This is a genomic window from Caulobacter sp. Root1455, assembly GCF_001426905.1.
In the GTDB taxonomy this organism is placed as follows: Bacteria; Pseudomonadota; Alphaproteobacteria; order Caulobacterales; family Caulobacteraceae; genus Caulobacter.
On sequence record NZ_LMFQ01000004.1, the window covers coordinates 57,672 to 110,219 of the forward strand.

Here is a 52,548-nt window from a genome sequence, read left to right on the forward strand (position 1 = left end):
GACAAGCTGGATGTGAGCTTCGATACGCTGCTGTCGCATCTCCAGGACTCGCGCGACGAATTCACCTTCGGCCTGCCGATCCGTAACTCGGCCACCACCAATGTGGCCGCCCGTCCGGGCACCGCGGGTCACAACGGCCTCGTGCCGATCAACGTCAGCATCGTCGACGGCAACGTGCTTCAGGGAACGTTCGGCAACACGTCCTATCTGGGCGAGAGCTACTACTACAACGCCGAGACCAAGTTTGGGTACGGCGGCCTCAACGCCAAGTACCAGGTCAACGACTCGCTGACGCTGACGGGTCAGCTCGCGGCTTCGGACAGCCGGGCCTTCTATGACAACAAGCGCATCGTCTCGAACATCTACGGCGTGACCTCCACCCTCGACTGGGGTGACGACCGGGTCTATCCGGGGCTTTCGGCGCCGGGGGTCGACTTCACGAACCCGGCCAATTTCGAAGATTTCAGCACGGCCGTGGACTGGAATCGCGAAGTGGACCAAGAGCGTGTCGCCAAGCTGGTGGCCGACTGGGACTACGGGCTCGGCGACTGGAAGGGTCACCTGAAGGCTGGCCTGTCATACGTCGATACGACCAAGCAAAAGACCAAGCGTAACGGAACCGCGATCGTTCAGGCTCGCCTGGCCGCGATCGGCGCCGCGGGGCTACGCGCGTCGATGCTGCATTCGGTGCCGCTTGATAATCTCGTCATCGGCGACAACTACCCGCAGCAATGGGCCACCTTCTCGCGCGGCTACGTGATCAACGCGCTTGACCCGCTCGGCGCCGCCATGGCCTCGCCGGTCGATCTCTCCAGCAGCTTCACCGCCGACGAACAGGTCAGCACCTTCTTTGTCCAGTCGGACTTCAGCGGCCAGGTTCTTGATCGCGAACTGCGTATCAATGCCGGCGTGCGTTATTCGCAAACCGACATGACCATCGACAACTTCAAGAAGACGGGGACCGGCGGCGCCTATCAGCCCAATACCGAAGAAAGCAGCTACGACAACACCCTGCCTTCGGTCAGCTTCGCGTACGACGTCATCCCCGATGTGGTCTGGCGCGGTTCCTGGGGCAAGACCATCACGCGAGCCTCGTTGTCGCGGATCGCTGCCCAGACGGTCATTCCCAATATCTACAACACCTATGCGACCTCGGGTAACCCGGAGCTGAAGCCGGAGATCTCGACGAACTGGGACACCACGATTGAGTGGTACTTCGGGCGCGGCGGCATTCTGAGCGCCGGTTACTTCAAGAAGAAGCTGGAGGACACGACGATCGCTCAGCGCTCGGTCGTGCCATTCTCCAGTCTCGGTCTTCCCGACGAGTCGCTGGCGATCATTTGGCACACCCAGAACGGGCATGTTGATCCCAACCTCCCCATCGACGTCGACACCTTCATCAATGGCGGCACGGTGAGTCTCGACGGTCTCGAGTTCGCCTATCAGCAGTCCTTTGATTTCCTGCCCGCGCCGTGGGACGGTTTTGGCGCGCTCGCCAGCTATACGAAGGTCAACTCGGAGAGCGCCGACCTGAGGTATCGCAAGCAGGACGGGTCGATCGACATGGTCAATCGCATCCCGCGATATTCGTACAGCTTGACCGGCTACTACGAAAAGGGCCCGCTGGGCGCGCGACTGACCTACAACTACAAGGCTCGGAACATCATCGACACCAACCCGGATGGTTCTGATTTGGAGCGCTGGCATGCTGGAGCCGGCTATCTCGACGGCAACGTCAGCTACAAAATCAACGACGAGCTTGAACTACGTCTCGATGTCCTGAACATCACCAATACGTTGGGCTTCGATTACTTCGAAGACGTCGCCGGTCGCTACGGCGACGGCAGGAAGACCCGCCTCGATTACGCCAAGTATGACGGCCGGACGATCAAGTTCGGCGTGCGCGGCAAGTTCTAGCCCGTCGGCGACCCTATCGGTCCGTCAGCGTCCCCCGCTGGCGGACCGCACTGGCCGGTGCGGGACGTGGTGTCCCTCACCGGCCTTTTCTTTGTCCATGACGTCGGCGCGGGTGGGCGTTGACGTCGGTTCGATGCAAATTGTCTGATGAATGGGCCGGATTCGATCCGGCGGGAGGGTTCGCATGAAGAAGGTGCTGTTGACCGGCGTCGCCTGGTTGGGTGTGGCGGGCATCGCGGCGGCCGCCGAGCCGCCACGCGTCCAGCCGGTTCAGGTGGACGCCTCGCGGCCCGACTGGGAGAATCCGGCCGTCTATGCGCGAGGCAAGCTGGCGGCCAGCGCCACCCACTTCCCGTTCGAGAGCCGCGAGGCGGCCCTGGCCGGCGACCCGACCCGCTCGGCGCGCTACCAGTCCCTGGACGGCCAATGGTCGTTCAACTTTTCGCCCTCGTCCGACGCCGTGCCCGACGGCTTCGAAAAGCCTGACTACGACGTCTCGGCCTGGAAGACGATCAAGGTCCCGGCGATGTGGCAGACCGAGGGCTACGACCAGCCCCGCTACAACAACATCACCTATCCCTTTCCGGCCAACCGGCCGCTGATCCCGCACGCGACGAACCCGGTCGGCTCCTATCGCCGCGCCTTCGAGATCCCGGCCGGCTGGTCGGGCCAGGATGTCATCCTGCACATCGGCGCGGCCGGCTCGGCCTACCGGGTCTGGGTCAACGGCAAGGAGGCGGGCTATTCCGAAGACTCCAAGCTGCCCAGCGAGTTCGACGTCACGCCGCTGCTGGCGCCCGGCCAGAAGAATGTGGTGGCCATCCAGATCCACCGCTGGTCGGACGGCAGCTATCTGGAGGACCAGGACTTCTGGCGCGTCTCGGGGATCGAGCGGTCGGTCTATCTGAAGGCTGCGCCCAAGGCGGGGCTAAGCGACCTGTTCGTCCACGCCGGTCTGGACAAGGCCTATCGCGACGGCGTGCTGTCGACGGACGTGGCGCTGACCCAGCGCGATCAGGCCGTCACCGCGCGGATGACCCTGCTCGACGGCGACAAGGTCGTCCTGAGCAAGGCGGCCAAGGTCGGGGCCGGAGCGGCCAGGACCCAGACCCTGTCGGCCAGCGTGCCCGGCGTCCGCCAGTGGACCGCCGAAACGCCCAACCTCTACACCCTGCTGGTCGAGGTGCTCGACGCCAAGGGCCAGCTGATCCAGGCCACGCCCCAGCGGATCGGCTTCCGCACCGTCGAGATCAAGGACGGTCGGGTGATGGTCAACGGCCGCCCGATCGTCATCCGCGGCGTCAATCGCCACGAGCACGATCCGGAGACCTTCCACGTCATCTCCGAAGCCTCGATGCGCCGCGACATCGAGCTGATGAAGCGCAACAACATCAACGCCGTGCGCACCTCGCACTATCCCAACGACCCGCGCTGGTACGCCCTGGCCGACGAGTACGGCCTGTATGTCATGGACGAGGCGGACATCGAGAGCCACGCCTACATGGACTACGCCAACAAGCACCCGGAGCTCCGGCCCAAGCTGCAGCTCGGCTTTGACCCCGCGTGGGAAGGCGCCCATGTCAGCCGCGTGCTCAACATGGTCGAGCGCGACAAGAACCATCCCTCGGTGATCTTCTGGTCGCTCGGCAACGAGGCCGGCATCGGACCCAATTTCGAGAAGGCCGCCGCCGAGGCGCGCAAACGCGATCCCTCGCGCCTGATCTCGTACCTGGGCTGGGGCACGCTGGACTGGGAGCACGCGCCCAACGCGTATGTCGACATCTACGCGCCGATGTACGACGACATCGAAAAGATGGTGGACTGGGCGCTGGATCCGACGCGCACCCAGCCGATGATCCAGTGCGAGTACGCCCACATGCAGGGCAACTCCGGCGGCGACTTCAAGGACTACTGGGACACCATCTACAAGTACGACAAGCTGCAGGGCGGCTTCATCTGGGACTGGGTCGACCAGTCGATGTACCGCTACACGAAGGACGGCCGCCGCTATTGGGGCGACGGCGGCGAGTACGGTCCCAATCCCGGCGGCGACGTCGAGTTCGGCGACGGTCTGAACCAGCCCGATCGCACCCCCAATCCGCACATCTACGAGGTCCAGAAGGTCCTTTCGCCGATCCAGTTCGAGGGCTTCGATCCGGCGACCGGAACGGTGACGGTCCGCAACCGCCACGACTTCCGCGACCTCGCCGGTTTCGCGTTCGAGTGGGCGGTGCAGGAGAACGGCGTGACGATCGCCTCGGGCGATCTGCCGACCCTGGCGGTCAAGGCGCGGGCCGCCCAGGCGGTCACCCTTCCGCTGCCCAGGATCGAGCGCAAGCCGGGCGCGGAATACTTCGTCACCGTTCGCGCCAAGGCCAAGGCGGATTCCGTGCCGCTGACGCCCGAAGGCTATGTCGTGGGCTGGGAGCAGTTCGCCCTGGGACAGCCGATGGCCGCGCCGGCCGCGGTGGCCGGCGGTCCCGTCGACCTGAAGGAAAGCGCCGAGAGCTTCTCGCTGTCGGCGGGCGGCGTCGGCCTGACGCTGGATCGCAGGACGGGGCTGGTCACCGGCTACGGCAGGGCGGGATCGGCGCTGCTGACCGGCGGCGCGCCCAACTTCTTCCGGGCCGAGACCGACAACGACACCCTGACCGGGATCGTGTCGCAGCAGACGCCGTGGAAGATCATGACCCGGGAGCGCCAGCTGCGGTCGATCGCCGCCCGTCGGCTGCCGGGCGGCGCGGTCGAGGTCAGCGTCGATCACGAGCTGGGCGCCGGCGCGGCCCGCTTCGTCACCACCTACACGATGAACGGCGACGGGACCGTCGACGTGGCCGGACTGCTCACCCCGCTGAAGAGCGATCTGCCCCCGCCGGTCCGGGTGGGCCTGGCGTTCTCGATGCCCACCAGCGTCAAGACGGTCGAATGGTACGGCCGCGGGCCGCACGAGACCTATGTCGACCGCAAGACCAGCGCGGCGATCGGGCTGTGGCGGGGGGCGATCGCCGATCAGAACCACGACTACATGCGGCCCCAGGACACCGGCAACAAGGTCGATGTCCGCTGGATGGAGGTTTCGGGCGAGGGCAGGGGACTGCGGGTCCGGGGCGAGACGCCGCTGATGATGAACGTCCTGGCCTTCCCCTACACCGACCTCTACCGCCGCCCCGAGGGGACCTGGAAGAGCACCGACATCACGCCGCACGGCGAGGTCTCGCTGCTGGTCGACGGCGCGCAGTGGGGCGTCGGCGGCGACACGGCCTGGAACCATGTCGGCCAGCCCCACATGCAGTACCGCACGCGTCTGGAGCCCACGCGCGTGGCTTTCAGGCTCGAGCCGTTCGACGGCGAAGGCACGACCCCCGACAAGGCCCTGCCGGCCCGGTCTACCGCGCCTCAGTGACCTCAAACGCTGGGTGTCAGGCGGCCCTCCGAGGGGGCGAGCGCGGCGTCGGCCGGACAAGCCGACGCCGCGACGAGGGCGCGGGGGAGGGAAGGCGCCGCGCCCGGGTTGCTGTCACGGACTCTCTGAGCCGCGACCGAGCCCAACTGGACGGCCGTTCGTCATGCGACAGGCGCGGTCTCGAGTTCGGCCGCCTCGACATGATCGACGTGACCAAAGCCCTTCCGATAGTCGAGCACCGAGATGACCAGGGGGGTGATGCAGAACAGCGCCATCTCCTGGTCGCCGAGCGAAAAGCCGTTGCCCAGCTCGGGGAACTTCGCGACGAACAGCCGGCCCACCGCCAGGGCCTGGTCGGGGGCGGTCAGGCGCGTGGCCGTTCCGCCGATCGACAGGCCGCGGATCTGACTCCAGGCCTCATAGGGCAGATCGACGGTCAGGGAGACGCGGGGATCGCGCGCCAGGTTTCTGGCCTTCTGCGACTGGGCCGAGCAACCGAAATAGATCGAGAGCCCATCGCTCGCGTAGGACACCGTGGTCGCCTGAGGGAAGCCATCCTCGCGCAGGGTGGCCAGGGTCAGGTCTTGGCCGGCCTCCAGAATGGAGAGGATTTCGTGTCGAAGCGTCTGGTCCATGGCGACCTCCCTGGCGTGCGGCGTCCGAACAGGAGGACATCGTGCGCGCGTCGCGGGGGCCGGCCTTGACGCCGGTCAAATCGCCGCCTTGCTCTCAAGTCTGGGCAACGATGCGGCCGTCGAGCATGTGAATGCGGCGGTCGGCGGCTTGGGCGAAACCCTCGTCATGGGTCACGCAGACCACGGCGCGGCCCTCTTCATGGGCCAGGCGGCCGAATTCCTCGATCACGCGGCGGGTGTTGGCGCTGTCGAGATTGCCCGTCGGCTCGTCGCAGAGCAGCAGCGCCGGGTCGTTGGCCAGGGCGCGGGCGACGGCCACTCTCTGGCGTTGGCCGCCCGACAGCCGGTCGGGTCGCCGGCCTTTCAGGTCGGGCAGGTCGAGCTTGGCGCAAAGCTCGTCGACCCGCGCCTCGATGCCGGCTTCTCCCAGCCGCCCCAATCGCCGCATGGGCAAGGCGATGTTGGCGCCGGCGGTCAATTCCGGAAGCAGGAAGTGGAACTGGAACACGAAGCCGATGCGCTCCAGGCGCAGCCGCGTGCGCGCCCGGTCGCCAAGCGCGCTGGTCGCCTGACCGTCGATCAGCACCTCGCCGACGTCGGGACGGTCCAGCAGGCCCAGCAGGTAGAGCAGGGAGGACTTGCCGCAGCCGGACGGGCCGACGATGGCGACCAGCTCTCCGGCGGCGACCGTCAGCGAGACGGCGTCGACCAGGGTGAACGGTTCCGGATCGACCAGCCGGCGGGTCAGCCCGCGACCTTCGAGGCGGACGCTCACGCCGCGCCCCGCAACACCGACACCGGATCGACGCGGGCGACCTTGCGAGCCGGCAGCCAGGCGGCGAGCAGGGCCGCTGTCATCGAGGCGCCGCCGGCGATCAGATATTGGCCAAGCCCGCGATCCAGCGGCAGGACCAGGGGTTTGCCGCCGATCGACAGCGGCAGGCGGGCCAGGATCTCCAGCAGGCCGGTTCCGATGGCGAAGCCCATGACCGCGCCCAGGATCGCGATCGCCACGCCCTCGATCAGGAAGATGGCCTGGACGTCGAACGCCGAAAAGCCCATGGCCCGCAGGATGGCGATGTCCCGCCGCTTGTCGGCGACGCTGTTGGAGACGGCGGTGTAGATGCCGAAACTGGCGACGATCAGGATGGCCAGGATCACCGCGTACATGATGACGTTGCGAACCACGAGCAGGTTGAGGATGTCGGCCGAGCGCTCCTGCCAGGACTCCCATTTGTAGCCCCACCGGGCTTCGAGGACCTCGGCCATGAGCCGTGCGTCGTCCGGATCAGTCAGCCGCACGTGCAACTGGTTGACGACGTTGGGCCGGGTGAACAGCACCTGGGCGGTGCGCAGCAGGCCGTAGGCGACCGCGTCGCCGGCATAGAAGCCCGCTCGACCCTCCGGCTCGATCAGGGCCAAGATGCGCATGCGCTGCAGGGCGCCGGTCGAGGCGGTGACGACCAGGGTGTCGCCCAGTCGCGCGCCGAGGCGGTCGGCCATCGGCCGGCTGATGATCAGGCCGTCGGGCCGGGCTTCCAGGTCGGACAGGCGGCCGCCGATCAGGGTCTCGTCGATCTTGGTCAGCCTTCCTTCGAGGCGGGGGTCCACCCCGTTCAGGGCGACGGCCGCGGTGCGGCCCGCATAGCCGATCGTCACCGCGCCGGAGAGGGAAGGGGCGACCTGCGCGCCGGGCTGGGCCCGAACGTCGGCCAGCATGGCCGGCCAATCCTTCAGGCCGCGCACCTCTTCCTGGGGCCGCAGACCCTCGATCCGCACCGCGTCCCCGGCGAAGGCCGTCAGGGCCGGTTGGCGGGTGGGCGCGCGACGCTCGTCGCGGACGATGATGTGCGGCGCCGTGTCGATCAGCGTGCGGATGAAGTCCTTTTGCGAGCCGACCATCATCCCCGAGACCGCCAGGAAGAACCCGACGCCGATGGCCACCCCCAGGGTGGCCACGAAGGTCGCGCGGGCGCGCACCCACAGGTGGGCGAACGCGATGCCCGCCAGGACCCGGAGCATGGCCATCATGGCTTCGCGGGTTTGACCCGCGCGCCGTCGCGCAGGTCCTTGGGCGGAGACAGGATGATCCGCGCGCCCGGGGCCAGCCCCGAGACGATCTCGGCCTGGTCGCCGCTCGCCGCGCCGACGACCACGGGAACCCGCCGGGCCTTGCCGTCCGCCTCGACCCAGACCGCGCCGTCGCGAATGGCGGTCGACGGGACGAGCCGGGCGTCGTCGCGGCGCGCCGTGACCAGGTTGAGCTCCACGGTCATGCCCGGGCGCAGGCGCGAAGCGGGCGGCAGGCCGACCCGCACGCGGAAGACCCGCCCGATGGCGTCGCCGACGGGCGTGATCTGATCGATCCGCCCCTTGAACGTTTCCCCCGGGAAGCCGTCGGCGCGGATCAACGCCGTCTGGCCCACCGCCAGACGTGCCACGTCGCGCTCGTCGACGTCGGCCGTGACGCGCAGACGCGCCGGATCGGCCACCAGGAAGAGCACCTTCCCCGACTGGGCCAGGTCGCCCGGCTCGGCGTCTCGCCGCAGGATCCGTCCGGCGATCGGCGCGGTGATCCGGTAGTCGGCCAGGCGGGACCAGGCGCTCGCGGCGGCGGCTTCGGCGGCCTTGCGCTGGGCCTGGGCGTCCTCGTCGGCGGCCGGCGCGGCGAACCCGGCCTGCAGCAGGCGCTGGGTCCGGGCGGCGATGACCCGGGCCTGGGCGGCCTGGGCCTCGACCTGCATCGCCGTGCCGCGTTGAGGACCGTCTTCCAGCTGGGCCAGAACCTGACCGCGCCGGACGACCTGGCCTTCTTCGACGGCCACGCTGCGGATCGGCGCGGTGGTCACCGGCGCGACATGGGCCTGGCGGGCGTGCTCGACCACGCCCGAGGCGTAGACCACGTCCACGGCCGCGCCCAGGCGGACCTGGCCGATCTGCACCGGGCGCGAACCCAGCAAGACGGTCAGGCCGACCAGCACGATTCCAATCAGGGCCGCTCCGGCGGCGGCGATCCGCCACCGCCGGGCGGCCGACCCGCGGACGGGCGTGACGACGGCGGGCAGGATGGACTTGACCAAGACGGGCTGCGTCACGGCGGGCCGGGTCGCATCGACCGGGGAAGCGGAAGCCTCGTTCAAGATCGTCTCCAGGCGATCGCGCCCGTGGGCGGGACGGGACTCGTCGCCAAATCGATCCTGCCTGATCGAACGTCGTCCGCGTTTGCCGGAGATCAATTTCAGGCGGCGTCGATCGGTCAGGATGGGGCGGTCATAGGAGGCCCGATTGCGACCCTCACATCCCTGGATCCTGATCGGGCTGTCGAGCCTGGTCCTGGCGACCTGCGGCCCCGTCGGGCCCGCTCGCGCCGAGCAGCCCCGTCCTCCGCCGGACGCGGTGGCCACCTTCGACGCCGACACCATGGCGTTGGGGGTGGGCTACAGCTGGGGCAGCGGACGCCTGAGCTTCCACGGGCACGACCACGACTTCACCATCGTCGGGCTGAGCCTGGTTGGCGTCGGCGCCGAGCAGGTGGAAGGAACGGCCGAGGTCCGCAACCTCCGGAACGTGGAGGATTTCGAGGGCGTCTACGTCCTGGCGGGGGCGAGCGGCTCCTTTATCATCCTCAGCGGCGCCACGGCGGTCCTGCGCAACGCCAAGGGCGTGGAGATCCGGGTCAAGGCCCGCGGGCAGGGGCTGAACATCGCCGTCGCCGCCGGCGGGGTCCGGGTCAGGCTCGGCTGACGAGCGATCGATCGCCGCGCGGCGGGCCGCGGAATTTGATCTGAGTCACGATGCGGGTCCGCGCGTCGCGCGAGGGTCGGGGCGACGGAGGTCCCGCCCGTGCAGTCGGACACGAAAGCCCGACGGTCGATGGCGGCGCCTCCCTTCTTTCGTCGAAGGCTGACCCGATGACCCCGATCCTGACCTTTCATGGCGCCGCCGGATGCGTGACCGGTTCTTGCGCCCGCGTGCAGACCGGCCAGGCGACCCTTCTGATCGATTGCGGCATGTTCCAGGGCTCCAAGACCCTGAAGGCGCTGAACTACGGCGACTTTCCCTTTGATCCGCGCGAGATCGACGCGGTGCTGCTGACCCACGCCCATGTCGACCATTCGGGCCTGCTGCCCAAGCTGATGCGCGCCGGCTACGAGGGGCCCATCTACGCCACCGCCGCCACGCGCGATCTGTGCGCGGTGATGCTGGTCGACGCGGGCGGCATCCAGGAGGCCGAGGTCGCCTCGCTCAACCGCCGCAACCAGCGGCGCGGCCTGACTCAGGTCGAACCGATCTACACGGCCGCCGACGGCAAGGCGATCATGCCGCAGTTTCGCAAGGTCAAGCTGGGCGAGGCCGTCGCCGTCGCGCCCGGCGTCACCGCCACCTACTGGGAGGCGGGACACATCCTGGGCGCGGCGTCCATCGCCCTGGAGGTCGAAACCGACACCGGCCGCCAGAGCCTGCTGTTTTCGGGCGACATCGGATCTGGGGGCAGCCTGTTCGTGGGCGATCCGCAAGGGCCCCAGGGCGTCGACCACCTGGTGGTGGAATCCACCTATGGCGACCGGGACCGTATCGGCGGCGACGCGGCTTCGCGGCGTTCGGCCCTGGCCGAGGAACTGAAGGCCGCGCACGCCGCCGGCGGGCCGCTGCTGATCCCGGCCTTCGCCGTCGAGCGCAGCCAGGAGCTGCTGGTCGATCTGCTGGCCCTGATGGAGGAGGGACGCGCGCCGCGCGGCGACATCTTCCTGGATTCGCCCCTGGCCATCGAGGCCAGCAAGGTCTTCCAGGATCGCGGCTGGAACGCCCAGGCCCAGGTCAATCCGTTCGCGGCCGTCCGACCTTCGGAGAACCTGCACTTCCTGGATCGGCCCTGGGACAGCGACGGGCTGGAAAAGCTGTCGGGCTGGCACATCATCCTGGCGGCCAGCGGCATGTGCGACGCCGGCCGCATTCGCAAGCACCTCAAGCGCCTGCTGTGGCGCAAGGAGGTCACCGTCCTGCTCTGCGGATACCAGGCCGTCGGCACGCTGGGGCGGCTGATCTCCGACGGCGCGCCGCGCGTCAGCATCCAGGGCGACGAGGTGCGGGTGCGCGCCAGGATCCGCAAGCTGGAGGCCTATTCGGCCCACGCGGACGCCAGCGGTCTGGTCCGCTGGGTCAAGGCGCGGGGGCCCGTCGCCGGCTCGATCTTCCTGGCCCATGGCGAGCCCGAGGCGACCGCCGGCTTGAAGCGGCGGCTCGTCGAGGCGGGTCTGACCGAGGACCAGATCCTGGTTCCGGAACTCGACGAAGGCTTCGCCCTGGCGCCTGGCCGCGCTCTGCCCCAGGACCGGCCGGCCCGGCGCCTGCCGCCCCAGGCCGTCTCGCGGCTGGATTGGCACAATGATCGCGCGGCGTTCAATCTCGCCCTCAACGCCGCCCTGCAGTCGGCGCCGGACGACGCCGCGCGCGAGCGGTTGCTGGCCGCCCTGCAAGCGGCGCTGGGCGCGCCTTCGGACCGCCGTTCTGGCTCGCCGGCGCCGCCTGACGCCCTCTAGGGCGCGGCGATCCTGGAGGCGGCCTCGACCAGGATCGGCCGCTGGGCCGCCAGGATCTTGTCGAGCGCGGCGGCCAGATCGAAATAGGCCACCGCGTCGATCTCGGGCGTGTCGATCCAAACCCCCGATCGCGGGGGCCATTGCAGCCGAAACGTCCCGCTGTGAAATCCTCCCAGGTCGAGATCGGCCCGCGCGAGCCACGGGGTAATGATCTTGCCGCGATAGGCCTGTCTCGGCGTGAGCGGCTGGAGCGGAGCCGTCAGCGTCAAGCCCGTTTCTTCCTGGAACTCGCGTCGCGCGGCGACCTCCGCCGTTTCGCCCGGCTCGATCAGACCCTTGGGGATCGACCAGACTCCCGCGTCGCGGCGCCGCCAGAACGGACCGCCGGGATGGGCCAGAAGAAAGCGCGGATCGTGGGCGTCTCCGCGCCACACGAGGACGCCGGCGGCGTGCTGGGGCATAGGCTTATCCTGAGGGCGCCGGCGGCCGGCGACAAGGCGGGCGTGACCGGCGCCAGCCCTGACGTCGCTTGGCCAATCGATCCTCACGGAGCGGGATAGAGCTCCAGCAGCGCCCGCGTCACGCCGTTGGTCCAGCCAAAGCCGTCCTGCAGCGGATACTCCCCACCGCCGCCGGCCTTGGCCTCTTCGACATCGTACTTCTCCAGCATCTTGCCGCTGGCCCGGTATTCGCGGTCGACCGTGGCCAGCCAGCGCTCGCCGATGTCCTTGGCCAGGGCCTCCTCGCCGTAGCGGCGCAGGCCCGAGACCGCCACCCACTGCAGCGGGGCCCAGCCGTTGGGGGTGTCCCACTGCTGTCCGGTCGAGACGGTGGTGGTGCGCAGGCCGCCGGGGGCCAGCAGCAGGGCGCGGGTGCTCGCCGTCACCGCCTTGGCCTGGTCGGCGCTCGCGGCTCCGACGAACAGCGGATACAGGGTCGCGGCGCTGGGATGGTCCAGCCGTGCCCGCTCGCGCCACTGGTAGTCCAGATAGAGGCCGCGCGGGGCGTCCCAGAGATAGGCGTCCATCGCCGTCCGGCGGGCCTTGGCGCGGCCGCTGAACTCGGCGACGCAAGGCGCGTCCGCCAGGTCGGCGCAGCCCTGGGCGATCGCCGTTTCCAGACCGTAGATCAGGGCGTTGAGGTCGATGGGGATGATCGAGGTGGTCTGGATGGTCTTCAGGCTCTTGCCGTCGGCCAGCCAGCGTGAGCTGAAGTCCCAGCCGCTTTCGGCGCTGGAGCGCAGGTCGCGGAAGACCTCGCCGGCCGGGCGGTCGGCGACCTCGCGCGCCGTCAGCACGTCCTCGCGATAGGACTCGTCGCGCGGCGTGGCCCGGTCGTCGGCGTAGCGGTTGAGGACCGCGCCGTCGGGCAGGGCCACCACGCGGCGATAGGCCTGGCCGGGCGCCAGGGTCTTCTCGCCGTCCATCCAGAAGGCGTGCTCTCGGCGCATCAAGTCCAGGCGAGCCTTGAACCGCGCCTTGTCGGTCTTATCCGCCAGACCCACCATGGCGAAGTAGAACGGCGGCTGCGAGCGGCTGAGATAGTAGGTGCGCGTGCCGTTGGGGATGTGGCCGTAGCGGTCGATCAGCCCGCCGAAGTCATCGACCATGTTCTCGACCGCCTCGGTCCTGCCGTCGGCCGCCAGGCCCAGCAGGGTGAAGTAGCTGTCCCAGTAGTACATCTCGCGGAAGCGCCCGCCGGGCACCACGAACGGCTTGTCCAGCGGCAGGGCGCTGTCGCCGTCGACCGCCTTGACCGGCGGCCGGGTCAGCACCGGCCACAGGGCGGCGATGTGGGCCTTCAGCGTGGTGCGGTCCTTGGACGGCGGCGGAGCGGGCGTGCTTTGCGGCACGACAAAGTTGGCGGTCACGAAGCGCTTCAACTCGGCGTCGGTGAAGGTCGCGTGGGCGCGGTAGGCGGCCAGGATCTGGGCCGGGGGGCGCTTGGGCGAGGCGTCGACGAAGGTCTTGCCGTCCGGGAACAGCTTGCGCATCTGCACCTGGTGGAACAGCTCGGCATAGGTGTCGGCGGGGGAGGGGATCTCGCTGGCCTTGGGGCGCGCGGTCTGGGGCGCTTGAGCGAGCGCGGGCGCGGCGAGGGTGAGCCAGACGGCGGAGGCGATCAGGACGTGGCGACGGTTCACGGCGTTCCTCCGGAAGGCAGACAGCTCAAGCTTTAAACGGGAAAAGCGCGGATCGGGTCCGATGAGGGACCCGATCCGCCAGCAGGGGTTGCTGGGGGAGCAACCCGTCCGCCGGGCCGCTGGGGGCGGTCCGGCGGATCCTGATCGGGAGAACCGGTCAGAAGTTGTAGCCGACGCTGACCTTGAACGACCGGCCCAGGATCGGGCGGGCGTTGGCCCCGCTGGTCGAGCGCGGGTCGCCCTCGGTCAGGCCGTGGCTGTCGGTGAGGTTGTCGCCCGAGACCTGGACGGTGAAGTCGGCGACGTCGAAGATCGCGCCCAGGTCGATCTTGGTGTAGCCCTTCAGCACCTGGCTGTTGGCGTTGTCGGCGAAGCGGTCGTCCACCGCGCTGACCGTGCCGTAGAAGGTCGACTCCACCGAGCCCAGGGTCACGTCATAGCTGGGGGTGAAGCGGATCATCCAGTCGGGCTGGCGCTGGGCGCTGTTGCCCTTGTTGGCCGGGATCGACGACTTGGTGATCTCGGTCTTCTGGAACGTGCCGTTCAGGGCCAGCGACAGGCCGAAGTCCGAGCGCCAGCGGCCGTCCAGCTCAAGCCCGTGGGCCTTGTTGCTGTTGCTCTCCTGGATGCCGCCGACGTCGGCGAACTTGGCGCCCTTGAACTCGTTGGCGAAGCCGGTGGCGTAGAGCTCGAACGGCCCGCTGCGCAGCTTGTAGCCCAGCTCGTACTGGTCGACCGACAGGGTGTCGGTCAGGCCTTCGCGGAAGTTGTCGAAGCTGGGGAACTTGTAGCCGCGCGAATAGCGGCCGAACACGCCCGACACGCTGTTGATGTCGTAGTTCACCCCGACCGTGTAGCTGGTCTTGCTGTTGCTGTAGTCGGTGGTGCGCGGGGCCAGGCCGTCGGGGAAGCCGGGGCCGTCGTCGACCACGTAGTCGGTCTGGAAGCGCTCGCGGCGCACGCCCAGGTCGATGCGCAGCGGATCGATCACCTGCCAGGAGTCGGCCAGGTAGAGGGCGTCCACCCGCCCGTCGCCGGCCGAGGTCAGGCCGAACTTGAAGCAGCTGGAAGTGCTGCCGGCCGTGGCCAGGTCGGCGCAGGTGACCGGGGCGGCCAGGTAGTCGCCGTTGGCCTTGACCTGCATCGGCTCGACATTGCCGATCGTCCAGAAGTCGTCTGACTTGAAGCTGGATGCGTAGTAGCCGGCCGACAACTGGTGGGTTCCCACCGTCTTGCCGATCGACAGGTCGTTGGTCAGGGCCTTGATCTTCTTCTCGACGATCCAGGCGCCCCAGTTCTGGACGTAGTCGTTGGGGCCCAGGGCCGCGCCGCCGCGCGTCGAGATCGTGCCGGGCACGACGGTGTTCAGCGAGGCGACCGTGATCGCCGCCCCGTCCGGCACCAGGCCGTAGGTGTTGGCGTCGCCGTCGGTCAGGCTGAAGCGGTCGCGCACGGTCCAGCCGTCGCCGAACTCGTGCTCGAACCCGCCGCCGGCCACGAAGCCCTTGAAGCCCCGGCCGTCGGCCAAGTCGAAGTTGCGGGTCGCGCCGGCGGCGTTGATCTGCAGGGTGTGGAAACGGCTGGCCTCGCCGATCTGGGTGTAGGTCCCCTTGTCGACGCCGGGCACGTTGATGGCGAAGGGCAGGTACCAGGCGCCGTGGTCGTCGGTGTAGCGGGCGTAGAGGTTGAGCTTGCCGTGCTCCATTCGCTTGGTGATGTTGACCGTGAACTGCTGGCCGACCTCGCTGTCGAACTGGGTGTCGCGCACCCCCGGTGAGGTGGTCGCATAGCCGCCGACCATGAAATAGAGGTCGTCGGCCAGCTTGCCGCTCAGCAGGCCGTCGACGCGGCGCAGGTCGTAGTCGGAGGTCGAGAGCTTGACCAGGCCGTGGGTTTCCTCGCCGCCTTCCTTGAGCTGGAAGTTGGTGGTCAGGCCCGGCTGGCCGTTGGAGAAGATCGGGTTGGGGCCGCCGCGCAGGGCCTCCATACGCGAGATCGTCTCGTCGACCCGGAAGATCGAGCTGTTCTCCAGGAACGACAGGGTCGAGGGCGGATAGATCGGCGAGCCCTGCAGCTGGATGGTCAGGAACTCGGCGTCGCCGGTGGCGGGGAAGCCGCGCACGAAGACGTTGGCGCCGGCCACGCCGCCCGAGGTCTCGACCCAGACGCCGGGCACCAGGGTCAGCAGTTCGGCGGTGCTCTTGGGCGAGGCCTTGGTGATGTCGTCGGCGTTGACGGTGGTGACCGCGAAGCTGGCGGCCAGCTTGTCGATGCCCTTGCCGCCGGGGGTGCCGACCACGATCACCTCCTCGACCTGGGCCGGGGTCTCGGGCTCGGATTCGACGGCCGTGGCGGGCGCGGCCTGGCTCTGGGCGCTGGTCGCCACCAGCAGGGTCTTGGCGCGAATGGCGTAGACGCCGCTGGCGGTCGGCTGGGCGCTGAGGCCCGTGCCGTTCAGCAGGCGCTTGAGGCCGGCCTCGGCGGTGTAGGCGCCGGACAGGGCCGGGGCGCGCTTGCCGCGCACGCTGGCCTCGTCGAAGGCCAGCTGCTGGCCCGAGGCCTGGCCGAAGGCCCGCAGGGCGCTGCTCAGGTCCTGGGCGGGAATGTCGAAGCTGTAGGTGGACCCTCTCGTCTGCTGAGGGGTCTGCTGGGCGTGAACGGCGGCGGGGGCGGCCAGCAGCATCAGGGCCGCGACGGCGGTGGAGCCCCAGGCCAGACGACGGTCGAACGGCTTGGACAGCGACTTGGGCATTGTCTTCCCTCCCTATGCGCCGACGTTGATTGCGGCGCTTTGGAAGGTGAGACGCCTCAGCTCGTCGAAGACACACCGGCCGGCGCGGAATTTTTTTGTCCGCGGTCGATTTTCAGCACGGTCACGCCATTGGCCGCAACCGCGTGGACCGGCAGCACGGCCGTCACCCCGTCGACGAAGGCGCTGGTGTCGCCCGAGGTGAACACCCCGCTGATCCGCAACTGGGCGACGCCGGGATCGCCGATCTTCAGCTTGTCGCGAGCGTAGCGGTTCACCCGCTCGACGGCCAGGTCCATGGGCTCGTCCTGGAACACCAGTTGGCCGTTCTCCCAGGCCTTGGCGCGGATCGGGTCCAGTTGGCTGACGACCGTGGCGTTGGTCTTGGTCGAGGTCACCAGTTCGTGGTCGGGGGTCAGCAGCCGGTCGGCCGGCGCGCCGCCGATCTTGACCGGCACGGCGGCGTCGGCGCGGCCCGTCTTGTCGTCCAGCACCGCCACGTGGCCCTCGTACAGCACCACCCGCATCTGGCCGGTCAAGCGTTCGACGCTGAACACGGTGCCGGTGGCCACCACCAGCTTGTCGCCGGCCGCCACCGAGAATGGGCGCAGCGGGTCCTTGGCGACCGAGAACTTGGCCCGGCCGCTGTCCAGCCACAGACGGCGGCGGCCGCGCTCGTACTTGACCTTCAGCACCGTGGCGCTGTCGAGCGAGGCGCGCGAGCCGTCGGCCAGCTCGACGATCCGCCGCTCGCCCTCGGTGGTGCGATAGACGTCGGGCAGGCTGGCCCGCCAGGCGACGCCGCCGCCGACGGCGACCACAAGGCAGGCGGCCAGGGCGGTCCACAGCGCCGGGCGCCGGCCGGGACGGGCCCAGCGTCCGTGCTGGGCGCGGCGCAGGTCTTCAAGCGCTTCGCGACGAAGCGCGATCATGCCGGGGCTGGCGGCCTGCTCCTCGACGGCGCGCCAGGCGGTGACGGCGTCGTCCAGCAGGCCGCGATGGGCCTCGTCGGCGTCGAACCAGGCCTGCAGCCGGGCCTGTTCGGCCAGGGTCAGCTCGTCGTCGGCCAGGCGCACGCACCACAGGGCGGCCTGCTCGCGGGCGGCGTCCAGGCGCTCTTCGGACGGGGTCACGGTCATTCGCCGGCCCTCACGCGTCGGGTCAGATGGGTCATGGCCTTGAAGATGTGCTTTTGCACCGCGCTGACGGAGACGCCGTACAGGGCGGCGAGTTCGGATTGCTTCATGCCTTCCAGACGGAACAGAAGAAAGATGGCGCGTGTGCGGTCGGGCAACTCGCGCAGGGCGTCGGACACTTCGCCCAGACTTTCGCGGCCCAGCAGCACGCGGGCGGGATCCAGGGGCTCCAGGTCGCCGGTCCCGGACCCGATCCCGGCATGGACGCTGGCGCGGTAGTTGGCTCGGACCCGCTCGCGTCGACCCCGGTCGCGCAGCAGGTTGGCGGCCATCTGGAAGATGTAGGCGTCGGCGTTGTCCATCGGACTGACCTGAGCCGTGGCCAGCTTGGCGAACAGCTCCTGAGTCATGTCCTCGGCGTCGCTGTGGCTGGCGGCGCGGCGCATGAAGAACGCCATCAGCGCCGGACGATAGCGCCGGTCGAGTCCTCGCAGATCTGGTTCGATGACTGCTCGCACGATCCCGCCCATGGGCGTCAGCCCGGGTTCAAGAGGTTTTGTCTCACCGTGCATGACGCACGACAACGGCCAACCCACAGCGCGCCACGACGACTTTTCTGTTCGGCGACGGAGCCGGCCGTGGCGAGGTCCGGAGTCAAAACGGTGGCGACAGGCTCCGCTGGATGTCCAGCGCCCGGGGGCGCGCTTGGAATTGGCCTGACTCTAAGGCTGGCGTTCTCGTTCCACCCGCGTTAGCAGACCGCCCCATGATCCGCCTCGACAATATCTCCAAGCAGAACGGCCACCAGATCCTGTTCATCGAAGCCTCGATGGGCATCCAGAAGGGGGAGAAGGTCGGGCTCGTCGGCCCGAACGGCGCCGGCAAGACCACGCTGTTCCGCATGATCACCGGCCAGGAGCAACCCGACGACGGACTGGTCGCGATCGATCCCGGCATGACGATCGGCTATTTCAGCCAGGATGTCGGCGAAATGTCAGGCCAGAGCGCGGTCGCCGCGGTGATGGACGGCGTCGGTCCCGTCAGCGCGCTGGCCGCCGAAATGGCCAAGCTCGAGGCGGCGATGGTCGATCCGGACCAGGCTGACGAGATGGACGCCATCCTCGAACGCTATGGCGAGGTGCTGGAGCGCTTCCAGGAACTGGACGGCTACGCGCTGGAAGCGCGGGCGCGCGAGGTGCTGGCCGGCCTGAGCTTCGGCCAGGAACGCATGGATGGCGATGTCGGTCTGCTGTCCGGCGGCTGGAAGATGCGCGTGGCGCTGGCCCGCATCCTGCTGATGCGGCCCGACGGCATGCTGCTGGACGAACCCAGCAACCACCTGGACCTGGAAAGCCTGATCTGGCTCGAGGCCTTCCTCAAGAACTACGACGGCGCCCTGTTGATGACGTCGCACGACCGCGCCTTCATGAACCGCATCATCGGCAAGGTGGTGGAGATCGACGGCGGCTCGCTGATCACCTATTCGGGCGATCTGGACTTCTACGACCAGCAGCGCGCGCTGGGCGAGGCCCAACGCCAGGCGCAATACGAGCGCCAGCAGGCCATGCTGGCCAAGGAAATCAAGTTCATCGAGCGGTTCAAGGCGCGCGCCTCGCACGCCGCCCAGGTCCAGAGCCGGGTCAAGAAGCTCGACAAGATCGAACGCGTCGAGGCCCCGCGCCGTCGCCAGACGGTCCAGTTCGAGTTCCAGAGCCCGCCGCGGTCCGGCGACGACGTGATCAACCTGCGCAATATCCACAAGGGCTACGGCGCCCAACCGATCTATGAGGGCCTGGATTTCCTGGTGCGCCGCAAGGAGCGCTGGTGCGTCCTGGGCGCCAACGGCGCCGGCAAGTCGACCCTGCTGAAACTGGTGGCCGGCGACACCAAGCCCGACCAGGGAACGGTCAATGTCGGCGCCAGCGTCAAGATGGGCTATTTCGCCCAGCACTCGATGGACCTGCTGGACGGCGAAGAGACGATCTTCGAGTCTCTGGAGCGTTCGTTCCCGCAGGCCGGCCAGGGCGCGCTGCGCACCCTGGCGGGATGCTTCGGCTTCTCCGGCGACGATGTCGAGAAACCCTGCCGCGTCTTGTCCGGCGGCGAGAAGGCGCGCCTGGTCATGGCCAAGATGCTGTTCGATCCGCCGAACCTGCTGGTGCTCGACGAGCCGACCAACCACCTCGACATGGCGACCAAGGAGATGCTGGTCGCGGCCCTGGCGGACTTCGAGGGCACCATGCTCTTCGTCTCGCACGACCGTCATTTCCTGTCGGCCCTGTCGAACCGCGTGCTGGAACTGACGCCCGAGGGCGTCCATCAGTACGGCGGCGGCTACACGGAATATGTCACCCGCACGGGCCAGGAAGCGCCGGGGCTGCACCCGGGAGGATAGCGGCGTCGGCCCCTTAGCCGCCTATGGGGACCGCCACGCCCCCGGAGCGGACGCCGAGACACGGCTCATGGCGGCGACTGGCAGCCGCTCGTCCGCGCGGGCAGCACCGGCGCGGTGCTGCCGGTGCGCCAGTTCCACGATTGGCCGCCCTCCGCCCTTCGCCGGCACATCACCTGCTCGTGGAGGGCGTACATGCCCGGCATGAAGCCTGTCGACGCCCGCGGGACCTCGGCGAAGTGCATGAAGGCGCTCGCGGAGCCGAACGCGCTCCAGGTCGGTCCGTGCTCGGACGATGGTTTTCCGTCCCGCGCGAAGCTGGTCCAATAGTCCAGCATCGCGTTGGACATCCGCCGCTCGGCGGCCGTGTCGGGGATCGCCGGCCAGAACGCCGGCGTTTTGCCGATCGCGCCGAAGACGAACGGCACTTCGCTGGCATGGAAGCCCGTCAAGCCCGCCGCGTCCGCGCTGGGATAGCTGTGGCTGAAATAATAGAGGAACGCGGGCTGACCCAGGGCGGCCTGGTTGCGCACCAGGCGCTCGGAGGTCCAGCCGAAGACCGCGTCACGCGTGCTGTCCAGCCCGTTCTGTTCGAGATCGGCGGTCGCCGGATAGAGGCGGAGATACTCGTCCGCCAGATCGCCGTAACGCGCCCTTATCCCTTCGATATAGGCCGTGGGGTTGGGCGGGACCGGCGGCGCCAGGAAACGAAGGGTGCGGATTTCACCGCTGTTGAACCCGGCGATCAGCGGCACCGGCGCCTGCTCGCCATGGTCGAACGTATCGACCAGTTGGCGCTTGAGGACCTTGCCGTCGATGGTCCCATAGGGCGCATAGCCGGTCGCTGCGGACGCCTCCGCCAGTTGACGGGCGTCCATGGCCCGCAGCGCGGCGATGTCGGGCTTCTGCAGCTTGCCCGCTAGCCAGAGGCCGATGTCCTCGGCCGAGTATTCCTCCCCTCGCTTGGTGCGCAGCTCGGGCATGGTGAACAGATAGCCGCTCTCCACGATCGCCTTGTCGAACGCGCCGCGCGCCCGGGGCGAGGCGAGCAGGTATTCCACGCTGAGCGCGCCGGCGGATTCCCCGAAGATCGTCACGTTGCGCGGATCGCCGCCGAAGGAGGCGATGTTGTCGCGCACCCATTGCAGCGCCTGGATCTGGTCGAGCAGACCGTAGTTTCCGGACGTGTCCTCGGGCGATTCCTTGCTGAGCGCCGGATGCGCCAGATAGCCGAACACGCCCAGACGATAGTTGATCGAGACCAGCACCACCCCGCGCTTGGCGAATTCCTGGCCGTCGTACATCTTCGAATGGCCCGATCCCCAGATCAGGGTTCCGCCATGGATCCAGACCATCACCGGGGCATTGCGCGCATTGGCGGGCGTGGTCACGTCGAGGGTCAGACAATCCTCGGCCATCGGCACCTTGCCCCGATCGTAGGGGCCGGCCGCCATCGGCGGCTGCATGCACGCCACGCCCATCGTCTGGGCGGCGCGCACACCCTGCCATCGCGGCATCGCGGCCGGAGGCCTCCAGCGGCGCTCGCCGACCGGGGGAAGCGCATAGGGGATCGCGTGGAACACCTTGGCGTCCCCCTCGCGCAGGCCTTCCACGGCGCCGGCCGGCGCGGTCACGACCGGCGCCACCTCGGCCGCCGCGGGGAAGCTGGCTCCAGCGGCCATGACGCATGCGAAGAGGAGGACGCCCATCAGGCGCGGAAGACTCGTCATCAGAGGGCTCCTTCTTGGAGGCGTTGGTCGCGGCGGATCAGGCGCGCGAGGATGAGGAACAGCACGGCCGCGATCAGGTACATCGGCGCGAGCGCATAGTAGGCCGCTCGCAGCGCGTGGGGTCCGTAGACGGGGCGGAAGTGGTCGCTGGCCATGCCGACATAGGTCGGGCCCAGGCCGAGGCCGATGAAGTTCATCACCAGCAGCAGCAACGCGCCGGAGATCACGCGCCGTTCGGCGGGCGCCTCGCTCTGAACGAAGGTCACGGTCGCCGACAGGAAGAACGAATTGAGGAACATCGGAACAAGCAGGAACAGCAAAGACAGCTGCCAGGTCGGCGCCCAGACGAAGGCCAGGAAGAAGGGCAGGGCGAGCACCAGCGAGATCGCCGGGACCGTCGCGTAGGCCGCCTTGCTGCGCGCGGCGAACCGATCGACGATCCGCCCCGAGGCATAGATGCCGGCGCTCATGCCGATCCCGACGACCAGGGCGTACCAGATCGCGACATCGGCCAGATGCATGCCCTTTTCGCGCATGAGGAACAGCGTCGTGAAATTGAGCAGGCCATAGGTGATGAAGTTGCCGGCGCCGCTGGCCAGCGACGCCATGAGCATCAGCGGGTTGCCGAAGAACTGGGTGATGGTCGCGACCAGTCCGGTGGCCGTGTCAGCGCCGGTGGAGCGAACCGCGGTGTCCATCTGTCCGCGTTTCGGCTCGCGGACGATCAGATGAACGGCCACCGCGGCGACCACGCCGATGACGCCGATAACGTAGAAGGGGATGCGCCAGCTGAAGGCGGAGGCCAGCGAAGCGCCGAAGGCGATGCCCAGCGCCGAACCGATCGGCGGGCCGAGATTGAAGATCGCCATGGCCGTGGTCCGCCGCTCGCGCGGGAACGAGTCGGAGATGATGGCGTAGGACGGCGGAACTCCGCCCGCCTCTCCGACGCCGACCATCATGCGCGCGACGACAAGCTGTCCATAGTTGCCGACCATTCCGCACGCGGCGGTCGCGCCGCTCCACAGCGCGCAGGCGACGGCAAGAACCCTGACGCGGCTCGTGCGGTCGGCCAGCCAGCCGATCGGGATGGCGATGAAGCAATAGAAGAGCGCGAAATAGAAGCCGGTCAGCAGGCCCAACTGGCCGTCGCTGATCTTCAGGCCGTCCTGGATCGGCTTGGCCAGGATCGAGATGAGCTGGCGATCAAGGAAGTTGAGCACATAGACAAAACACAGCATCGCCAGCGTGATCCGCGCGCCGCTGGGGACGACCGCGGTCTGCCGGGGGGGCGTGGCGCGGGTCATGCGCCGCTTCCTAGGTGATCATGCGCCCGCCCGCCGGCGCGGGCTGGGCGTTGGCCCGGTCTTTCGACTGCTGACACCATCTCGACGTTCGCCTCTTCAGACATCTTCGTTTTCATGCCTTGCCCAGCCAGCCGGGCTTGCCCCGTCCGCCGGAATAGCCGGCGGCGACGCGCTGCTTCAGCAGGGCGGGCGGACGGAAGCGCTCGCCATGGGACTCCCGCAGAATCTCCTGGACCTGCAGGCACAGGCCGGAGGTGACGTTGTCCATGAGGGCGAACGGTCCGATCGGATGACCAAGACCCAGCCGGCACGCGGCATCCAGATCCTCCGGCGTGGCGACGCCTTCCTCGACCAGCCTGACCGCCTCGATCAGCATCGCGTGCAGCATCCGATTGACCGCGAAGCCCGTGACGTCCTTCACCGCGATCGGCTGTTTGCCGATGCTCTCGAGAATCGAGGTGGTCCAGGCGGCGGTCTCGGGGCTGGTCTCGAACGCCGGCACGACCTCGACCAGAAGCATCCGGGACACCGGCGAGAAATAGTGCGTGCCGAGAAAGCGCGGCCGGCGCTCCGGCGACAGCGCCGCGCCGAGGGTGGAGATGGGCAGGGTCGACGTATTCGACGCGATCACGCAGGCCTCCGGGCACGCCTTGTCGAGCGCCGCCAGGACCTCGCCCTTGACCTCGAGCGATTCAAACACCGCCTCGGTCACCAGGTCGCGGTCCCCGAAGCTGGCGAGATCCGACGCCGGCCGTACGCGGTCGAGGGCCGTCGCGCGCTGGTCCGCGGTGTAGAGGCCCCGCGATACGCCGCGGTCGAGAAGCGCGCCCAGTCGGGTCAACGCGTTCTCCAGCGCCGTCGCGTCGCGATCGTGGAGCAGCACGTGCATGCCGCCCAACGCGAAGACGAGCGCGATCTCGGCGCCCATCAGCCCGGCGCCGACGACGCCAATCCTCGTTTCAGGGGCGGGTCGCGACATAGCGGTCAAGCTCCCCCGTCTCATAGTCGGCGCGCAGCCGGACCTTGTCGATCTTGCCGGTCGCGGCCAATGGCATCGCCGGCAGCTGGACGATCTCGTCGGGAAGCCACCAGTCGGCCACCTTGCCCCGCAGGGCGTCGAAGAACGCGCGCGCGTCGCCGGTCTCGCCCTGGCGCAGCTCCACCACCAGCACCGGACGCTCGCCCCATTTGGGGTGAGGCTTGCCGATCACCGCGACCTGACCGACGCGGGGATCGCGGCCGATGATCGCCTCCATCTCCGCGGGGTTGATCCACTCGCCGCCGGACTTGATCAGGTCCTTGGAGCGTCCGCAGATCGTGAGCGCCCCGCCTTCGTCGATCGTGGCCAGATCGCCCGTGTCGAAATAACCCTCCGCATCGAGCGCGCTCTCCGCGGCGTTGAAATAGCGGTCGATGATCGAGGGGCCCTTGACCTTCAGATGGCCGATCACGCCGCGCTGCCGCGCCAGCGTGGCGCCATCGGCGTCGGTCAGTTTGAGATCGACGCCGATCGGCGGGCGCCCCGAGGATCGTTCGCTGGCCGGGGGGAACTGGATCGAATCCACCGTCCCCAGCGGGGACATCTCGGTCATGCCCCAGGTCGTCTGGACCCGCGCGCCCAGGCGATCCTCCATGCGCCGCATCAGCGCATCGGGGCATTTCGATCCGCCGATGATGACGCGCTCCAGGCTGGGCACGTCCTCCCCGGTGGCGTCGAGATGGTCGAGCAGGCCGATCCACACCGTCTGCACGCCGCCGGCGATGGTGACGTTCTCGCTTCTGATCAGCGAGGCCAGGCTGGCGCCGTCGAGGTCCCGTCCGGGAAGCACGAGGCTGGCGCCGACCGCCGGCGCGGAAAAGGGAAGGCCCCAGGCGTTGGCGTGGAACATCGGAATGGCGACCAGGATCGTGTCCTTCGCCGACAGGCAATAGGCGTCCGGCTGGATCGACATCAGCGTATGGAGGTAGTTGGAGCGATGGCTGAACACCACGCCCTTGGGCTTGCCGGTCGTGCCCGAGGTGAAGCAGAGACCCGCGGCGCTGGTCTCGTCGAATTGTCCCCATTGGACTGTCTTTCCGCGCGCCTCGATCAGCGCCTCGAGCCCTTCAATGGGGACCCCACAGATGCAGGCAATTGACGGGTCGACGGCTTCGTCCAACACGAGCACCCGCTCGATCGTCGGGCACAGCGGCAGCAATTCCGGCAGCATCGACACAAGGTTCGCGGCGATCGCCAGCACCCGGTCGGCGGCCTCGTTGATCATCGCGGAGAGGTGCGCCGGGGTGAGCCTGGGGTTCAGGGTGTGGCAGACAAGGCCGGCGCTCATCGTCGCGTAATACAGCTCGAGATGATGCTGGGTGTTCCACGCCAGCGTGCCCACGCGATCCCCGAGCCCCAGCCCCAGCGCGGTCAGAGCACCCGACAGGCGGTTGCTGCGCGCGCGCAGTTCCGCATAGCCGACACGCCGCTGAACGGTCCCGCGGGAGGCGGTCACGACCGTGCTGGCCCCGTGCCACTTGGCTGCGTGGTCGATGAACTTGTCGAGTGTCAGCGGATACTGTTGCATTATCTTCGATGCTTACCGAGTTCAGGAATGAGAGCGGGGGCTGTCGCGGATCGTTGGCGTTCGCGTGACAGCAGGGTCAGGCGCGCCTTGCCGCGGGAGCGGCGATCGCTCGCACACTCCCGCGGGGCTTCAGCGGCCGATCGGGCGGCGCTGGGTTTGATCAAAAGCTCTTCCGCAGGCTCAGCGCCACGTAGCGGCCGATCGGGTTGTAGCTGCCGCCGATTCCTTCGGCCTGCGGGAAGAAGGGCGGGTCTTGATCGAACAGATCGTTCACCTGCAGACCCAGCTCGGTCCCCTTGGCCAAGCCGCTGTAGGGCAACTTCATCGAGAAGCGCAGATCGACGGTCGTATAGGCCTTGGCGCTGTACGCGGCGGCGCCGGTGGGCGTGGCGTATTGGCCTGTCACCCCGTCACGATAGTTGATGAATCCCACGGCGTTGAACTGACCGACCTGCGCGCCCAGCGTTCCTCTCAATGTCGCCTTGGGCACACCCAGTTGCAGGCTGTCGGAGACCGGCGATGTCGGCGAAAGCTGAGTTTCGAACTTGAAGATGTAGTTGCCGGCCAAGCCGGCATACAGCGCGCCGAAGGCCGTTGGCTGACGATATCCGACGTCGAAATCCAGGCCGTTGGTCTTGCGGACGCCGAAATTGCCCTGGCGGAAGTCGAGCAGGTTTCCGATCGTCGGCAGGGCCCCCGGCACGAAGTTGACCGGCACGGCGATCGCCAGAAGGCTGGAGAGCTGCGCCGCGGTGGGATTGCGATAGATCACCGAGGCGAAGGTGGGATCGGTGAAGGCGATGGCGCCGCCGGGCGTTCCGATCACGTTCGTGTATCGGATGTCGTAGAACGTCACGCTCGCATGGAAGTTGGGCAGGGCGTCGGGGTGCAGGTCGGCGCCGACCGAGTAGGTCCGGGCCTCTTCCGGCTGAAGGCCGCGATTGCCGCCGAGCAGGAAAACCGTGTCGACCTGGGCCGCGCCCCGCGTCGGATCGCGGAAGGTGCTGCCGGCGATGGCGGCGGCGTTGTAGTAGTAGGCGCCGACGGTCGCCCCGACGTCGCGCAGGCCCGGCGCCCGGAACGAGCGGCCGTAGGTGCCGCGAAGCGTGAGGCCGCTCACCGGATCCCAGTTGACCCCGACCTTCGGGTTCGTCGTCGATCCGAAATCGCTATAGTGGTCGTAGCGCCCCGAAAGCGACAGGTTGAGGCGGTGCACCAGGGGGGCTTGGTTGCCGTCGCCGACGATGGGCACGAACAGCTCGCCATAGACCGACTTGATATCGCGGGTCAGGTCTTCGGGCACCTGGGTCCCGCCGTAGATGCCCCGTTGCTTGAACGTCTCGCGCCGATACTCGGCGCCCACCGCGATCTTCAGTTGTCCGCCAGGGAGGTCCGCCAGCGGTCCGTCGATCTTGGCCGCGCCCAGATAGGTGCGCTGGTGGATGGTCAGGTCGCCGGCATAGTCGGTGATCTTGGCGGCGACCGAAGGCGACGTGCCGGCGCCGAACGGATCAAGCGCGGTGGCCGCCGTGGTCCCGAGCGCCGCCGCGTCGAGCGCCGCCGGGTTGATCGCGGGAAGGTAAGTGTCGTTCGTCGCCCAATCATAGGTGCCGTAGACGCTCAGTTTCAGATCGCGAGGGAGCTTGGCGTCGACACCCGCCGACGAGTTGCCGGCCCGGACACGGAAGATGTTGTCGATATGGTCGGCGCCATACAGATTATCGGAACGAAACTGGACGAACTCCGTCGTGGCGCCGGTGCCGGGCGGCGTCTTGAAGAAGGGATTGGCGAAGCCGGGTAGGTTGTAGAGGATCACCCCGCCCGACGCGCCGGCCGCGGGCGGCGGCGGCGCTTGAACCGTGTCCTTGCGGTCCGAATACAGAAGCTCGCCCCACAAGGTGGCGCGGTCGTTCAAATCTTGACGGGCCGTGACATAGGCGCTGTGCAGACGCGACTTCGGGACGAGGGAGGTCACCGCCCCGTTATCGCAGGAATTGGTCGTGTTCGGAGCCAGGGCGGGCGCCGCGTAGTTGACGGCATAGAAGGTGGTGTTGACCCGCACGTTGGGCGACGGGCAGACCGTCGTGCGGGTATCGACGCCGCCATAGGGACGGAGGTCGACGATGCGGTAGTCGCGGTCGGCCCCGAGGATGTCGCCGTTTTCCGCGTATTGGTAAGAGGCGACGACGGATCCGCGTCCCCAGTCGCGGCCGACCAATCCACTCGCGCTGAACGTATGGTAGTCATCGGCCGTCCCGTAGCGGACCGAGGCGTCGACGCCTGAGAAGTGCTGGCGGGTGATGAAGTTCACCACGCCCGCCACGGCATCCGAGCCGTAGATCGCCGAGGCGCCGTCCGCGACGATCTCGACGCGTTCGATCGCCAGGTCGGGAATGAACGGGAAATCGGGATTGGTCTGGTTTGTGCCCCCGGCCACCAGGCGGTGACCGTTCATCAGCGGCAGCGTCGCGCTTGCCGGCAGGCTGCGCAGACCTGGAGCGAACGCGCCCGCCCCGCCGTTGGCGGCCCGGGGAGCGGTGTTGAAGCTGTTCAACTGCGGCACGCTGGCCAGCAAGTCCGGCGTGGTGTTCGCACCGATGGTCCGGATGTCTTCACGCGAGACACTGATCAGGTTCGAACCCGTCGGTGGGACGCCGCGGATGCTCGATCCCGTCACGACGATCTCGGAGATCTGATCCGGAACGTCCTGCGCGGCGCGATCCGTGTCCGACTTCGGCTGGGGCGCTTTCGACGGTTCGGCGGTGTCCGCGGTTTGAGCCCAGGCCGGCCCCGAGGCCAACAGCGCCAAGGCCAGCAACGACGCGCCGGACAACGCCAGGCGCGATCTCTTATTCAAGGCATTAGGCAAAGTGTTCCCTCCCGTATTTTATTATTGTTTGGACCTTCGAATGGCGATCGGATCCTCTCCCGCGTTCAGGGGAGTCTTTCGCCGACTATTCGATGGCGGCCTCAGTGCTTCTTTGGTTCACCGACGCGGCGTTGGGCGTGGCGATATGCCGGTGATGCGGCGCGCTCCAGCGGGCGCGACGCCGGGCATGGACCGGCGGGTCAGGATTTCCCCCTCATTCATTCTTGTTCCGCACCGGTTGGCGCGGCGCGGTCGTTGGCTATCGATGTCCAAGAGCGGGGAGATTGGCTATGGCGCGGGTGACGTGCAGATTTAACGCAAGTGACCAGCTTATGCCTCGACGTGGGGCTCGCGCCGCTCGGCCACCAGAGTGGTGGCGGCCGCCATTCGCGCGGTGTCGGACTTGTAGCGATGGCGATATTCGGAAGGCGTCATCGCCGCCCACTCGCTGAAGTTCCGCGTGAAGCTGCCCGGCTCGTTGAATCCGACCGTGTAGCCGACATTGGTGACGGGAAGATCGGTCGCGAGCAGCAGGGCGCCCGCCATTTCACCGCGCAGCCGGGTTCTGACGTGCTGAAACGATTCCCCTTCGCGCGCGAGGCTGCGCCTCAGGCGGCGCGGTTGGCTTCGGAGCCGTTCGGCGACGTCCTCGATCGACGGCAGCCACACGCCCTCGCGCTGGAATTGGATCAGCGCCTGTTCGGTGCGGCTGCGCCAGCTGAGTTCGCCGCCGGGCGGCGCGAACCAGTCCGGAGCGCTCGCATTGTGGGCCTCATACTCGGCCAGGGTCCCGTGCACGAGGCGGACGTCGAGGTCGTTGCGGTCATAGCAAAGCGCATCGACCGGCGCTCCAAACTCAATCGGGCAGTTGAACAAGGCGAATCGATCGAAGCCGTTCGCCTGCACCGGGCGCCGACCCTGAACGAACACGCGGCGCAGCTTCAAGGGGCGGCCGATGAGCCAGCTGAACAGGTGATAGATCCAGACGAACCGCAGCCAGACGAAGATGTCGCGATCGACGCCTTCGACGGTGTTGTAGGCGCAGACATGCATCACCCCGAGGCGTTCGGTCTCGACGAGGCGCGGGCCGATATCGCTGGAGAGCGCCTGGGTGAACCGGATGCTGACCCTGAGCGCTTCGCCGAAAGTGCCCGAGTGCAGATAGGCCCGCGTGCGCTCGTTCTCCAGCGCGAGGCGGCATCGCTCCGGCAGGAACCCGACATAGGCGTCGTCCAGCCTCAACTGGATGCGCTCGACCAGACGGAACAAGGCGCTGCCGTCGATCACGGCCTGCTCATTGCCATAGACCGACGGGTCGATCCCGGCTTCGCGCAATATCTCGCTCGGCTCGTGCCCTTTGAGCACCGCGCCGCCCAGCAGCTTCTCGACCGCGAGGCCGTCCAGCCCGGAACATCCGTCCGCCGCGGCCGGCGGCACCATCGGGGTCGACGGCGCGGACGGGGCCGGTGGCTCGCTCGGCTTGGCGGCCATGGATCTCAGCGCCTCTCTGGAGTTTCAGCGATACCGGGCATTGGCGTCTTCCTCCTGATCCACGACCGCCGTCGGTGCGCCGCGCTCCACCTGGGAACAGACGCGGGCCGCGGCAATTCTCCGACATATCGTGACTGGCGTTTGCAAGTTAGCCGCGCCGATTCATTTCTCAACTCAGGACCAGCGCCGACAGCCGATGAGGCTTGACGGCGGTTGCCTGGGGCCTGTTGTCGGGCATGCCGCGCCAGGGGCTGGGTGAGGGCGATTCCCGGGCGCTGCCCAAGGCGTCGTTTGACCGCCTAAGGTGTAGGGCCGAGCGGGCGGCCGGCGCGCCGACGCTGGCCTTGCGGCGCGGCTAGTCCGGAGTCAGGACCAGAAGCGAAACCCCTTGGCGGGGGAGTGCGAAATCGATCCGAGCGCCGCCGCGTTTCACCGCGACCGCCGAGGGTGACGGATCCAGCGTCGCCAGTCGGGCGGCGTCGATCAATGTCTGGCGTTGCGCTTCCGTCGGGGCGATCGGCGAGCCCATCCTCAGCCACGCCGCGTAGGCGTTGGAGTGGTCGCGATCGACCCGGTAGTGCGTCAGGCGCGCGCCGTGCGCGAACGCCTTGGGCAGGTGGTTGACGTCGAGGCTCACCTTCGCGTCGGGGCCCGCCAGGTCGTCATCGTGATAGTGCCAGACCATGATCGAGAGCCGGTCCCCGTCCCGCGTCGCGACGGATGCGACGTCCGGCGCGCCTCGAACCCCGTCGCGCATCATGTCGTCCAGGGTCGCCTCATGATCCGAGGTCGTCGCGACATAGGTTCCGGACATCTTCGAGAACAGCTTGAAGACGTTCATCACCGGCAGGTCGATGCCCGCCGACGTCAGTTGCCGGAAGCCCGCGAAATAGGGCTGGTCCTCGAACTCGAACGCCCAGGTCAGCACGCCTTCGAGATCGAGCGATCGGCGTCGCGCCAGAGCCTGGAGCCGGGGAAAGGACGCCGCGGTGTACGAGGAATACATGGTGCCGTTGCGATAGGCGTTGGCCGGGCCCTGGCAGGCGGCGCAGCCCTCCGGGTCGGACTCGCCGATGATGATCGGCTTGCCGCGGAAGACCGGGTCGGCGGCGATCTGGGCGAACTCGTGGTCGGCCGCCTTCAGGTGCGTCGCCACGCCCATGCGGACGTGGCTCGTGTCGCCTTGGGCGATGACCTTGGGCGAGCCCTTGGCGTGGAAGGACAGGAAGTCGACCGGGGTTCCGGCCGCCTTGGCGTGCTCCATGAAAGCGGTGATGAACTGGTCGCCGGCCCCGGCGCCGTCGGGGCCTCCGACCCGGGCCTCGGGCAGGGCGCGGCGAACCCCCTTGATGGCGGTGTCGTGCAGAAGGAAGAATTCTTCGCGCGTTCCGCCCCAGTAGTACTGGGGCAGGTTGGCCTCGTTCCAGGTCTCGAAATACCAGCTGGCGACTTCGGCGCGGCCATAGCGTTCGACGCAGTGGCGCACCCATTGATAGACCAGCTCCTCCCACTTGCCGTAGTCCTTGGGCGGGAAGGCCCAACCGGTCCGCAACGCGCCCGAGCCTGGCCTGAAATCGTGCTGGTAGGGTTGGGGAGAGCTGGAGAGCGCTTCGGGCATGAACCCGATCTCGACATAGGGCTTCACGCCGCGGGCGCGATAGGTGTCGAAGATGCGGTCGACGATCGTCCAGTCATAGACCGGCCGGCCGGCGGCGTCTTCGGTGTAGACATTGGTCGAGCCCCACTTCAACGCGGGCGTTCCGTCGCCCGAGGTGAGCAGATTGTGGGTGCGGAAGAAGACACGATCGGGGGCCAGGCCGCCCAGCGTCGCCAGCGTGGCGCGGCCGTCCTTCATCGTCGCGTAGTTGGGTTCGTCCGCGCCGAAGAAGCGCCAGACCGGCTTGACCGTTTCTCCGGATCGAGAGACGTCCACGGCGAGGGCGACGGGAAACGATGGATCCTGTGCGAGCGCCGGGGCGGTGGTCAGGATCACCAGGCCGACGGCCGCGCCTGAAAGCCGTTTCCACATACCGGGCTCCGATCTTCCAACGCCAACGGGCGAGATGCGGTCGTCGTGACGTTTACTCCGACAAAAGGCGACCGCCTGTCAAATACGCCAAGCCTTGCCGCCGAGCTGGAATTGGCCACGGGGCCATCTCCAGCTCGGCGTCGGTCAGCGGACCGACCTCGCTCGCTCAACCCTTGGGCTTCAGCATGCCGTGCATGTCGAGCCACCGCGCGAAGGCGTCGAACCAGCCGGTGCTGGTGGTTGTCTTCGGATACATGCCAAAGCCGTGCCCGCCCTGTTCGTAGAGGTGGAACTCAACCGGCCGCTTCGCGGTCTTCCAGCTGTCGATCAGCCCGAACCCGCCGTTGGCGAAGAACGGATCGTCGGCCGCGAGCGCCACGAACATCGGCGGCGCGTCGGCGGGGACCGTCACCGGCGCGAGCGGGCCGTAGATGAGGCCGATGAAGGCCGGCTTGGCGTCCTGCCCGACCAGGGTGGTGGACAGGGTCAGCATGGCGCCGGCCGAGAAGCCGACCATGCCGATCCGATCGGGATCGACGCGCCATTCCGCCGCGCGCTTGCGAACAAGCGTGAAGGCGGCGCGCGAGTCGGCGATCTGGGGCGCCAGGCCCGCCATCGCCTTCTCTGGGTCCATCCGCGGCGGCCGCGCCGCCGTGGCCGAGAATATCTCGGTCATCGAACGTTCGAACCCAGGCATGTCCGCCGGGGTCTGGTTCAGACGGTACTTGAGCACGAACGCGGCCACGCCCTTGGCGGCGAGCGCGCGGGCCACGTCCGAGCCCTCGTTTTCCATCGACAGCGTCCGGAACCCGCCGCCGGGCGCGACGATCACCGCCGCGCCGGTCGCCTTGGCGGGGTCCGGGAGGTACGGGGTGAGCGTGGCCACCGTCACGTTCCGGGCGAACAGGCTGCCATACTGGGTGTGCCAGGACTCCGAGGCCGTCGCGCCGGGCAGCGGACCCGTTCCGAGCTCGATGGCGTTCGGCTGGGCTGGGATCGGCACGGGCTGCATCTTGTCGTTCTGCGCCTGGGCCGGCGTCGACAGGATGCAGGCGACGGCCATCCCGGCCGCGGCCAGGCGCGTCCAGGTCGCCCCCTTGGAGCGGACCTCTTCCGCGACGTTGATCTTCCTCATGGTGTTTCTCCCTTTGATCTTTGTTTTGAGTGCGGGCGCGCCGGCGGGGCGCCTCGACGAACTTCGAAGTCCTCGCTAAGGCACGGCGATCTCGAAGGGCGAAACGGGCAGCCCGCTCTGGTCGAAGAGGTTCACGGCCGGAGCGTCGGCCCAGGCGTAGCGCACGCGCGCCACGGACTTGCCGTCTCCGGCCAGAACCACCGTGTCGCCCGAGGCGACCGCGGCGGCGAAGCGGCAGGAGCCGGTTTCCGCGCACAGCTCGAAGCCGATGGCGACGTTCGCGCTGTGGGTGACGAGTCCGCCGCTCGCGCCCTTGAATGTCAGGGTCACGCCGCCGTCTGGATTACGGACCGCCGACGACACGCCAGGACCCGACGGAGCGACGTCCTCGCCATAGGCCAGCGCGCGCAAGGCCCGAGCCGCCCGGCGGCCGACCTCCTGCTTTTCACCAGGGTGGATGTCGAGCGGGTCGCCAAGGTCGATCGTCACGACGGCCGCCGCATGGCCGTCGGCCTCGGTCGTCCGGCGCTGGATGTCGCGCAGCCTGGCCCAGCCGCTCTCGGTCGGACGCGAGGCCGTCGCGCCATAGGCGGAAAGCTGGATCACGGCGAAGGGGAGGTCCGGTGTCGCGAACTGGCGACGCCAGTCGGCCATCATCGCGCGCAGCCGCCGGTCATAGCCGGGCAAGTCGGTATCGGACTCGCCCTGGTACCAGGCCACGCCCTTCAGGCCGACCGTGCCGAGCGGCGCGATCATGGCGTTGTAGAGCGTGCCGGCGCCGTTGATGTCGTCCCACGGCGACCTGGGCGCATTGGATTTCGGACGACCGGCGACGGCGTAGCGCCATCCGGCGTCGATCGCGATCTCGGACCCGTCATCGAAGCGCAGCCGCATCAGGTTCGCCGGCCCGATCATGCCGCCTTCGGCATAGACATTGTCGACGTTGACGGTGACGGCGTTACGCCCCTCGACAAGGACGCCGGGCGCGATGCGGTAGCGCCGAGGCGCGCTGGCGATGCTGGCCCCGCCCACGGGGATGCCATTCACCCAGGTGCGGTCGGCGTCGTCGATCGCGCCGAGCGAAAGCACGGCGCCCTGCCGTGCCTGCTCGGCGGTCAGCACGACATCCTTCTTGAACCAGACCATGCCGACATAGCTGGCCAGGTCTGGGACGCCCCACCGGTTGAAGGCGCCGACGCCGGGCGCGGGCCGCCAATCCAGGACCCCGTCGGCATGCCAGGGCTCGCGACCGGGCGCGTCGCCCGATTGGTCACGCCACCACTTGCCCCAGGTGTCGGCCGCGGCGACCTCGGCGGCGGCGGTGTCGCGGGTGTAGAGCTCGAGCGTGGCGGCTTCGGCGGCCATGCCCGCCGCCCGCAGGCCTTCGGGCGCCATCCAGGGGGAGATCCGCGAGCCGCCCCAGCTGGCGTGGATCAGGCCGATCGGCGTCTTCGCCGTCTTGCGCAAGTCCTGGCCCATGTAGAAGCAGACGGCCGAGAATCCGGCGATGGTCCCGGGCGTCGCCGGCGCCCAGGCCGGCGGCTGGTCGAAGCGGCTTTGCGGCGTGGCGGCGACGCGCTTGGCCACGGTCAGGAGCCGCAGGCCCTCGTCGGCCGCGCCGGCGATCTGGAAGCTGTTCTGCGCCTGGGCCGTCGCGAGCTCCATGTTGCTCTGGCCCGAGCACAGGAAGACGTCGCCGATCATCAGGTCGTCGACGACCACCTGGCCGCTGGGGGCGGTGACCAGCATCTGGTAGGGGCCGCCGGCGCCCAGGGGCGGCAAGGTCAGGCTGAAGCGTCCGTCGCCGTCGGCCCGGCCGCGCGCGGTCCGCCCCGCCAGGTTGACCAGCACCGCCTCACCAGCCCGTGCGGTTCCGGTTATGACCAGGGGTCGGTCCCTCTGGAGCACGGCGTGGTCGCTGACCACGCCATCGAGACGGGGCGCCGCCGACGCCGCCTGGACTAGGCTCAGCGCCAGGACGGCGCCTGACGCCAACATCGAAACTTTCATTGGCGATCTCACTGAGGCTCTACTTCGGCAGGCCGACCGCTTCGTCGACGACGAAGGCGGCCGATTGGCTGGGCGTATCGTCGCCGGGCTGGCCCGAGCCCACGCTGACCCGATAGCGCCCCGTCGCCACCCGGCGAGCGCCGTCGAGATCCACCGAGGAAAGATCGCGCGACGACAGGGCGAAGGTGACCGCTCGGGTCTCGCCCGGCTTCAGCGTGATCCGCTGGAAGCCGCGCAAGGCCAGGCGCGGGACTCCGGGCGTGTCGGGGAAGTCGAGATAGAGCTGGGCCACTTCGTCGCCGACCCGGGCGCCGACATTGCGCACGCTGGTCGTGACACGCAGGCCCTTGCCGGCCCCGCCGGTCGCCGGCTCGACCTTCAGGGGCTGGTACTCGAACCGGGTGTAGCTGAGGCCATAGCCGAACGGGTAGACGGGCGTTCCTTCGAAGTAGCGATAGGTCCGGCCGGCCATGGCGTAGTCGCCGAACGGCGGCAGGTCGTCGACCGAGCGGTAGAACGTCAGCGGCAGGCGCCCCGCAGGATTGGTCTTGCCCGAAAGCACGTTGGCGATGGCCAGGCCCCCGGCCTGGCCCGGATACCACGCCTCCAGGATCGCCGAGGCGTTATCCTTGGCCCAGGAAAGATTCAACGGGCTGCCGTTCATCGTCACGACGACCAGCGGCTTGCCCAGGGCCTTGGCTTGCTCCAGCAGGGCCTGCTGATCGGCGGGAAGGTCGAGGGTCGTCTTGTCGCCGCCCTTGAAGCCCGGGATCTCGACGGGGGATTCCTCGGCCTCCAGGTCGGAAGTCAGGCCCACGACCGCGACCAGGACGTCGGCCTGGGCGGCGGCCGCCTTCAGGTCGCCGGCCGGATCGGTCGAGATGCGCTTCCAGACGAGATCGACGCCGGACAGGGCGTGGGATTCCGAAACGACCTCGATCGGGTACTTTCGGCCCTTTTCGAGTGAGATGGTCTTGAGGGTGGGAAGGCTGCCCCAACCGGCCTTGCGCAGGTCGGCGAACGGCTTGCCGTCGAACTTGAGCTCGCCGTTGAAGCCGGTCAGGCCCAGGCGATAGGTCCCGCTCTCGGGGGGGACCAGGAAGCCTGTCCAGACCACGCGATGGTGGTCCGAGACCGTCGCCAGATCCAGGCTGCGGGCCGCCACGTCCGCCTCCACGCGGGTGACCACCGGCTTTTCAGCATAGCGCATCTTGGCGACGGCCTCGCCGAACGTCCCGGGGGCGAAGCGTCTAGGGGGCGGCTCGACCGTGTTGTAGTAGCGCGCCAGGAGGCCGGACTTGCCGTCGGGTGTCCGCAGCGCCGTGGTCGGCACCCGGTCGCCGTCCGTGAACGAGGCGCCGAAGGGCGCGTAGACGACCTGGGCCGAAGGCATGGCTCGCCGCAGGCCCTCGACGACCGAGATCGGTGGGGCCGACAAGGCCGAGGAGTAGTTGCCGCGCAGGACCCGGGTGGCGTCGCCCAGCGGCCCGATCACGGCGATCCGTAGGTCCGGCTTGAGCGGCAGCAGGCCGTCGTTCTTCAAGAGAACCAGGCTCTTTTCGCCGGCGGCCAGCGCCAGGGCCTCGTGGGCCGGCGTCATCACGCTCGTCGGCGCCGCCAAGGCCGCCTCGGGCGTGCGGACGCCCGGCAGATCGCCGGCGCGCAGGCGGGCCGAGAACAATCGCACCAGCGCCAGATCGACCTCGGCGGGACTGATCAGGCCGCGCCGCAAGGCCTCGCGATAGCGATCGGCCACCCCGTCGGTGTCGGTCAGGGTCGCGCCGTTGCACTCGTTGTCGACGCCGGCCCGCATGGCGGCGGCGACGGCCGTGGCCGCGTCCGGAGCGTACTTGTGATGGTCGCTGATGTCCTTGACCGCATCGCAGTCGGAAACGACATAGCCGTCGAAATTCCAGGCTCCGCGCAGATGGTCCTTGAGCAGAAGGTCGCTGGCGCAGGCCGGCTGGCCGTCGATGCGGTTGTAGGCGCACATCACCGATCCGGCGCGGCCCTCGGTGATGGCGGCGCGGAACGCGGGCAGGTAGGTGTCCTCGAGGTCGTGGCGCGAGACGAAGACGTTGGCGCCGTGGCGCGTCGATTCCGGGCCGCTGTGAACCGCGAAATGCTTGGGCGTGGCCACCACCTGCGGCAGGTCCGGATTGGGCCCCTGGACGCCCTCGACGAAGGCGACGCCCATGCGCGCGGTCAGGAACGGGTCCTCGCCGTAGGTCTCCTGGCCCCGACCCCAACGCGGATCGCGGAAGATGTTGATGTTGGGCGACCAGGTGTCGAGGCCGGTGCCGATGCGTCCCATGCGTCCGGTGTTGCGCGCCAGGACGTGCAGCCCGCGCACCTGCGACCCGATCGCGCCGGCGACGTCGTGGACGAGCGCGGGGTCGAAGCTGGCGGCCAGGCCGATCGGTTCGGGAAAGTTCGTCGTCGGCAGCGCGCCCAGAGCGCCGTGCAGCGACTCCGTCCACCAGTTGTAGGCGGGAATGCCCAGCCGAGGGATGGCCGGGGCCGTGTTCAGCAGCTGCTCGACCTTTTCGTCGGTCGTCATCTGGCCGACCAGCTGGGCGGCCAGACGATCGGCCTTGGCGCGTTCAGGCGAGACAGCGGGCGAGGGGGCCTCGGCCGGGGCCGCGTGGGCCAGCGACGCGCCAACCGACAAGGCTCCGCAAAGGGTCGCGGCCAGGCCGCGCCGGCGCCATTTGGACCTAGGCATCATTCCACCTCATGGCTTGATCTTGCTTGTTCGATCGGGAGCGGCTGATCGCGCCGGACCCGCCCGGTCGATCACCTTGCGCGCGCCTTCCGGCCACGCCTGGCCGTCGACGGCGATGTTGTCGGCGAGCCGGTTGGCGGCGTAGTCGGACCAGCTTCCATTGGCCTTGCCGGCGTTGTGCCAGTTGCCGCGCGCGACATTGTCCATCGCCGTTCGCCGGGGATGGGCGCCGTCCAGGGCGTTGAGATTGACCCAGAGACCCAGGCCGTCGAACACGTTGTCGCGCACGGTCACGTACCGCGAGCCCTCGTCGAGATAGACCCCGATCCCGCCGGGCACGTCGTAGACATGGTTCTCGGCGATCAGGGCGCCGGGATCGGCCGACAGGTGATAGATCGCCCCGCCGTCGGGGAACCAGCGTTTGACCCCATGCACGCGGTTGCCCAGGATCACCGTGTCGCGAAGGATGGTCGGGGTGTCATAGACCCGGTTGGCGGGCTGGTCGTAGTAGCCCCGGTTCAGCGACATGTAGGCGGTGTTGCCGCCCGGATCGTTGACGCCCCAACCCCAGCCCACGTCGATGCCGTCATAGGGCGTCTCGGAGACGTCGTTGCGCAGGATCAGGGGCGCGGTCGCGTAGGTGACCAGGATCGCGGCCTGCTCGCGATAGACCTGCGAGACCTTGGTGATGGTGTTGTCGCGAATGACGATGTCGCGCACCGCCAGCTCCGGTCGTGAAGGGTGGTGGGCGTCGGGGCCGACCCCGCCCACCATGATCGCGCCGCCGGCCAGATCGGCGAACCGGCTGCGGACGACTTCGACCGAGCGGGCCTCCAGGCCGGCGCCGCTGAGATTGGCGCTGGCGTCGTTGCCGACGCCGAGGGCGACCTGCCCCAGGTGGGCGAATTCGACGTCCTCGAAGAGGATCCGGGCCGCCGCGGCGACCTGCACGGCGGCCGGCTGCTGGCGCCAATGGTTGCGCATCGCCTCGAAGGCCCAGCACCCCCAACTGCAGTCCCGGATCGGCTCGGACGGATAGTTCGGCACGTCGTCGGCGAGATAGGCGCCGCTTTGCTGGCTGGCGTAGCCTTGCGGACCGGAGGGGCCAAGCCAGCTTGTATGCTGGAAACCGATCCCGGAAAATTGCAGGTCATGGACCGGACGGCCCGGGGCGCCGGCTATCGAGACCAGGGCCTGGAGCGTGGGCATGACCACCTGGCTCGCGGCCATCGGTTCGCCGCCGCGCGGCTTGTAATAGAGCCGGCCTCGGGCCGGATCGACCCACCAGTCGCCTTCCTCGCGCACGAAGGCCAGGGCGTTGGCGATGAAGAACCGGGCGCGGTCGCCCGAGACGGGACGCGCGAAGGTGTCGTAGCCGATCAGGTTGTTTCGCCAGCCCGGTTGCGCCAGCAGGATACGGTCGCCGCGGATGCTCTCGACCCGAGCGCGGCGATCGGTGAAGAAGCCGGTGTTCTCGACTTCCAGGCGGGTCTGGTCGGGAAGCTCCGCCAGGAAACGCCAGGCCGGATCGAGGATCTGGATGCCCCAGTCATGGAACGCGAACGCCGTCCGCGGGGCTTCGACCTCGGCGCGACGCGCCATGCGATCGTTGACCCACAGTTGGCGCGGATCGGCGCCGCGCGGGATGTCGGCGACCCAGATGTCACGGCGCGCGTCGGCGCGCCGCCAGCCGACGACCGGGACGCCGCCCGAGATCACTGGGCGCGCGCCCTTGGCCGCTTCCCAGCGCACGACGAAGCCGTTCTGGCCTCCGTCCGCTTCGGAGAAACGCAGGGGCGCGTCCAGACGGTAGACGCCGTCGGCCAGGCGGACCGTCACCGCGTGCGCGGCGTTCACGCCGCGAACCGCGGCCCGGGCGCGTTCGAGACTCGCGAAGGGACGCGCCGCCGATCCGTCGCCGGCGTCCGATCCGCGCGGCGAGACCTCGAAGACGACGGGGGCGGGGGCAGGGCGCTCGTGAATCTCGACCGAAGCGAAGGCTTGCTCGGAATTGGGACGGTCGCTCGGCGACGTCGCGGGGATGGCGAAGGTCGGCAGCGACTGGGCCGAGGCCGACCCGACGCCCAGCAGGAAGAGACCCAGCACAGGCGCGCCCCAGAATTGGCGGCGAGACAGCGATCGGGTGCTCGCCGCCTCGGCGCCGGGCCGGACGGTCGCATCGGAGGCGACGGCGGTCGTCATACAGGCTGCAGGCCGTGCTCGACGATCTTGCGGATCAGGTCGCGATGGCGCGGCAGGCTCGCCAGCAGCCGATCGGTCTGGACGGCGTTCTCGCGCAGCGCCCGCTCGGCCATCGCGCGTTCGTCGGCCAGGGCCTCGGGTTCGATCTCCGTCCGAAAGCCCATGCCATAGAGCACGTACTGATAGCTGGCCGTCGGGAAGACTTCCTCGACCCGGTCGAACTCCTCGTGCAGCCACGGCGGCTGATGGCGCCAGAGGCGCAGCAGGTCGGCCAGGCGCTCGGGGACGGTCTCGGACGCGCGATTGTCGCGCCAGAAGGCGCTGTCGGACCGCTTGCTGAGAACGTAGTGCAGCTTGAGGAAATCGATGATCCGGCCCCAGCGATAATGGGTCGTGGCGTTGAAGCGGGCGGCGACGACGTCCATCACCTCGCGGCAGGCCGGCATCTGCTCGGAGATCATCTTGGCCGACAGTTCGATCAGCACGATCGCCGAGGCTTCCAGCGGTTCAAGAAAGCCGGCCGCCAGGCCCACGGCCACGCAGTTGCGCTCCCAGAAGGTCTCGCGGTGACCCGAACGGATCGGGATCTTCCTGGCGGAAAGGTCGCGACCAGCCGGCCCGATATAGGCCCGCAGTTCCCGCTCGGCGTCCTCGTCGCTGATGTGGCGGCTGGAATAGACGTGTCCGACGCCGCGACGCGTGGGCAGGCCGATGTCCCAGATCCATCCGGCCGACTGGGCCGTGGAAATGGTGTGGCTGGCGATCGGGCTGGTTTCGCTCTCGTAGGGGACCTGGATCGCCAGCGCGGTGTCGCAGAACAGGACGTCGCCGCAGTCGCGGAACGGCACGCCGAGCGCGTCGCCCAGGAGCAGCGCGCGAAAGCCCGTGCAATCCACGAACAGGTCGCCCTGGATCTCGCCGCGCTGCTGGGTGACGACGCCGCGGATGTCGCCGTCCTCGGCCATGGCGACGCTTTGCACGTCGGCCAGGACATGGCGCACGCCGAGCTTGTCGCAACAGTGACGCTGCAGGAACGGAGCGAACTTGCTCGCGTCGAGGTGATAGGCGTAGTTGGCCGCGCCCTGATAAGGCCCGGCGGTGATGGTCTTGGGGGCCAGGCCGTCGTCGCAGAGGCGGCCCTGCGGGCTGACCGCGTCGCAGAAGCTCTGCGCGCCCCCGCTCGCCAGCCAATGGGCCGCGAGGTTCACCTGCGAAAAGCCCTGCGGCAGCATCAGGGGATGATAATAGGCGTCGTCGGCCGCGCCCGTGGTCCAGCGCGCGAATTTGGCGCCCTGCTTGAACGCCGCGTCGCATTCGCGGAAGAAGTCGGCCTCGGACACGCCGATCTTGGCCAGGCTCGTGCGCAAGGTCGGCCAGGTGCCTTCGCCGACCCCGATGATCGGCGTGTTTGGCGACTCCACCAGCGTGACGGTGAAGCCGGCGGCCATGCGCGCGCGGTGCTTGGCGGCGATGAGGCCCGCGGTAAGCCACCCGGCGGTCCCGCCGCCGACGATGACGATATTCTTGATCGGACGCACCATGGCCTCGAAACCCGGAAAAAATAGACTGGGAAGATCAAACGAATGATCTTCCCAGTCGAGGGGAGGGACCTAGAAGCGGAAGCGGGCCCCGGCCGTGTAGCGCCGACCGTAGGCGAAAACGTCAAGCAGTTGGTTGTCGAACCGTCCGTGCGTGCTCTGGGTCTCGTTGGTGAGATTCAGGGCCTCGAAGAACAGGTTGATCTGCTTGGTCAGGGCGTAGCTGGTGCTGAAGTCGATCTGCAGGTTCGGATTTTCGAAGGTCGGCTCCGAACCGAAGGCGCCGGTGTTCTGGTTCTGACCGAACTGGCGCAGGTATTCCTTGCGGTAGTTGACCGCGATCCGCGCCTCGAGACCGTTCTTGTCGTAGAAGGCCACGAGGTTGGCGGAGTCGGCCAGGCCGGTGATCGCAAAGCCGCTCTGGGAGATGTCGGTGCGATCGTAGGGCTTGTTGGTGTCGACCAGGGTGGCGTTGGCGTTGAAGCCGAAGCCGCTCTCGCCGAACACGTGCTGCCAGGCGATTTCCACCCCGCGCACCGTCGCTTCAGGTCCGTTCACCTGTTGGGTGACGCTGAAGATCGCCGGCTGGCCGGTGGTGGGATCGATCACGCCGTTGATCGTCTGCCGCTGGGTGCCGCCGACGATGAAGTTGCTCACGTCCTTGATGAAGAAATTGACCGACGCATAGGAGTTGGGCCGGTAGTACCACTCGACCGCCGCATCGAAGTTGTCGGCCAGATACGGCTTGAGCGACGGGCTGCCGCCGCTGGCGGTGAGGGCACCCACGCGCTGGCCGGTGCCGACGCTGGCCACCGGCGTCAGAAGGTTCAGGCTGGGACGGGTCAGGGTCCGAGAGGCGTCGAGGCGAATGTGGATGCTGTCGGTCAGCTCCAGTTTCATATCGACGCTCGGGAGCAGGTAAGAATAGTTGCTCTTGGTCGACACGGCCTGAGGCGCGCTCAGGGTCACGGTCAGCAGGGTCGGGTCGCCGGCGCTTTGGGTGATCGCGGTTGGCACTTGGCCAAAGCCGGCGGACGTGACGTGAGTGTTCTCCTCGCGCACCCCGGCGTTGAAGTGGAACGGCATGCCGGCCACGTCGACGTCGAAGTTGGCTTTCAGGAACAGCGCCCAGGTCTTCTCGGTGATGTCGCGGATGCTGCCGTTGTCGAGCGCCAGGTTGAACGCCCCGGTGAACGTGGTGCCGACGTTGCCGCCGCCGTAGTTGAACCCGGGAATGTTCTGGGTCTGCGGGTTGCCAAGGCTGGTCAGGAACGCCTGGTAGGCGTGGGCGTCGTACTTCAGCAACGTCGGCGGCAGGGCGCCGGAGAAGCCGGGGATGAACCCGTTGGTGCTGACCTGCTGGGTGAAGAGGTTCGCCGGCACCAGCACGCCGCCGTTGGGGCCCGACGGCGGGCCGTAGCCCGGATAGGCCTGCCAGTAGTTGTTGACGAAGGTGTTGCTCTGTTGGAACTGGAAGTGGTCTTCCAGATAGCTGCCGCCGGCCTTGATGCGGAAGCCCTCCTGCTCCCAGGCCCCGGCGACGCGCACCTGCTTGACCGTGTCGGTGTTCTCCTGCGCTTGGCGCACGGTGACGTGGGAGCCCATGACCGAGGTGTCGGCCCAGCGCGCGGCGTCGCCGTTCGGCCCGAAGCCGTGCAGCACCGGCAAGGTGTCCTTGCTGTCGCCGTCGATCCTGATGCCCAGGGACGGACCGATCGCGAAGCCGTAGCCCACGTCGCCGTTGTCGCTGCTGATCTGGCCATCTGGGTTGAGCTGGCTCTTGGCGTAGCTGGCGTCGGCCTCGAAACTCAGATTCTGCGACACGTCCCACTGAAGGTTCAGGCCGGTCTGGTTGGTCTCGAGGACAGAGCGGTCCGTGCCGGCCACGAAATCGGTTTGCGATCCGGCCTGGGTGAAGTCGACCGTCGTGCCGTTCTGGTCAAGCTTGACGTTCCGAAGGCCGCCCTGATTGAACCAGATGCCGTAACCGAAATTGTCGGCCCGGATCTTCTGGCGCGAATAGTTGTCGTCCAGGGTGACCGTGACGCCTTCCGCCGGGTTCCATTGCAAGGCGATGCGACCGTCAAGCCGTTCGTCCTTGGTATAGATCTGGCTCGCGCCGGCCTGCTGCTCGAACCAGCCGACGACGGTCTTGTTGGCCAGCTCGGCGGACGTGCATGCAGCGGTCAGTTGGCAGGGCGCGTAGCGCCCGCCCGGCCAGCCGCTGACGTAGACGCGGTTGGTCTGGGTGTCGTGGCGCGTGTACATCACGTCGGCCAGCACGCCGAACTTGTTGTCGGCGAAGGTGTCGCTGAACAGCGCCCCGACGGTGGGAACCACCTTGCCGGCGTCGTCCTGCAGCGAGCCGGAGGCGGTGACCGCCATGCGGCGGCCCGGGTGATCGAACGGCTTGGGGAAGGCGACATTGACGGTCGCGCCGATCGAGCTGCTCGACAGCGTCACGTCGGGCGTCTTGAGCACGGACAGGCCGCCCACGAAGTCGGCGCCCACGGTGCTGAAGTCGACCGAGCGACCGCCGGTCGCCGTGGAAATCCGACGACCGTCGTAGAGGGTTTCGTTGAAGTCGCCGCCAAAGCCGCGGACGGTGATGCCTTGCGGCTCGCCGCGGGCGCCGGCGCGCTGGATGGAGACCCCGGGCAGCCGCTGCAGCGACGCGGCGACGTTCGAGTCTGGGAACTTGCCGATATCCTCCGCGGAGATGGCGTCGACCACGCCGGCCGAGGTTCGCTTGATGTCGAGGTTGCGTTGCAGCGAGCCGCGCAGACCCGTGACGATGACCTCGTCGACGGTGGTGGTCTCGTTGTTCGGTCGCGGAACCGAAGCCTGCTCGGCCGCCGGAGCGGCGACGGCGGCCGCCGTGATGATGGGCTCCTCGCGCTCGGCGGCGCTGGCCGCGCCGCAAAGCGCCAGGACCATGACACTGGACGCACCGACCAGGGCAGCCTTTGAAGCGCGTGATCGCGCTCCCGAATTACTCTGATTAGTGAGCTGGGCTTTTATCATGTTTCCCCTCCTGTTTCCTCTGGGTGAACGCGTGCGCTATCGCTCGGCCGGGTGCATGTTCCTGGCCGTTACGTCTCAATTTTCGGAATAGAAGGGGTCTAGCTGTCGTCCCTACGGCACGATTGCATCACAACCTCCCTGCGCAATATCTTTCTTGTTGTATTGAAGGTAGCGCTAACAGGTACCGGTATCAAGACCTATTTGTCGGTGTAATTAGCTTGGCTTGACGCTGGTGGACGGCCCCGTCGATCGCGGTTATCGATCTGTGGCATTAGGCGCTCGCGGGCTAGATCTCGCGACGGTCAGCGAGGAAACGACCATGGACCTGGAACTGCTGAACGCGGAGCGTCACCTTGGCTTGCACCAGGCCGAGGTTCCCGTGGACGGCGCGCATTTTGTTCAGATCGTGGCGTCCGAGTTCGCCACAGCGGCCGCGACCTGTCCGATTTTCCTGACAAAGAGCCCGGAAACCGGGCAGTTTTACGCGGGCGCGATGTTCGGTTTCGAGCCGGGCGAGAACCTGCTCAGGCGCGGTGCGTCCGGGCGCGGGGCGTTCCTGCCGCTGGATCTCGAGCGGCAGGGCTACTTCCTCGCGCCCGGCGGCGTCGCCATCGATCCCGGCCACCCGCGGTTCTCCACTGGGCGAGGGGCGGCCTTGTTCGAGAAGGATGGACTGCCCAGCCAGGCGCTGCGGCGCATCCAGCATGTGCTCGGACAATTGAACGTCGGCGTGCCGGCGACCGACGCCTTCATCCAATCGCTCGTCGCCCTGGGGCTGGTCGAACCGATCGATATCGACCTGTCCTTCGACGACGGCCGGTCCCTGAGTCTGGCCGGTCTCTACACCGTCAGCCTCGACGCGCTCGGCGAACTGAACGACGCCGCCGTGGTCGATCTCTTTCGGCGCGGCCACCTGCAACTCGCCTATGCGATGGCCGGGTCGCTCAAGCAGGTGTCGGTGCTGGCCAATCTAAGAAACGAGCGACTGGCGGCATGAGCGGGCGGCGGCCCCCGCGGGCAAAGGTCGTCGAGATCGACGCCGCGGACGCGGAGGGCGCCGGCGGGTTCGGACCAGACATGGCGCAGGCCTGTGACCCCGTCGTGCTGCGGGGACTGTGCCGCGATTGGCCGTCGACGCGGGCGGCCGCCAGGTCCTGGCCGGACTTGGCGGCGTATCTCAAGGGCTTCGATGTCGGCCTGGCGGGGCAGGCCTTCATCGGCGCGCCGGCCATCGCCGGGCGCTATGACTACGGCGAGGGGCCGGGCGGGTTCAATTTCGATCGCGAGTCCTTGACCCTGGGCCAGACCCTGGAACGGATCGACCAGGCGGCCGCCGATCCCGGGCGCGCTAGCGTCTACATGGGCTCCCTGCCGACCGACGACTATCTGCCGGGGTTCGACCAGGACCACCGGGTCGCCTTCCTGCCGTCCGCCGCGCGGCCTCGCGTCTGGCTCGGCAACGCCAGCCGCGTGGCCTGCCACTACGACACCTACGACAACCTGGCCTGCGTTATCGCCGGCCGGCGACGCTTCACGCTCTATCCGCCGGACGCGATCGGAGACCTCTATGTCGGGCCGATCGACCACACCATGGCCGGGCAGCCGGTGGCGCTCGCGGCTGGAGCCGAACCGGGCGACCCGCGCTTTCCGCGTTTCGAAGCAGCGCGCGATCGGGCCGCCGTGGTCGAACTGGCGCCGGGCGACGCGCTCTACCTGCCCAAGCTGTGGTGGCATCAGGTCGAAGCGCTGGATTCCCGCAATCTGCTGGTCAACTACTGGTGGGACGCGTTCGCGGCCGGTCCCGACGCGCCGTTCGTCACGATGATGCTGGCGATGATCGCGATCGCCGAGCGCCCGCCGGCCGAACGTCACGCCTGGCGCGCGTTCTTCGACCACTACGTCTTTCGCCCGAACGGTCACCCGCTGGATCATCTCCCGCCCTCGCGCCATGGGATCCTTGGGTCCTTGGCGGAGGGGAACTACGGGAAGGTCCGCGCCAGCGTCATGCGGATGTTGCGGGGCGGCTGAGGGCGGCTCCGCCCCGCCTATCGTGAGCCGGCCGAGACCGGGAATGCGAACACGGTCGCCGAGATGGGCGGAACCGTCAGGCGCGAGCCACGGGCGACCGAACCGTCCGCGACGGTCACGCCGGCCGGCGCGCCGACCTTATTGGTCGCCGCCAACGAAGCGCCGGTCAGAACCCAGCGGCGGCCCGCGCCGGACAAGGCCAGGGACCTCAAGTCCAGGTTCAACGTCTGCGGTCGGGTGGTGGCGTTGACGACGCCGATCCGCAGGGTCCTGCCATCGGGGCTGAGGCCCGCGATCACGTCCAGCGGATAGGTGGGGCTGCCGGCCCTGACCTTGGGATGATCATAGCCGACCGGATAGCGCGGTTCCGGCTGCTCGGAGTCTCCCAGGACAGCGACCGGCGTCACGCCGGCGCCGAAGTGCTCGCCGTAGAACTTGAAGACCACGCCGGTGGAGTTGAGCGTCGCGTCGGTCGGGGTGATGTCCATGGTCGAGGCGCCGGTGGTGAAGGCGGCCATGGTCAGGAAGTCGGTGTGGCGCAGCATCTCCTGCAGGACCTCGGCGTAGGCCAGGGCCGACTTCAGATTGACCTCGCCGAAATAGGCGTACTCGTCGATCGACAGGAAGATCTTCTTGTCCTTGATGGCCGGGAAGCGCCGCTCGTAGATCTTCCACTCCTCGGCCTTCATCCGCACCTGGTTCGAGGGCGAGCGGACATATTCCATCAACTCGGCGTCGGCTGGGGCGTTGGGGCGCTTCTCGGGCCGGTCGTACCAGTGCTCGGAGATGCCGTCGAAATTGCCCCAGGCCTTGGCCAGAAGACCGCCGGTCCAGTCCTCTTCGGTGCCGAACTTCGGCGCGATGCTCTCGAGCGAGGCGTTCTCCTTGGTGTCGCGCGGATGCAGTTGGTCGGGCATGGCGCCGGATCCGATCAGGGTGATCGTCGGATCGACCGCGCGCATCGCCGCGGCGAACGCGTTGTGTTTGATCATGAAATAGTCGAGCGAGGTCTTGCCGATCTGCCACCAGCCATAGGGCTCGTTGCCGATGTTCCAGAACTTGACGCCATACGGCCGCGGGTGACCGTTGGCCGCCCGGCGCGCGCCCCAAGCGCTGGTCGCCGGCCCGTTCAGATATTCGACCTCTTCGGCCGCCGAATTGGCGTCACCGAGTCCGGCGTCGACGGTGACATAGGGCTCGACGCCGAGGATCTTGGTCAGGTCCATCCATTCGTCCATGCCGATGTCATTGGGCTGCATCGCGCTCCAGGCGTGATCGAACATCGGCGCGCGCTTGTCTCGCGGGCCGAGCGCGCCGTGCCAGTCCCAATTGGACAGGAAGTTGCCGCCGGGCAGGCGCCACATGCCCGAATTGAGCGAACGTGCGATCGCCGTGCTGTCGGCGCGCCAGCCGCGAACATTGTCGGAAGGCATTAAGGACGCCGCGCCGACACGGAACGAGCCCGAGCCCAGGCCGGTGATCTCCAGGCGCGCATCGGCGGCGTCGGCGGCCGGGGTGAAGCTGAACGGGGCGCGACTCCAGCCACCGTCGGGGGAGGGAAGGGCGACGGTCTGGCGGTCGTCGGGGCCCGGTCCCCAGACCAGCGCGACCTCGACCTGGGCGCCGGCGTCGCCCGACAGCAAGACATAGCCGTCATAGCGCTTGCCCTTGGCCAGTCCGATGCCCGATTGCGAAAGGCCCTTGCGGATCGTCCCGTCGAGGGCGACGCGAGGGCTCTGGGCGCCGACATAGGCGGCCTTGGAATCCATGACCACGGCGTCGTCGCCGCCGACCGGGCGCCACTTGCGATAGCTCACCCCGGGGCGACCCTCGGCGTTCAGGGGCGGCGGCGCGTCTTGGGACGCCGGCAGGACCGGGTAGTAGAACTTGCGGTCGTCCAGCATTTCCGCCCACAGGGTGCGCGCCACCAACCCGCCGATGGGCTCGATGAACATGCCGTACTCGTACTTGGTGACCGGGGCGGCGCGGCGCGCGGCGTCGATCGTCACCTTGACGGGCTCGGCGTCGGCTCCCGTCGCCGCGGCCATGGTCAGTCCCAAGCCGGCGGCCAGCATCCATCCATACCGCATGACATTCTCCCTAATGACTCAGTCGTTTGTCTGGCCGCCCTTGAGACGGGCCCGCCGCGCTCTTGTTGGTCTTTCGCGGAAATTGAAGAGCTGACCGCGCAGACACCGGTATCGCCGGCCTGGTCTTGGGTCGGCCTTGGAAAGCCTGTGGAGCCCTCTCCAGCCTCCCTTGACACGGCCATATTAAGTCCGACAAATGGTAGCGCTAACAAGTCGCGCCATACCATGTCAAGACGCGCGACAGGGAGGACGGAAATGATCGCTCGCGACACTCGGGCCGGCGCCCGCGCCCTCCGGTCCTGCGCTCGCTTGGTGGCGATCGTCGTGCTCGGGCTGGCCGCTCCGATGAGGGCGGAGGCCCAAGTGTCGACCAACGCGCCGCCGCCGGTCGCCGGCGCCAAGCCGGTGACGATCGAGCGGATCAAGGTCCATTCCGTCGCCATCGAGGGCAATCTGGAGGGCGAGAGCGCCGACCGCGACGTGATCGTGGTCCTGCCGCCAGGCTACAAAAGCCATCCTGAACGGCGCTATCCGGTCGTCTACGCCTTGCATGGCTATTCGATCGGCGCGGAACAGTGGATCGGCGAGATCCACGTTCCCCAGACCATCGAGGGCGCCTTCGCGCGCGGCGCGGCCGAGATGATCGTCGTGCTGCCCGACAGCAAGACCGTTCACAACGGATCGATGTACTCCAGCTCCCAGACGACAGGCGATTTCGAGAGCTTCATCGCCAGGGACCTGGTCGGCTATGTCGATGGTCACTATCGGACCCTGCCCAGGCGCGAGAGCCGAGGCCTGGTGGGTCATTCGATGGGCGGCTATGGCGCCAGCCGGATCGGCATGCGCCATGCCGACGTTTTCGGCGCGCTCTACATGATGAGCCCCTGCTGCCTCTCGCCGCGCGACCCGGGCCAGTTCAACGCCGAGGCCGCGACCGCCCTGGCCCAGGTCAAGACGCTGGAGGACGCCCAGAAACTGCCCTGGGGGCTGCGGGCCCAGCTGGCGACGGCGGCGGCCTGGTCGCCGAACCCCAACAGGCCGCCGCTCTATCTCGACCTCCCCGTGGAGAACGGCCAGGTCCAGCCCGAGGTGCTGGCCAGGTGGGCGGCCAACGCGCCCTTGGCCTTCTTCGATCAGTATGTGGGGCAGCTGCGCCGCTACAAGGCGATCGCCATGGACGTCGGCGATCGCGACGGCCTGAAGGTCGACGCGGCCAAGCTGCACGAATCCATGGACCGTTACGGCGTCGCCAACAGCTTTGAGATCTATTCCGGCGACCACACCAGCGACGTGGCGGGGCGGTTTCAAGATCATGTGCTGCCGTTCTTCAGCAAGAACCTGGCGTTCACGGCGCGTTAGAGTGCGGAGATCGAGCCCTTGTCCAGGACGCCCATGATCTTCGCCCGCGCCGCCGCCGCGGCCCTGGCTATCGCGAGCGCCGGCGTCACGATGGCGAGGGCCGCCGATCCGCTCGCGGCGACCGGCCGCTGGACCGCCTACGAGCGCGCGGCGGCGCGGACGCCGCCGATGGGCTGGAACAGCTGGAACGCCTTCACCAGCGACATCGACGAAGACAAGGTGATGGCCTCGGCCCGGGTCCTGGTCGAGGCCGGCCTGTCGGCCAAGGGCTATCGCTATGTGAACATCGATGACGGCTGGTGGCTCAAGCGTCGCGCCGGCGACGGCCGAATGCTCATCCGCACCGCCCGTTTCCCGTCGGCCGCGACGCCGGACGGCGGGACCAGCTTTCGGCCGCTGACCGACCGGCTCCACGCCATGGGTCTGAAGGCCGGCATCTATTCCGACATCGGCCGCAACAGCTGCGGCCAGGTCTTCACATCGACCTTTCCCAACCAGCCCGAAGGCGACCTGGGCGAACGCGAAGTCGGGCTCTACGGCCACGTCGACCAGGACATCGCCCTCTATTTCCAGGAGTGGGGCTTCGACCTGATCAAGGTCGATGGGTGCGGGGTGCGGGGTTTGCCGTCCACGGACGTCCGGGTGAAGGCGGGGCAGTATCGCGCGCTTGAGCCGCTGGTCGACGTCGATTCCCTGGGACGGACGGACGTTCCGGCGGTTCGGTCGCTCTACCAGGCCGTGGGCGACGCCCTGGACCGCAGCAATCCCGACGGCGACTTCGTCTATTCGATCTGCCTTTGGGGCGCGGCCGACGTGCGCGCCTGGGGCAAGGATGTCGGCGCCATGTCGCGCACCAGCGAGGACATCTCTCCGACCTGGAGCCGGATGCTGCACAACCTCGACAGCGTCTCCCGACGCGCCCTCTACGCCCATCCCGGCTCGTGGAACGATCCGGACATGCTGTATGTCGGCAAGGGCGACTTCGACGCGGCGCACCTGGTCGAGGCTCGCTCGCATTTCGCGCTCTGGGCGATGGTCAATGCGCCGCTGATCATCGGCTACGACCTCAGGACGGCCGCGCCGTCGCTGCTGGAGGTCCTGGGCGCTCGCGAGATCATCGCGCTGAATCAGGATCCGGCGGGCAATCAGGCCGTGCTGGCCTTCGATTCCGACGACGTCTCCATCTTCGTCAAGACGCTGGCCGGCGGCGACAAGGCCGTGGCCATCCTCAACCGCACGGCCGCCCCCGCCGAAGCCGTGCTGACCGCCGAGCACCTGAAGTTCCTGGCCACGGCCGATATCGAGCTCACGGACCTGTGGACCGGCGCGGCGACCCGCTTGCGCGCCGACCGGAAGTTCCAATTGGCGCCGCGCCAGACCCTGGTGTTCCGGGCCAGGGGGGCGCGCAAGCTCGGCGACGGCGTCTTTCTTTCCGAACAGCCTGGAGCGGTGAATCCGGCTGTTGACGGGGTGGTGACCCCGCAGGCGGACCCGCTGGTCCACCGCGCCATCCTGCCCTGGCGCGGCACGCGCGGCTTTGGCGAACCGCCGCGCTACGGAGGCTGGGGCGGGGCCCAGGCCGACCGCACCCCCTACGACCAGGAACTGGCGATCGCCGGGCGGCGGTTCGAGACGGGCCTCGGCGTTCTGGCCAACTCGCGCCTGGAAGTACGCAACGCGGGCTTTCGCCGCTTCACCGCCAGCGTGGGCGTCGATGATTCCGCGCAGGAACGCGCCCAGCCCGTGACCTTCCTCGTCTATGGTGACGGCAAGCTCCTGGCGACGTCGCGGCCGCTGAGCTTCGGCCAGCCGCCGCAGGATCTCGGCGTCGAGGTTTCCGGGGTCAAGGTGCTGGAGCTGGTGGTGCGGACGCCGTCGCCATCGCGCCATCCAGACCCCGTCACCTGGGGCGACGCGGCGCTGCACCGTTAGCGCGAGGCGGCGATCCAGCCGCGAGGAGACTGAAGTGCGATTGAAGACCTGCATGAAATGGGACGATTGACGATCATGAGCTCTGCCGCCGTTCCGCCCCGCGCCCTTCGTTCGCGCGCCTGGTTCGACAATCCGGACAACGCGGACATGACGGCGCTCTATCTGGAGCGATATCTGAACTTCGGCCTGTCGCTGGAGGAGCTGCAGTCGGGCAAGCCGATCATYGGCATCGCCCAGACCGGCAGCGACCTGTCGCCGTGCAACCGCCACCACCTGGTCCTGGCCGAGCGGGTGCGCGAAGGCATCCGCACGGCCGGCGGCATCGCCCTGGAGTTCCCGGTCCATCCGATCCAGGAAACCGGCAAGCGCCCGACCGCGGGGCTGGACCGCAACCTGTCGTAYCTGGGCCTGGTGGAGATCCTGTACGGCTATCCGATCGACGGGGTGGTGCTGACCATCGGCTGCGACAAGACCACCCCGGCCTGCCTGATGGCCGCCGCSACCGTCAACATCCCGGCCATCGCCCTGTCGGTCGGCCCGATGCTGAACGGCTGGCACAAGGGCGAGCGCACGGGCTCGGGCACCATCGTCTGGAAGGCC

The 52,548-nt window shown here is 68.2% G+C and carries 33 protein-coding genes (1 of these 33 cut by a window edge); 10 read left to right on the plus strand and 23 right to left on the minus strand.

Annotated elements, in window-relative coordinates; all coding sequences use genetic code 11:
* A protein-coding gene (locus ASD21_RS04215; RefSeq protein ID WP_056437209.1) for a TonB-dependent receptor crosses the window boundary here: on the plus strand, positions 1 to 1,917 show its 3' portion. It extends 954 nt beyond the left edge of the window; only the last 1,917 of its 2,871 coding nucleotides appear in the window; its start codon lies beyond the left edge, outside the window; the stop codon is at positions 1,915 to 1,917.
* A 184-nt stretch (positions 1,918 to 2,101) separates the two neighbouring features.
* Positions 2,102 to 5,320 (plus strand): glycoside hydrolase family 2 TIM barrel-domain containing protein, encoded by a 3,219-nt coding sequence (locus ASD21_RS04220; protein WP_056437212.1) that lies wholly within the window; start codon positions 2,102 to 2,104, stop codon positions 5,318 to 5,320.
* A 161-nt stretch (positions 5,321 to 5,481) separates the two neighbouring features.
* Here the strand turns inward: ASD21_RS04220 and ASD21_RS04225 are convergent, their stop codons facing one another.
* The 4 genes from ASD21_RS04225 to ASD21_RS04240 all read right to left on the minus strand — a co-directional run bounded on the left by ASD21_RS04225 (position 5,482) and on the right by ASD21_RS04240 (position 9,095).
* Positions 5,482 to 5,955: a pyridoxamine 5'-phosphate oxidase family protein gene (locus tag ASD21_RS04225; protein ID WP_056437215.1), complete on the minus strand. Its 474-nt coding sequence runs from the start codon at positions 5,953 to 5,955 to the stop codon at positions 5,482 to 5,484.
* A gap of 94 nt (positions 5,956 to 6,049) precedes the next feature.
* A complete protein-coding gene (locus ASD21_RS04230; RefSeq protein WP_056437218.1) occupies positions 6,050 to 6,730 on the minus strand; it encodes an ABC transporter ATP-binding protein in 681 nt (226 codons plus the stop codon).
* On the minus strand, positions 6,727 to 7,986 hold the full coding sequence (locus ASD21_RS04235; protein ID WP_056437221.1) for an ABC transporter permease: 1,260 nt from the start codon (positions 7,984 to 7,986) through the stop codon (positions 6,727 to 6,729). The genes ASD21_RS04230 and ASD21_RS04235 overlap by 4 nt, the downstream gene beginning before the upstream one ends.
* The gene (locus tag ASD21_RS04240) at positions 7,983 to 9,095 is read right to left on the minus strand and encodes an efflux RND transporter periplasmic adaptor subunit (RefSeq protein ID WP_235524832.1); all 1,113 of its coding nucleotides are present in this window, start codon (positions 9,093 to 9,095) and stop codon (positions 7,983 to 7,985) included. Before ASD21_RS04240 ends, ASD21_RS04235 begins: the two co-directional genes overlap by 4 nt.
* Before the next feature lie 145 nt (positions 9,096 to 9,240).
* Here ASD21_RS04240 and ASD21_RS04245 point away from each other — a divergent pair, with 145 nt between their 5' ends.
* The gene (locus ASD21_RS04245; RefSeq protein WP_056437225.1) at positions 9,241 to 9,699 is read left to right on the plus strand and encodes a hypothetical protein; all 459 of its coding nucleotides are present in this window, start codon (positions 9,241 to 9,243) and stop codon (positions 9,697 to 9,699) included.
* Between the two features lie 167 nt (positions 9,700 to 9,866).
* Positions 9,867 to 11,495 (plus strand): MBL fold metallo-hydrolase, encoded by a 1,629-nt coding sequence (locus tag ASD21_RS04250; RefSeq protein ID WP_056437227.1) that lies wholly within the window; start codon positions 9,867 to 9,869, stop codon positions 11,493 to 11,495.
* On the opposite strand, the gene ASD21_RS04255 is transcribed toward ASD21_RS04250, so the two are convergent.
* From ASD21_RS04255 to ASD21_RS04275, 5 genes are all read right to left on the minus strand, one after another.
* Positions 11,492 to 11,956 carry an NUDIX domain-containing protein gene (locus ASD21_RS04255; RefSeq protein ID WP_056437230.1) on the minus strand — a complete coding sequence of 155 codons (465 nt, stop codon included), beginning with the start codon at positions 11,954 to 11,956 and terminating at the stop codon, positions 11,492 to 11,494. The two genes, ASD21_RS04250 and ASD21_RS04255, sit on opposite strands and share 4 nt — an antisense overlap.
* A gap of 83 nt (positions 11,957 to 12,039) precedes the next feature.
* Positions 12,040 to 13,638 (minus strand): alpha,alpha-trehalase TreF, encoded by a 1,599-nt coding sequence (gene treF / locus ASD21_RS04260; RefSeq protein WP_082554623.1) that lies wholly within the window; start codon positions 13,636 to 13,638, stop codon positions 12,040 to 12,042.
* Between the two features lie 157 nt (positions 13,639 to 13,795).
* Positions 13,796 to 16,390 (minus strand): TonB-dependent receptor domain-containing protein, encoded by a 2,595-nt coding sequence (locus ASD21_RS04265; RefSeq protein ID WP_235524833.1) that lies wholly within the window; start codon positions 16,388 to 16,390, stop codon positions 13,796 to 13,798.
* Between the two features lie 56 nt (positions 16,391 to 16,446).
* Entirely contained in the window at positions 16,447 to 17,526 is a 1,080-nt protein-coding gene (locus tag ASD21_RS04270; RefSeq protein WP_056437232.1) for a FecR family protein, read from the minus strand.
* Positions 17,523 to 18,041, minus strand: a complete 519-nt coding sequence (locus tag ASD21_RS04275; protein WP_235524834.1) for an RNA polymerase sigma factor — start codon at positions 18,039 to 18,041, stop codon at positions 17,523 to 17,525. Before ASD21_RS04275 ends, ASD21_RS04270 begins: the two co-directional genes overlap by 4 nt.
* A 248-nt stretch (positions 18,042 to 18,289) precedes the next feature.
* On the opposite strand from ASD21_RS04275, the gene ASD21_RS04280 reads away from it, so the two are divergent.
* A complete protein-coding gene (locus ASD21_RS04280) occupies positions 18,290 to 19,918 on the plus strand; it encodes an ABC-F family ATP-binding cassette domain-containing protein (protein WP_056437239.1) in 1,629 nt (542 codons plus the stop codon).
* Positions 19,919 to 19,983: 65 nt separating this feature from the next.
* On the opposite strand, the gene ASD21_RS04285 is transcribed toward ASD21_RS04280, so the two are convergent.
* The 13 genes from ASD21_RS04285 to ASD21_RS04345 form a co-directional block, all read right to left on the minus strand.
* Positions 19,984 to 21,645, minus strand: coding sequence for a carboxylesterase/lipase family protein (locus ASD21_RS04285; protein ID WP_082554624.1), 1,662 nt, complete (start codon positions 21,643 to 21,645; stop codon positions 19,984 to 19,986).
* Positions 21,645 to 22,949, minus strand: coding sequence for a spinster family MFS transporter (locus tag ASD21_RS04290; RefSeq protein WP_056437242.1), 1,305 nt, complete (start codon positions 22,947 to 22,949; stop codon positions 21,645 to 21,647). Before ASD21_RS04290 ends, ASD21_RS04285 begins: the two co-directional genes overlap by 1 nt.
* A 112-nt stretch (positions 22,950 to 23,061) precedes the next feature.
* Positions 23,062 to 23,928, minus strand: coding sequence for a 3-hydroxyacyl-CoA dehydrogenase family protein (locus ASD21_RS04295; RefSeq protein WP_056437244.1), 867 nt, complete (start codon positions 23,926 to 23,928; stop codon positions 23,062 to 23,064).
* On the minus strand, positions 23,909 to 25,516 hold the full coding sequence (locus ASD21_RS04300) for an AMP-binding protein (protein ID WP_056437247.1): 1,608 nt from the start codon (positions 25,514 to 25,516) through the stop codon (positions 23,909 to 23,911). Before ASD21_RS04300 ends, ASD21_RS04295 begins: the two co-directional genes overlap by 20 nt.
* Before the next feature lie 160 nt (positions 25,517 to 25,676).
* Complete coding sequence (locus tag ASD21_RS04305; protein WP_235524835.1) at positions 25,677 to 28,373, minus strand: TonB-dependent receptor plug domain-containing protein; 2,697 nt, start codon at positions 28,371 to 28,373, stop codon at positions 25,677 to 25,679.
* 342 nt (positions 28,374 to 28,715) lie between these two features.
* Entirely contained in the window at positions 28,716 to 29,876 is a 1,161-nt protein-coding gene (locus tag ASD21_RS04310; protein WP_056437254.1) for an AraC family transcriptional regulator, read from the minus strand.
* 355 nt (positions 29,877 to 30,231) lie between these two features.
* Positions 30,232 to 31,905 (minus strand): GH39 family glycosyl hydrolase, encoded by a 1,674-nt coding sequence (locus ASD21_RS04315; protein ID WP_056437257.1) that lies wholly within the window; start codon positions 31,903 to 31,905, stop codon positions 30,232 to 30,234.
* A 166-nt stretch (positions 31,906 to 32,071) separates the two neighbouring features.
* Positions 32,072 to 32,968: an alpha/beta hydrolase gene (locus ASD21_RS04320; protein ID WP_442856942.1), complete on the minus strand. Its 897-nt coding sequence runs from the start codon at positions 32,966 to 32,968 to the stop codon at positions 32,072 to 32,074.
* A gap of 147 nt (positions 32,969 to 33,115) precedes the next feature.
* A complete protein-coding gene (locus ASD21_RS04325; RefSeq protein ID WP_056437260.1) occupies positions 33,116 to 35,050 on the minus strand; it encodes a sialate O-acetylesterase in 1,935 nt (644 codons plus the stop codon).
* A gap of 19 nt (positions 35,051 to 35,069) precedes the next feature.
* On the minus strand, positions 35,070 to 37,775 hold the full coding sequence (locus ASD21_RS04330) for a glycoside hydrolase family 3 C-terminal domain-containing protein (RefSeq protein WP_082554629.1): 2,706 nt from the start codon (positions 37,773 to 37,775) through the stop codon (positions 35,070 to 35,072).
* 9 nt (positions 37,776 to 37,784) lie between these two features.
* A complete protein-coding gene (locus ASD21_RS04335; RefSeq protein ID WP_056437263.1) occupies positions 37,785 to 39,977 on the minus strand; it encodes a right-handed parallel beta-helix repeat-containing protein in 2,193 nt (730 codons plus the stop codon).
* On the minus strand, positions 39,974 to 41,518 hold the full coding sequence (locus ASD21_RS04340) for a tryptophan halogenase family protein (protein ID WP_082554626.1): 1,545 nt from the start codon (positions 41,516 to 41,518) through the stop codon (positions 39,974 to 39,976). Before ASD21_RS04340 ends, ASD21_RS04335 begins: the two co-directional genes overlap by 4 nt.
* Positions 41,519 to 41,587: 69 nt before the next feature.
* Positions 41,588 to 44,452 carry a TonB-dependent receptor gene (locus ASD21_RS04345; protein ID WP_235524836.1) on the minus strand — a complete coding sequence of 955 codons (2,865 nt, stop codon included), beginning with the start codon at positions 44,450 to 44,452 and terminating at the stop codon, positions 41,588 to 41,590.
* A gap of 406 nt (positions 44,453 to 44,858) precedes the next feature.
* On the opposite strand from ASD21_RS04345, the gene ASD21_RS04350 reads away from it, so the two are divergent.
* Complete coding sequence (locus ASD21_RS04350) at positions 44,859 to 45,536, plus strand: SapC family protein (protein WP_056437270.1); 678 nt, start codon at positions 44,859 to 44,861, stop codon at positions 45,534 to 45,536.
* 80 nt (positions 45,537 to 45,616) lie between these two features.
* Positions 45,617 to 46,567 carry a cupin-like domain-containing protein gene (locus tag ASD21_RS04355; protein WP_235524837.1) on the plus strand — a complete coding sequence of 317 codons (951 nt, stop codon included), beginning with the start codon at positions 45,617 to 45,619 and terminating at the stop codon, positions 46,565 to 46,567.
* Positions 46,568 to 46,584: 17 nt separating this feature from the next.
* On the opposite strand, the gene ASD21_RS04360 is transcribed toward ASD21_RS04355, so the two are convergent.
* Positions 46,585 to 48,657 carry an alpha-L-arabinofuranosidase C-terminal domain-containing protein gene (locus ASD21_RS04360; RefSeq protein ID WP_056437276.1) on the minus strand — a complete coding sequence of 691 codons (2,073 nt, stop codon included), beginning with the start codon at positions 48,655 to 48,657 and terminating at the stop codon, positions 46,585 to 46,587.
* A 255-nt stretch (positions 48,658 to 48,912) separates the two neighbouring features.
* On the opposite strand from ASD21_RS04360, the gene ASD21_RS04365 reads away from it, so the two are divergent.
* The 3 genes from ASD21_RS04365 to ASD21_RS04375 all read left to right on the plus strand — a co-directional run.
* Positions 48,913 to 50,016 (plus strand): alpha/beta hydrolase, encoded by a 1,104-nt coding sequence (locus ASD21_RS04365; RefSeq protein ID WP_056437280.1) that lies wholly within the window; start codon positions 48,913 to 48,915, stop codon positions 50,014 to 50,016.
* A gap of 33 nt (positions 50,017 to 50,049) precedes the next feature.
* Positions 50,050 to 51,948 (plus strand): NPCBM/NEW2 domain-containing protein, encoded by a 1,899-nt coding sequence (locus tag ASD21_RS04370; protein ID WP_056437282.1) that lies wholly within the window; start codon positions 50,050 to 50,052, stop codon positions 51,946 to 51,948.
* A 75-nt stretch (positions 51,949 to 52,023) separates the two neighbouring features.
* Positions 52,024 to 52,548 (plus strand): dihydroxy-acid dehydratase domain-containing protein (locus ASD21_RS04375; protein ID WP_200941391.1); only part of this gene is annotated, 525 nt, incomplete at its 3' end.

What these genes read in the sequence shown, in the direction of transcription:
- ASD21_RS04220 (WP_056437212.1), top strand. Translation starts at nt 2,102, where the DNA reads ATGAAGAAGGTGCTGTTGACCGGCGTCGCCTGGTTGGGTGTGGCGGGC.
- ASD21_RS04225 (WP_056437215.1), bottom strand. Translation starts at nt 5,955, where the DNA reads ATGGACCAGACGCTTCGACACGAAATCCTCTCCATTCTGGAGGCCGGC.
- ASD21_RS04235 (WP_056437221.1), bottom strand. Translation starts at nt 7,986, where the DNA reads ATGATGGCCATGCTCCGGGTCCTGGCGGGCATCGCGTTCGCCCACCTG.
- ASD21_RS04250 (WP_056437227.1), top strand. Translation starts at nt 9,867, where the DNA reads ATGACCCCGATCCTGACCTTTCATGGCGCCGCCGGATGCGTGACCGGT.
- ASD21_RS04255 (WP_056437230.1), bottom strand. Translation starts at nt 11,956, where the DNA reads ATGCCCCAGCACGCCGCCGGCGTCCTCGTGTGGCGCGGAGACGCCCAC.
- ASD21_RS04265 (WP_235524833.1), bottom strand. Translation starts at nt 16,390, where the DNA reads ATGCCCAAGTCGCTGTCCAAGCCGTTCGACCGTCGTCTGGCCTGGGGC.
- ASD21_RS04270 (WP_056437232.1), bottom strand. Translation starts at nt 17,526, where the DNA reads ATGACCGTGACCCCGTCCGAAGAGCGCCTGGACGCCGCCCGCGAGCAG.
- ASD21_RS04280 (WP_056437239.1), top strand. Translation starts at nt 18,290, where the DNA reads ATGATCCGCCTCGACAATATCTCCAAGCAGAACGGCCACCAGATCCTG.
- ASD21_RS04285 (WP_082554624.1), bottom strand. Translation starts at nt 21,645, where the DNA reads ATGACGAGTCTTCCGCGCCTGATGGGCGTCCTCCTCTTCGCATGCGTC.
- ASD21_RS04290 (WP_056437242.1), bottom strand. Translation starts at nt 22,949, where the DNA reads ATGACCCGCGCCACGCCCCCCCGGCAGACCGCGGTCGTCCCCAGCGGC.
- ASD21_RS04295 (WP_056437244.1), bottom strand. Translation starts at nt 23,928, where the DNA reads ATGTCGCGACCCGCCCCTGAAACGAGGATTGGCGTCGTCGGCGCCGGG.
- ASD21_RS04300 (WP_056437247.1), bottom strand. Translation starts at nt 25,516, where the DNA reads ATGCAACAGTATCCGCTGACACTCGACAAGTTCATCGACCACGCAGCC.
- ASD21_RS04310 (WP_056437254.1), bottom strand. Translation starts at nt 29,876, where the DNA reads ATGGCCGCCAAGCCGAGCGAGCCACCGGCCCCGTCCGCGCCGTCGACC.
- ASD21_RS04315 (WP_056437257.1), bottom strand. Translation starts at nt 31,905, where the DNA reads ATGTGGAAACGGCTTTCAGGCGCGGCCGTCGGCCTGGTGATCCTGACC.
- ASD21_RS04320 (WP_442856942.1), bottom strand. Translation starts at nt 32,968, where the DNA reads ATGGCCGTCGCCTGCATCCTGTCGACGCCGGCCCAGGCGCAGAACGAC.
- ASD21_RS04325 (WP_056437260.1), bottom strand. Translation starts at nt 35,050, where the DNA reads ATGAAAGTTTCGATGTTGGCGTCAGGCGCCGTCCTGGCGCTGAGCCTA.
- ASD21_RS04330 (WP_082554629.1), bottom strand. Translation starts at nt 37,775, where the DNA reads ATGCCTAGGTCCAAATGGCGCCGGCGCGGCCTGGCCGCGACCCTTTGC.
- ASD21_RS04335 (WP_056437263.1), bottom strand. Translation starts at nt 39,977, where the DNA reads ATGACGACCGCCGTCGCCTCCGATGCGACCGTCCGGCCCGGCGCCGAG.
- ASD21_RS04340 (WP_082554626.1), bottom strand. Translation starts at nt 41,518, where the DNA reads ATGGTGCGTCCGATCAAGAATATCGTCATCGTCGGCGGCGGGACCGCC.
- ASD21_RS04345 (WP_235524836.1), bottom strand. Translation starts at nt 44,452, where the DNA reads ATGGTCCTGGCGCTTTGCGGCGCGGCCAGCGCCGCCGAGCGCGAGGAG.
- ASD21_RS04350 (WP_056437270.1), top strand. Translation starts at nt 44,859, where the DNA reads ATGGACCTGGAACTGCTGAACGCGGAGCGTCACCTTGGCTTGCACCAG.
- ASD21_RS04355 (WP_235524837.1), top strand. Translation starts at nt 45,617, where the DNA reads ATGGCGCAGGCCTGTGACCCCGTCGTGCTGCGGGGACTGTGCCGCGAT.
- ASD21_RS04360 (WP_056437276.1), bottom strand. Translation starts at nt 48,657, where the DNA reads ATGCGGTATGGATGGATGCTGGCCGCCGGCTTGGGACTGACCATGGCC.
- ASD21_RS04365 (WP_056437280.1), top strand. Translation starts at nt 48,913, where the DNA reads ATGATCGCTCGCGACACTCGGGCCGGCGCCCGCGCCCTCCGGTCCTGC.
- ASD21_RS04370 (WP_056437282.1), top strand. Translation starts at nt 50,050, where the DNA reads ATGATCTTCGCCCGCGCCGCCGCCGCGGCCCTGGCTATCGCGAGCGCC.